Genomic DNA, 57,671 nt, shown 5'->3' on the forward strand with positions numbered 1-57,671 from the left:
CTACTTCGTGGTGGCCGAGGCCCTCACCAACGTCGCCAAGCACAGCCGGGCCACCGAGTGCTGGCTCACCGTCACCCGCGCCGACCGGACGCTGCGGATCGTGGTGATCGACGACGGCGAGGGCGGCGCGCACCTGTCCAAGGGGCACGGCCTGGCCGGTCTGGCCGACCGGGTACGAGCCAACGACGGCACCCTCAGCGTGCTCAGCCCGCCCGGCGGGCCGACCGAGATCAGGGCCGACCTGCCGTGCTGAGCCCGACCTACCGCGCGGAGTTGACCTACCGGGCCGAGCTGGCGAGCTGGGTCGAGCTGGCCGGCCCGACCGAGCCGACCCGGCACGCCGCCGCCAGTGGCCGGACCCACCCGATCTCCTGGACCGAGCCCATCTCGTGGACCGAGCCCGCCTCCTGGACCGAGCCCGTCTCCTGGACCGAGCGGCACCGATCCGCGCCGGTAGGCAGGGCCGAACCGATACCGTGGGGTGAGTGGACCGGCCCGACCCCACCCGCCCCCGGAACCGTCCGGCTAGTCGGCGGCCCCGGTCAGGTGGTGCCCACGGCATACCCCCGACCCGTGGACGATCCCGGGATGGTAGACAGCAGCATGCGTGTAGTGATCGCCGACGACGCGGTCCTCCTCCGGGAGGGCCTGGTCCGCCTGCTGACCGAGCACGGCCACGACGTGGTGGCGGCGGTCGGTGACGGTACGTCGCTGGTCGAGGCCATCGTCACCCACCGCCCGGACGTTTCGATCGTGGACGTACGGATGCCGCCGTCACACACCGACGAGGGGCTGCGGGCGGCGGTGGAGGCCCGGCAGCGGGTGCCCCGCACCCCGATCCTGGTGCTCTCGCAGTACGTCGAGGTGTCGTACGCCGACGACCTGCTCGCCACGGTCAAGCCCTCCGGCGGCGCCGGTGGGGGTGGCATCGGCTACCTGCTCAAGGACCGGGTGGCGGCGATCGACGAGTTCCTCGACGCGGTACGCCGGGTCGCCACCGGGGGCACGGTGCTCGATCCCGAGGTCGTCGGCCAACTGCTGGTCCGGCGGCGCCGCGACGACCCGCTGCGCGAGCTGACCCCACGTGAGCGGGAGGTGCTCTCGCTGATGGCCGAGGGCAGGTCCAACACCGCCATCGCCCGCGCCCTGGTGGTCAGCGACGGCGCCGTGGAGAAGCACGTCCGGAACATCTTCACCAAGCTCCAACTGCCGCCGGACGAGGAACAGCACCGGCGGGTGCTGGCGGTGCTCGCCTATCTGCGCGGCTGACCCGCTCGCCTAGCTGCGCGGCTGACCCGGCCGACCGCTCAGTCCAGTTTCGCGGCCAGTTCGACGGCCTCGGTGAGCGAGTCGGCCACCGGCCAGCCGCTGGCGCGCAGCCGGGCCGAATCGGTGAAACCACCGGTGTAGAGGACACATCGGGCACCCACCGAGTCGGCGGCCTCGGCGTCGTCGATCGAGTCACCGATCAGGACCGTCGTCGGGCCCTCGACGCCGAACGCCGTCAGGTGCCGGGCCAGGTGCTCCGCCTTCCGTTCGCCACCCACCGTGCCCCGTAGCCCGTCGACCCGACGGAACATGGTGGTCAGGCCGTACCTGTCGACCGCCGGGACCAGCTCGTCGTGGAACCACATCGACAGCAGCGACTGGGAGCCGGTCCAGGACCGGATCGCGGTGACGGCGTCGGCCGCCAGCTCGCAGCTCGCCAGCCCGACCCGGTACGCGTCGTGGAAGAGCTTGTCGAGCCGGCCGAACTCCTCGGCGTCCAGCACCCGGCCGAGCACTTCGGCGTAGTAGTCCGCGATCGGACGGCGGAACTGCGTCCGGTGCTCCTCGGCCGTCACCGCCGGCCCGCCGGCACCGGCCAGGGCCACGTTGGTGGAGGAGACAACCAGGCTCAGGTCGTTGAGCAGGGTGCCGTTCCAGTCCCATACCAGGTGGTCGCGCATTCGAGCACGATACGCGGCGGCTCAGTCGCGTGCTGCGGACAGGTCCCGCAGCAGCCGGTCCTCCTCGACCCGCCAGTAACCGTGCTCGCGGCCGTCGAGCAGCACGACCGGCAGCCGGTCACCGTACTCCCGCTCCAGTTCGAGGTCGCCGGTGACGTCGACCTCGGTCCACCGGTCCCCGGTGACCGCCGCCACCCGGTCGACGGCCTCCTTGGCCACGTCACAGAGGTGGCAGCCGGGCCGGGTGATCAGGGTCAGCCTCGGCTCACTCGTCACCACTGCCCCCCGACTTCCGAAGTATCGACCTGCGCACCCGGCCGATCGCGGAGAGCGGCAGGGACTCGACGAACTCTATCCTGCTCGGGCACTTGAACCTGGCCAGGCTGGCTGCGCAGTGCCGGGACAGGTCGGCGGCCGAGACCGTGCCGCCGGGGGCCCTGACGACGTACGCGACGACCGCCTCGCCGGCCAGCGGGTGCGGTACGCCGAGCACCGCCGACTCGGCCACCTCGGGATGGCCGCCCAGCACCCGCTCGACCTCCTGCGGGTACACGTTGAACCCGTTGACCAGGATCAGCTCGCCGAGCCGGTCGACCAGGAAGAGATCGGAGTCGACGTCGGCGTAGGCGATGTCGCCGGTCCGCCACCAGCCGTCGGCGTCCGGGCCGTCTTGCCCGTCCGGCCAGTAACCGGAGAAGAGGTTGGCGCCACGAACGACGATTTCGCCCGGGTCGGTGCCGGGCGAGGAGAACTCCAGGTCGAGTTCATCGCCATCGTCCTCATTGTCCCCATTGTCGCCCGGGTCAACGGTGGAGCCGTCCCGCCAGAGAACCTCGTCGTCGCGCCCGACGAGCCGCAGTTCGACGCCGGGAATCGGTCGGCCGATCGAGCCCGGCTTCGCCGCCGGACCGGCCAACGTGGACGTCAGCACCGGGGCGGTCTCGGTCAGCCCGTAACCGACCTGGATCTGCCGGCCGGTCGCCTCGGCGAACCGGGCCGCGCCGCCGACGGCCAGCGGGGCGGCGCCGCAGATGGCGACCCGTACCGACGCCATGGCCGTGCGCAGCGCCGATCCGACGGGCACACCGGCCGCCGCCGGGGCGTCGGGCAGCAGAACCCAACCGAGGAACATCGACGGTACGCCGACCAGCACGCTCACCCGCTGCCCCGCCACCACCGCCAGTACGGCGTCCGCGTCGAACCGGTCGACGAGCACACCACACGCCCCGTGGTACGCCACCGCGCCCAGCCCGGCGTTCAACCCGTACGCGTGGAACAGCGGAAGGGCGAGCAGCACCCGGTCGTCCGGCCCCACCACCGACGGCTCGATCCGGTCGATCTGCTCGTGGTTGGCCAGCAGCGCCCGGTGGGAGAGCATCGCGCCCTTGGGCGCCCCGGTGGTGCCGGAGGTGTAGAGCAGTACCGCCACCGCCTCCGCATCCGTCCCGATCGGTGGGTCGGCCGGTTCGGCCGGCACCCGCGTCGACCCGCTCGCCGGATCCGGGGCGGTCGGCAGCGTGGTGTGCACCTCTACCAGCGCCGGAAGCTCGGCGGCGATCCCGGCGATCGTCGCCCGGACCTGCTCGGTACAGATCAGTATCGCCGCCCCGGAGTCCGCCAGGATGTGCCGCAGCTCCGGACCGGTCAGCGCCGGATTCACCGGTACGGCGACCAGCCCGGCCCGTTGGATGCCGAAGAACGCGACCGCGAAGTCGGGCGAGTTGGCCAACGCGATGGCGATCCGGGCCGGATGTCCGGCGCTCGGTCCGGGGGCGCGGCGGCGGAGCGCGTCGGCGACCCGGTCCACCGCCCGATCCAGTTCGGCCCAGTCCATCGTGCCGTCCGGCCAGACGAGGGCGGTTTGGCCACCTCTGGTGGTGGCGGCCAGGCGTACCCGGTCGGCGAGGGTCACGGCGGGCGGCTGGGCCGGGGTGCTCGCTCCATCCTGCACGGTCGCTGAGTCTGACACAGTGGCGCGACGGCCGGGTGCTCGTACCACCCGCCGTTCCAACGGTCGCACATCCGACCACCCCGGACTCACGGCACGGACCACAGCGGACCGGACGGCCTCGCGGGATTTTCTCGACTTCGAGGCGGTGCCGGGGTACCGTCCACGAGACCGTAACGGGTTTCGCGATACCAGCCACAGGACCGGGTGGCTCTCCATTAGCACATATACAGCGGCACGCCCAAGGCGTGCCGCCATCTGGCGTTTTTGGACGTTTTCCCTGCTCAGGACGCCTGTCGTAGCACTGTCCGGGATCTGACAACGCACAAGCGGTGCGCCCTAACGGGTGTCTTTCGGGAAATACTTTGGCTCTGTGTAACGGACTTGCCGCGTAAGGGTGACGTTGGCCCTATCATCACTCGGGTCGGCTCACCCCTTTTGACGTGAGTCGACACCCCTCAGCCCGAGGAGGCCGCCGTGCCTGTCAGAGCACTGCACCAGCAGCTGTGGGGCGTGTGCCGTCGTACGGCGCACCCCGGAACCGTCGTATCGGATCGCACCGATCCCGGCGGGGGTACCGCCACCACCGCGGGCGGGCCCCGGCAACCGGCCCCGCGGCCCCGGCCGGCCGGGGAGGTCCAGTGAGCACATACGGATATGTTGACGGAACGGCCCGTGGCCAGGTCCGCAACGCCCGCTTCGCCCTCACCGAGGGTCTGAACCAGCTCCGCACGTCCATGGGCGACGTCCGCGCGTCCATGGACGACATGCTGAGCCTGGCGGTGCGGGGCGACGGCGGCTCGAAGCGTACCCGGAACCGTCCACATCCGAACGAGACGCCGACCCGGCAGAACACCCCGGGCGGCAACGCCAGACCGGTCGGGGGCCGGGTGGCGAGCCCCACCCGGCCGGCCATGCCGGCCCAGTCGGGGTCCGGGCCGGCGCCGACCGAGACCGGGCCCCGGCCGGACAGTCCGGACACCGAGACGGCGATCCTGCCGGTCGTACCGGCCACCGAAGAGTCGACCGGTTCCGGCGGCGGATCTCCGACCGGCTATCCCGACCGGCCCGACCCGTCGGATCCGGCCCGGGAGGTCTGGGCGCTGGTCGAGCGGGCGCAGGCGGGCGAGCCCGAGGCGTTCGGGCTGATCTACGACCGGTACGTGGACACCGTCTTCCGGTTCGTCTACTTCCGGGTCGGCAACCGGCAACTCGCCGAGGACCTGACCTCGGACACCTTCCTCCGGGCGCTGAAGCGGATCGGCAGCTTCACCTGGCAGGGCCGCGATCTGGGCGCCTGGCTGGTCACCATCGCCCGGAACCTGGTCGCGGACCACTTCAAGTCCGGCCGCTACCGCCTGGAAGTTACTACGGGTGACGTTCTGGATGCGGACCGCGAGGATCGTGGGCCCGAGGGGAGTCCGGAGGCGGCCGTCGTCGAGCACATCACGAATGTCGCCTTGCTGACCGCCGTCAAACAGCTCAACCCCGAGCAGCAGGAGTGCATCGTTCTGCGATTTCTACAGGGTTTCTCGGTGGCGGAGACCGCTCGGGCGATGGGCAAGAACGAAGGTGCGATCAAGGCGTTGCAGTACCGCGCGGTCCGGGCCCTGGCCCGGCTCCTGCCGGACGGCTTCCAACCGTGAAGCGCTCCCACGGCCACCGGAGCGGCCGGGTGACACTCCTCACTCTTCGTAGTATCCACCCGCCGATGCCCGTAACCGGTCGCCCCCGCCGACCGTTTGTCCCGGTGCGACCGGTAGTTGCCCCGGGTTCCCTCCGGCCGGTCGGTTGGTCGGATCGTTGATCCGGCTGCGGATGCCGCAGCCTGATCCTGCGTCAGCCACCGTCGCACCCCGACGGCGACGACGTCGACCGCGGCGTCGCGACCAGCGAAGGGAGGTGTCGGCGGTGAATTGGAAAACGTTCTACCGCCAGCGCGCCGAGCGCTTCGCGCAACTACTCGACGAAGCGAACGGGGCCCGTCGCCACCACATCCGGACCCGAGTCGACACCGACCTCGCCAAACCTGTGGCGATCGGGCAACGGCTCCAGGACGTCCGCTCCACCGTCGAGGTCGATCCCGACTTCCGGGCCGGCCTGCGGGCCATGCTGGTCGCCACCGCCGAACGCGAGGGGATCGGCGCCACCGCCACCGCCACCACCACCGCCGATCCGATAGCCGACGGCACCGACCGACCCGCGGCAGCGCGGACCGGACGCGCCGTCGGCCGACCCGCGCTCCGTGATCCCGGCACCCGGACCCGAGCCAGGGCCCGCGGCGCGATCGTGATCGGGGTCGCCATCGGCGCGATCGCCGTCTCCGGGATGTCCGCCGCCAGCGAGAACGCCGTCCCCGGCGACGCGCTGTACGGCATGAAGCGGCACACCGAACGGGCCCAACTGGCCCTCGCCAGCTCCGACCTCAGCCGGGGCCAGCTCTTCCTCGACTTCGCCCGCACCCGGCTCGCCGAAGCGGTCGCGGTCGGCGGCCAGAGCTACGGCTTCTCCGCCGTCCTCGACGACATGGACGCCGACACCCAGCAGGGCATCAAGCTGCTCACCACCGCGGCGGTCCAGCGCCGGGACCCGGCCGCGCTCGACGCCGTCGACGCCTTCGTCCGCCAGCAGCGTCCCCAGGTCGCCAGGCTGTTCGAGGGCACCACCCGGGCCACCCGCGAGCGGGCCGACGACTCGGTCAACCTGCTCGACTCCGTGCAACGCCGGTCGAACGGGCTCCGCGACGCCCTGGCCTGCGGCGCCGGTGCCACCGGCCGGGCCGACCTGATCGGGCCGCTGCCCCGCGCCTGCCCGCTCGGTCGGGACTCGGTGGACCCCTCCCCGCAGGCACCTCCGGAGGAGGATGCCAGCGACCGTAGCCAGAGTGAGCCGCCCCGGACCACGGAGCGCGCGACCCCGACCCGCACGCCCGTCCCCTCGCCGACCCAGGAACAGCCGGCCGTCCGGGACAGGCCCGCGGACCCGGCGCACCGCTCCGGCGGCTGACCCGTCCCGGCGGTACGACCGCCACCAGGTCCGGACCACCGGTCGGCCCGGACGCCAGGTGCGCCCCCGCCACTGGAGCTACCCTCGCTGTGAGTACGCATGAGCGAGGGGGTCCCCGCGTGGTCCGCACCCGCAAGGTGACGGTCAGCACCGACGAACACGGCCACACCGCAGGCTGGGCGGCGTCGGGGCTGGACACCACGCTGCCCGTACCGGTCGGTTCCGCCGACGACCGCGCCGCCGGCTTCTTCGACGTGGACAACACGGTGATGCGGGGCGCCTCCATCTACTGGTTCGCGCGCGGACTGGCGTCCCGGAACTACTTCACCACCTCCGACCTGGTCCGGTTCGCCTGGCAGCAGCTGCGGTTCCGGGTACTCGCCACCGAGCATGCCGGCAACATGTCGCAGGCCAAGGAGGCGGCGCTGGCGTTCGTGGCCGGTTGGCGGGTCGAGGACGTCGAACGACTCACCGAGGAGATCTTCGACGAGTTGATGGCCCCGAGGATCTGGGCCGGTACCCGGGCGCTCGCCCAGCAGCACCTGGACGCCGGGCAGCGGGTGTGGCTGGTCACCGCCGCCCCGGTCGAGATCGGCCGGGTCATCGCGATCCGTCTCGGGCTCACCGGCGCGATCGGCACGGTCGCCGAGATCCGCGACGGCGCCTACACCGGCCGCCTCGTCGGCGACCTGATGCACGGGCCGGCCAAGGCGGACGCGGTGGTGCAGCTCGCCGCGGTGGAAGGACTCGACCTCGACCGGTGCGCCGCGTACAGCGACTCGGCCAACGATCTTCCGATGTTGTCCGCCGTCGGACGGGCGGTCGCGATCAACCCGGACAGCGCCCTGTGCCGGGTCGCCCGGGACCGTGGCTGGTCGGTGTACGACTTCCGGACCGGCCGGAAGGCGGCCAGGATCGCCGTACCGTCGACCGTCGCCGCCGGTGTGCTGGCCGGCGCGGTGACCGCCGGCCTGGCCATGCGGCGACGCTGGCAGACCAGGTGACGATCGCCGGTCTCCGGCCCCGGATCCAGGCCCGGCTCGTCCGCGCCCAGCGGTCCCGGCTGGTCGGGCTGGTCGTCGCGCTGACCGGCGCCCTGGCCCTGATCGCACTGCCGCCCGCCACCGGAAGGCAGCCCGCCGTCGCGTCCGAGCTGACCACCATCGCGCAGGCCTGGCCGGACGCCGAACGGACGGACCTGCCGGTCGGCCTGGCCGACGGGTCGGCGTACACCCCGATGCTCTTCTTCGACCTGCGGGAATCGCTCGGCACCGCGCCCAGCCCGGACGGGACCCGGCTGCGCCTCGTACTCCGGTCCGTGGACGGGGCGGTCCGGGAACTGCGGCGGCTGCCGGTCGACCGCGCACCCCAGTACTCCGGCCTCACCCGGTCCGGCGACGACATCGCCTGGGCCGAGTCGACCGAGGACCGGCAGGGCCGGGCCCGCACCGAGATGTGGACCGTCAACCTGCGCTCGGGGCAACCGGCCCGCCGGCTCACCACCGACACCGGTGAGGTGATCTTCTTCAACTCCGCGTACGACATGGTGCTCGACAGGGGCCGGCTGCGCTGGGCCTCGGTGGCGCCGGGCGAGGAGACGGCGACCGAGATCCGTTCGGTGGCCCTGCGCGGTGGGCCGGTCGAGGTACGGACCGAACCGGGGGCCTGGGCGATGTCGGCCCTACCGTGGCTGGTCAGCGCCGGCAGTGGCGAGAGCGGGCCGGTCCAGCTGCGCAACCTCGACGCCCGGACGGTTGTCGACGTCGGGGCGTCCGAGTCCGAGTTGATCACTTGTAGTCCGGCCTGGTGCCGGGTGCTGGCGATGTCCGGCAGCGGTCCCAGCCGGATCGAGCTGATGCGCCCCGACGGCACCGATCGCCGGCAGGTCGCCGATGGAACGGCCAGTGCCTCGGTGATCGACGTCGGGGCCCTGGACCGCTTCGAGGTTCTCTCGCTCGCCGACGCCGAGCGCGCCGCCGCCGGCACCCAGCGGTTGCTGCTGCACGACCTGCGCGAGCGCCGGACCGTGGTCGTCGCCGAGGGCGTCGGGATGGTGCTGTGCCGGGACGGCGTTCTCTGGTGGTCGACCGGCGAGACCGAGACGACCGGCTGGCAGGCCGTCGACCTCCGCAGCCTGCGCTGAACCCGCGCTGGCGGCGGGTGGCGGTCCCGGGGGTCAGGGACCGAACGGATCGGGCCGCTGCTCCAGCAACTGGTGCAGGGTCTGCTGGATGGTCTCCCGCACCTGGTCGGCCAGGTTGAAGACGACCAGCGGATCGTCGGCGGAGTCGACGAGATGGTCGGTCGGGATCGGCGGGCAGAACTTGATCAGCCACTTGCTCGGCAGCGGCACCGCTCCGAGCGGCCCCAGCCACGGGAAGGTGGGCGTCAGCGGGAAGTACGGCAGCTTGAGCAGCCGGGCCAGCGGCTTGACGTCCGCGAGCATCGGGTACGTCTCCTCGGCGCCGACGATCGCCACCGGGATGATCGGCGTACCGGTGCGCAGCGCGGCGGAGACGAATCCGCCCCGGCCGAAGCGTTGCAGCTTGTAGCGGTCGGCGTAGAGCTTGCCGACGCCCTTGAACCCCTCGGGGAAGACGCCGACCAGTTCACCCCGGCCCAGCAGGCGCTCCGCGTCGGGGTTGCAGGCGACCGTGCCGCCGCTCTTGCGGACCAGCTCGGAGACCACCGGCATCCGGAAGACCAGGTCCGCACCGAGCAGGCGTAGGAAGCGGTGCCGGGGGTGCCGGTCGTGCAGCACCGCCGAGAGCACCATCGCGTCCATCGCGACCGTTCCGGAGTGGTTGCCGACCACCAGTCCGGCGCCGTCGACCGGCAGGTTCTCCACGCCGAAGACCTCGGTCCGGAACCAGTCGCGGTAGAGCCGCCGCAGCACCGGATGGAAGACCTGTTCGGTCAGCTCGGGGTCGAACCCGAACTCGTCGACCTCGTACTGGCCGGAGAGCCGCCGACGCAGGAACGCCAGCCCGGCCGCGACCCGCCGGTCCCAGACGTCGCCCGGCCGATCGGCCACCGCCGGCTCCACCGGCCCCGGCACGTGTCCGTTGCGCCGCGCCGGCCGGTCCAGGTCCGCGCCGTCGTCCCCCGGCGGTACGCCGAGCCGTCCGACCCCGTTCGCCGCGTTCCGACCGCCACCGGTGGCATCGTCAGTCATGTTCCGCCTCGCTCCGCTGCGCGGCGCCGCGATCCTCGATCGCACCGAGTTGACCGATCCGGTCCCGGACCCTGGCCCGGGTGTGCCGGATCCCGTCCATGATCGCCTGCTCGGCCCGCCGTAGCTGCTCCGGACCGAGCACCGTTCCGTCGCCGTGGCTGGAGATGAAGTCGTCGAACGCGGCGGCGGTGGAGCGCGGGGTGAAGGCGTACTCGCTGATCAGTCTGGTGGTGTCGACCACCCTGCCGTGCACGAACAGGTCGACCTGGTCGAGGCCGTAGCCTCCGAAGCCCAGCACCCGGGCGAGTCCGGCCGCGCCGGACAGCCCCGGCTCCAGCACCGGTACGGCGACCCGACCGGCCCGACGGATCGCCTGGGAGAGGGCGAGCACCCCGGGACCCGCCACGTTGTACGTCCCCGGATGCTCCTCCACCACCGACCGGTGCAGGACCTCCAGGACGTCGTCGACGTGCACGAACTGCAACCGTGGATCACGCCCGAGCACGGTCGGCACGAAGGGCTGGGCGAAGTAGCGGGTGAGGGTCGTGTTCGCCATCGACCCGATGAACGGCGCGAACCGCAGCACCGTGGCGGTGACGTCGGGGCGACGGCGCCGGAACCCGCGGACGTACCCCTCGATGTCAAGGATGTCCCGGGCGAATCCCCCGCGCGGTACCGCCTGGGGTTCGGTGTCCTCGGTGAAGACGGCCGGGTCGCGGAACGACGCCCCGTAGGCGGCGGTCGACGACCGGACGACCAGCTTCCGCAGCCGGGGCGCCCGTTGGCAGGCGGCGAGCAGCTGCATCGTGCCGATGACGTTCTGCTCTTTCATCGCCGCCCGGCCGCCCTGCTGCGGGTCTGCCGCGGTGACCAGGGCGAGGTGTACGACGGCGTCGGCACCCAACTCGTCGATCACGGTGCTCGCCGCGCCCGCGTCGGCCCGGACCCGTTCCACGCCGTCGAGCAGCGGGGCGAACTCGGGCGCCGGGTCGTGCGCGTCGAGGCCGATGACCCGGTCTATCCGGTCATCGGCGACGAGCCGGGCCGCGACGTGCGCGCCGAGGAAACGACTGACCCCGGTCACCACGACCACCCCCGGAGCACCAGGGGTGCTACCGGGGGTCACCTCGCGCTCCGCACGGACCGACCCGGGCCGGGCCCGGACCGCCGCGACGTCGTCACGTGGGCCTCCGAAGGTCGACAGGTGACCGGCGTCACCGCTGGCCGGGCCTGCGCCCGGCCAGGGTCACTTACCGAGACGGCGACGCTGGACGCGGGTCTTGCGCAGCAGCTTGCGGTGCTTCTTCTTGGCCATACGCTTGCGGCGCTTCTTGACCACCGAGCCCATACGACAGCCCTTCTGGTGCGACGTGCTGGACGGACCGGAGGCACCCTCGGGTGCAGCCGGTAACCGAGCTGGACAACGGACCGGACCGGCACGGTGGGCAGTCACACACACCGGCACGTGGCCACGGCCGCGTTCCAGACTAGCCCTCGGCCATCAGGGCGCCGAACGCGCCCCCTGGGCAAGCCTCCCGGGACGTACGGAAGGCCGCCACCGCACCGGGTCCCCGACGGTGTCCAGGGCGTCGCCGGGCCGGGCCGCCAGCCCCCGGTCAGCGACCCGACACCTGCTCAGCCGTCAGGCGGTCTCCTGAAAGGCGCCGCGCAGGTACTCGTGCACGGCGTGCTCCGGCACCCGGAACGACCGACCCACCCGGACCGCCGTCAGCTCGCCGGAGTGCACGAGCCGGTAGACCGTCATCTTCGACACCCGCATGAGCGTCGCCACCTCGGCGACGGTCAGGAACCTCACCTCCGGCATTCGGCCGTCGGACTGTGGTGATCCTGCCATGGCTCACCAACCCATCCCAATCCCCGGCGCGTGCCGCCCGGTGGGATGCTTCCGCGCCGCGGCGGGCTACGCGCGTGTTACCAGTACGGTAACGGGACGGCTGTGACCGGCGCGATCCCTTCGGGCAATTGATCATCCCTGGACATCCCAGCGCCAGGTGGGAACGGGAAACCACCACACATCCGAGGTCATTCCGCGCGCAGTGCGATTACCGGGTCCAACCGCCCGGCCCGCTGCGCCGGCACCACCCCGAAGATGATCCCGACCACCGCCGAGACCCCGAACGAGAGCGCCAACGACCACCAGGTGACCGCGGCCGGCACCGGGGAGAGGGCCGACACCAGCAGCGAGGCGCCGACGCCCAGCCCCATCCCGAGCACCCCGCCCAGGACGGTCAGCAGCACCGCCTCCAACAGGAACTGGATCCCGATGTCCCGGGGCCTGGCCCCGACCGCCTTGCGGAGACCGATCTCCCGGGTCCGCTCGCGTACCGAGACCAGCATGATGTTGGAGACGCCGACGCCGCCGACCAGCAGCGAGATGCCGGCGATCGCGGCCAGTACGCCGGTCAGCACCCCGAGGATGTCCCCGAGCACGCCGAGAATCTGCTCCTGGGTCACCGCGCTGAACTCGGTGTCGGGATGCCGGCGGGACAACTCGGCGACGATCCGGTCACCGAGTTCGGAGATCTTCTCCCGGTCCGGTGCCTTGACCGCGATCCCGTCGATCCGCTGGGTGCCGTACAGCCGGTGGGCGGCGGTCACCGGGATGTGCACCTCGTCGTCCCGGTCCACGCCCAGGCTCTGGCCGAGCGGCGCGAAGACCCCGACCACCCGGAACCGTACGCCCGCGATCGCGACCTGCTGGCCGACCGGCTCCCGGTCGCCGAAGAGGGTGGTCGCCACCGTGGCGCCGAGCACCGCCACCCGGCGACTCGTGTCCACGTCGGACGCGGTGAGGTAGGCGCCCCGGTCCAGGTCACGGACGAACACCTGGGGCGTGGTCTCCAGTACGCCCTGCACGGTGGTGAACGCGGAGCGGTTGCCGGCGCGTACCGTCTCGCCGGAGGTGACGGTGACCGCGACCCGCCGTGGGTCACCGACCACCCGGTTCACCGCCTCGACGTCGGCCAGGGAGAGCCGGGACACGGCCGGTGCCGCACCGAAGTCGATCCGACCGGGCACCACGATGAGCAGGTTCGACCCGAGCCCCTCGACCTGCTGTTCCACCTCGCGCTTGGCGCCGGTGCCGATGGCGACCAGCACCACCACCGCGGCCACCCCGATGATCACACCGAGCATGGTGAGCATGCTGCGCAGCCGGTTGGCCGACAGGGCGTCCAGGGCGACCCGCCAGGCCTCGGCGATCCTCACGACCCACTTCCCGGGCCGGTGCCGGTCGACCCGCCGCACCGCTCGCACCGGTCACCGGCGGCCGGGGTGTCCCCGCGGCGTTCGGTGGCTCCGGTGGCGCCACCGGAGCCACCGAACGGGTGCCCCGAGTCGCTTCCGGACGCTCGTCGGGGCTCCGCGCTGGGAGCGGGATCTACTATCTCAGGCCCCCGGCGTGCCGCTGGCACGACCGTCGGCGTACCCGGATCGTCGGCTGGTGGTACGACGACGACTCCGTCCCGCATGACGACCTGCCGCCGTGCCCGCGCGGCGACCTCCCGGTCGTGGGTGACCAGCACGAGTGCCACCCCTGAGCTGGCATTCAGGTCTTCGAGCAGGCTCAGCACCGACTCGCCCGTCACACTGTCGAGGTTGCCGGTCGGCTCGTCGGCGAGCAGCACCACCGGATCGGTGACCAGGGCACGGGCGATCGCCACCCGCTGCTGCTCGCCCCCGGAGAGCTGGTTGGGCCGGTGGTCGAGCCGATGGCCGAGTCCGACCCGCCCCAGCATCGCCGCCGCCATGGTCCGCCTGCGCCGGCCGCCGATCCCGCGATAGACCAGCGGCAGCGCCACGTTGTCGACCGCGGACGTCCGGGGCAGCAGATGGAACGACTGGAACACGAAGCCGATGGTCTCGTTGCGCAGCTTCGCCAACTCCCCGGCGTCGAGGGTGGCCACGTCCCGGCCACCGATCGCGAGCCGGCCACCGGTCGGCCGGTCCAGCCCGCCGAGCAGGTGCATCAGCGTCGACTTCCCCGAGCCGGACGGCCCGACGATGGCCACGTAGTCACCGGCGGCGATGGTCAGCGACACCCCGCGCAACGCGGCCACCGACGTCCCGCCCAGGTCGTACGTCCGACCCAGGTCGACCGCGTCGACCGCGACCCCCGGCCGTCCGCCCCGGGCCCCGTCGGACGCCGGTCCCGCCTCCCGGCGGCTCACCGCACCCGCTCTCCGGTACGCACCTGATCCGCTCCGGTGACCACCACCTGCTGGCCCGGCTGCACGCCGCTGACGATCTGCACCAGGTCCTGCCCCTGTACGCCGACCGTGACCGGCACCCGCTCGGCGATACCGTCCCGGACCAGCCACACCGCGTCCCGTCCGTCGGCGACGTGCACGGCCGCCGCCGGTACCGTCACCGCGTCCGTGGCCTCCCGGACCCGCAGCCGGACCACCGCACTCATCCCGGGTCGGGGCGCGGGCGCGGCCCGCCCGTCGGCGAACCGTCCCGAACCGAGCGACAGCCGTACCCGGTACGACACGCCACCCCGGGTCGACGCGGTCGGCAGTACGTCGACCGAGCGGACCCGGGCCGGGTAGGTGGCGCCGGTGGCGGCGTCGAGTTCGACGGTCGCCGGCACACCCTCGGTCACCAGCAGCACGTCGGTCTCGTCGACGTCGGCCACCAGGCCGAGATCGGTGAGGTCGACCACGGTGAGCACGGCCGTCCCGGCGCTCACCCGACCGCCGACCGGCACGGCGCCGTCGACGCCGGCCACGGGTGCGGCGGCGGTATCGGAGCCGAGCAGCCCGGCCGGGTCGACGCCGGTTGTCGAGCCGAGCCCACCGGTCGCCCCGAGCAGACCTGCCAGCGCCTCCGTGGAGCCGGAACCACCGGTCGAGGCGGGGCCGCCGAGCTGCACCACGCCACCGATCGGCGCCCGCAGCACCAACGCGTCGACCGTCGCCTTCGCCAGGTCGTACGCCTGCTCGGCCTGCAGGCGCTGGGCCTCGGACATCGCGCGTACCGCGGAGTTCAGCCCGGCGACGCCGCGCTGGACCGCCCGGACCGCGTCCCCGGCGACCTCGGACGCCGCCTCGTACTGCCGCTCCGCGACCCGGACCTGGGCGAGCAGCACCGCCCGCTGTTGCGAATCGGTGAGCTTGTCGGCGGCCCTGCGGGCGGCGTCGAACGCCTGCTCCGCCGCCCGGTCGGTGCGCCGGCGCAGCCGGGACAGGTCACCGCCGCCGCCGATCCCCCGCCCCGCACGCCGGGCCGCGTCGCGCGCCTGCCGGGCCTTTGCCAGCCGGTCCCGGGCCGAGGGGGATTTGATGACGGCGAGAACCTGGCCCGACCTGACCCGATCACCCGGCCTCACCCGCAGCTCGGCCAGGGTGCCGTCGGCGGGGGCGCTGAGCGTGGCGGCGGCCCGCGCCGTCACGCTGGCCGGCGCGTCGACCAGTTCGGCGACGCTGGCCCGTTCGGCACTGGCCAGGCCGACGTCGCCGTCTTCCTCACAGGAGGCGGCGGAGAGGCCGAAGAGGACGCTGGCGGTGATCAGGGTGGCGGAAATGACCGGTCGACGGGGCCGCGATGCTGCGGACAGGCGCGGCGGAGAGGCACGACGCACGCCGCCATGGTACGAGGTGCCGGGCGCCCGGACGACTCGACGCGCAGGTCGGCGCCGCCTCCGCGCCGCTGCGTCGCCGAGCCGCGCCGGCCGCCCGCCGACCGCCGTATTGACGGGCCACGATCAGGAGGCGGTCTTCTTCACGTACTTCACGCAGTCGTCGTGCAGCGTCGTCCAGGCCACACCGAACGCCTCCTGCGAGGCCTCCGCCTCCGGCCTGCCGTCGTGCACCACGAGTTCGAAGAAGTTGAGCACGTCCTGGTCGCCGAACCGGTCGACGAGGTGCCGGACGGCCAGGTAGCCGACCCCGTAGCTGCTGGCGACCTGCCAGTCGGCCGAGTCCTCGTCCGGCGCCACGTCCTCGAGCTTGCCGTCCCAACCGGAGTCGACCAGGCGCTCGACGTCGCGCAGCCCCTGGTAGCGGTTCACCGACTGACCACCGGCCGCGGCGTTCTCCGCCAACCCCTCGACCAGCCACCACGCGTCGCTGCCGATCCGGCCGGCACCGGACAGCGATGACGCGTGGGTCAACTCGTGCCGCATCAGCTCGCCGTACTGGCCGGGGGCCAGCCCCTTCGAGTTGAGCACCAGGTCGTACTGCTCCTCACCGACCGGCACCGCGTAGCCGGCGGTCCACTCCGGCCGGTCGCCGCCGTACCAGAGCTTCCACTCGTTCGGCCCGGCGTAGAAGATCAGGTAGCGGTCCGGCGGCGAGTCGTCCACGGCGTACCGGTCGGCGACCTTGGCCGCCTTCTCGGCCTCCCGCAGCAGTTCGGGCAGCCGGTCCCGGAAGGCCCGGGGCGTGGCGACCAGCGTCCGGTCACCGATCGACGCGACCAGTTCGTCGGTCTCCCACGGCCGTGGCCGGTCGGGGCCTTCGGGCGGGTCGATCGCGGTCAGCTGCGGCTGGCCGGCCGTGTCCCGCCACCGGGTGACGATCGTGATCTCGTTGGGTTCGCAGTCCGGTGTCACGAAGCAGTGTTGGACGATGAGGTCCGCGCGCCAGGTGCCGGGCTCGTCCAGCCGGACCAGCTTGCCGTGCAGCTCCGGCTGCCACTTGGTGACCTGCATCGCCCGCAGGGTCCGGAACTCCCGCCGGAGTTGCCGCGACAGCGGCGTGCCCGGCCCGGCGAGTGCGAGGTAACCGTTCTCGTCGCCGCCGAGCAGCGCGGTCGCCTGCTTGTCGAGCAGGCCCATGACCCGGTCTCCGAGCCAGTCCCGGGTGACGGTGGGCGCGTCGCCGGGCTCCGGGCTGGCCACGGCCGCTCCGGCCTCGGCCTCCTGTTCCGGCGAGCCGTTCCGGGCGAGCACGACCGCCCCGGCGACCACCGGCGTCGCGCAGAGCAGGAGCACCAGCACCGTCCCGAGCACCACCCACGGCCGCCACGAGCGCCGCGCGGGCGGCACCGGGCCGCCGGCACCGGGATAACCGCCCGGCCCCGGGTAGCCGCCGGGCGGCGGATAGCCACCGGAGGCCGGATAGCCGGCGGGCGTCGGGTAGCCACCCGGTGCTGGATAGCCACCGGGTGTCGGATAGCCACCCGGTACCGGGAAGCCACCCGGTGCCGGATAGCCGGTGGGCGGCGGATAGCCGGCGGGCTGGTACCTGCCCGGGGGCGGGTAGCCGGCGGGCGACTGGTAGCCGCCCGGGGGTGGGTAGCCGGGCTGCTGGTAGCTCTCCGGGGCCGGGTAGCTCTCCGGCGGTTGGTCATCATCGGGCGCTCGGTAACTACCGGCTGGTTCGGATCCGGCCGGCGGCGGATAACCAGCTGGTGGCTGGTATCCGGCCGGCGGGGAGTGGCCGGCTGGTGGCTGGTATCCGGCCGGCGGCTGATGCCCGTAGTCCCCGTCGCTCACGGCCCGGAGAGTACGACCATCCGTCCAGTCGTGCGACCCACCTTTCGCCATCTGGGTCAACCGAGACCGGATCGACACGGCCGTCGTCACCGACCACGGCGGGCGCGACCAGGGGCGTCGGGCGCCAGCCCGACCTCACGACAGTCCTCTGTGGACGCACGGTCCGCCGGTCCGCCCCTCCGCCCGTTACGACCCGACGAGCTGGTGCGGCGATCGGAGTTCCCGTTCCCGGTGCGGGGCCGCCGCGTGCCAGCAGTGCCAGGCGGAGGCGAGCACCAGGGCGGACAACGTCAGCCAGCCCAGCCCGCCCGCCAGCAGCCCGGCACCCCCGCCCTGAGGCGGCAGTACGGTCAGCAGCCCGCCGCAGAGCAGCGTCGTCCCGATCACCACCGAGGCGAGTACGGCGGTCAGCCGCGCCACGACCAGGTGTACTCCGACGTGGCGCAGCCCCCAGCGCAGCAGGACGACCGTGACGACGGCGGTAGTGATCGCGAACCCGGAGAACACGTCGGTCGCCCGCGCCAGCCACAGGTAGGCCGCACCCGGCTCGGTGGTGCCCCACAGTTGCTGCCAGCCGCCCACCCGGCCCATCAGCTCGGTCGTGACGAACTGGGTGCCGAGTGCGGCGAGCAGCAGCCCCGCCGTACGGCGGGCCTGGTCAACGGCCAGCACGTCCTGAAGCCCCGCCGCGATCCGCCGCGCCGACCCGAACTCCAGTACGGCGAGCCGCTCCGCCTCCGGCGTACCGGCCCCGTCCCGTTGGTGGCTCTCGGCGGCGTCGACCAGCGCGTCACGGATCTCGGTCAACATGTCCGCGCGGAGCCGGGCGGATCCCCGCAGCCCCGAGCCCACCTCGGAGACGTAGTCGTCGATAGCGGCCGTCACCGGGTCAGTCTCGCGGGTCGGGTGGAGGGTCCGCCATCCGGAGGATCCCTGACCGGGATACGACGGCTTTCACGTGGGCCGTGCCCCAACGCGTCGGATGTACGGATTCGACCTTTCCGGGTCTTGTTCGACGTATCGCATATTAAGTCCTCTCGACTCACTGTCTGCTTTTCCTTGCCCGAACTGAATTGATGGGATCTGGCCGCCGTCGATCCGGATCGCACTTTTCAAGCGTGCAGCAGCCTAATTCCACTTAATCGTGGGTTTTCTTCACGTAAGCCCGCGATGCCCAGAAGGGCGCCGTACGGTGACGTTCAGTGGCTACAACCCATTTGTAGCCCTCCGCGCCCCACTTGGTGCGGCCGTGTCTTGTATTCGAAAGGCAGGGAGCTTGATGTCCGAATTCCAAGGGAGCCATGCGGATCCCGGTCAGCCCACAACGCGGCCCACAAGGCGGCGATCCCGGTGGTTCTTAGCCGCCGGAGGGATCGTCGCGGGCAGCCTGGTGGTCGGAGCGGCTGGCCTCACCGGCGTGGCAACGATGGCCGGCGACAAGGGCCTGACCGATCTGAACCTGGGAAATCTGTCAGTCGTCGCCCCCGACAACGACAAGGGCGAGAACGGCAACGATCCCGGCAAGCACGACGAAGACCCCAAGGACCCGAAGGACAAGCGCGAAGAGGGTCAGGACTCTGGCGGCAGCGGCTGGCAGGGTGGGGAGAAGGACAAGGGCTGCGACACCGGGAACAGCGGAGGCTGGAACGGCTCGTGGCAGGGCAAGGGTGAGCACGACAAGCCCAAGGACCCGAAGGACAAGCACGAGGAGTCCAAGGACCCGAAGGACAAGCACGAAGAGTCCAAGGACCCGAAGGACAAGCACGAAGAGTCCAAGGACCCGAAGGCCGGACCGGCCGAGACCAAGGACCCGAAGGCCGGACCCACGGCATCCAAGGACCCGAAGGCCGGACCGGCCGAGACCAAGGACCCGAAGGCCGGACCGACGGAGACCAAGGACCCGAAGGCCGGACCGACGGAGACCAAGGACCCGAAGGCCGGACCGACGGAGACCAAGGACCCGAAGGCCGGACCGACGGAGACCAAGGACCCGAAGGACAAGCACGAGGAGTCCAAGGACCCACACGGCTCCGGCTGGCAGGGTGGCTCGCAGGGCGGCTGGCAGGGCGGTTCCCAGGGCGGCTCGCAGGGCGGCTCCGGCTGGCAGGGCGGTTCTCAGGGCGGCTCGCAGGGCGGGTCGGGCTGGCAAGGTGGCTCGCAGGGTGGCTCGCAGGGCGGGTCGCAGGGCGGCTCCGGCTGGCAGGGCGGTTCCCAGGGCGGCTCGCAGGGCGGCTCCGGCTGGCAAGGTGGCTCGCAGGGTGGCTCGCAGGGCGGCTCGCAGGGCGGTTCCGGCTGGCAAGGCGGCTCGCAGGGCGGTTCCCAGGGCGGGTCGCAGGGCGGCTCCGGCTGGCAGGGCGGGTCGCAGGGTGGCGGCGAGAACGGCTCGTCCGGGGAGACCCCCGGTTCGGACGGCTCGCGCTGGCACGGCGGATCCCAGAGCGGGAGCGGAAGCGAGAGTGGCTCCGGCTGGCAGGGCGGGTCGCAGAGCGGCGGCAGCCAGGAATCGGGCCGGGAGTGCGGTTCGGACGAGAAGGACAAGAAGAACGAGAAGGACAAGAAGGACGAGAAGGACAAGAAGGACGAGAAGGACAAGAAGGACGAGAAGGACAAGAAGGACGAGAAGGACGAGAAGGACGAGAAGGTTACGTCCGTCCCCTGTGACCCGGACGAACTCATCGCGGCGCTGGTGCACGCCAACGCCGAGGGTGGAGCCAGCCTCAAACTCGCGCCGAAGTGCACGTACGTGCTCACCGCGTACGACGACAGTGGTGAGAAGCACAACGGCAAGGGCGGCAAGGAAGACTGGAAGAAGACGACGGGCGAGGCGGGTACCCTGCCGTCGGCCACCAGCACGTCCGGTGCCAACGGCATGGACGGCGTGAACGGCAAGGACGGCAAGGACGGCAAGGACGGCAAGGACGGCAAGGGCCGCAAGCACGGTGACAACTCGGGCCTGCCGGTCATCAAGACGCCGATCACGATCAAGGGCGAGGGCGCGACCATCACCCGGGACTCGTACGCCAAGGACTTCCGCTTCTTCACCGTCCGCGACGGTGGCGACCTGGAGTTGAGCGACGTCATCCTCAAGAACGGTCGGGCCTCGGATGGTGGTGCGATCTCGATCGACCACGGCGCGAGCGCCGTAGTCAAGCGCACCACGATCAAGCACAGCACCGCCCTCTCGAAGGACGGTGGCGGTGGGGCGATCTTCAACGACGGTCACCTGACGGTCGCGGAGAGCAAGATCGTCGAGAACAACTCGGCCGGCAGTGGCGGCGGCATCCTCAACGGGGGTGTCCTCACCGTGGAGAAGACGGAGTTCTTCGACAACAGCGCCTCCAAGGCCGGTGGCGGGCTCGCCAACTACAAGGGGGCGGCCGACATCATCAAGAGTGCCTTCGAGCGCAACAACGCGGCCGAGGGCGGCGGCATCGCCAGCGTCTCGGCCCGGACCAAGGTCGAGGACGGCGAGGTCAACGGCAACACCGCCAAGGTGGGCGGCGGCCTCTTCAACAAGGACGCCACCCTCGCGATTCGGCACCTCAACGTCAGCCACAACCTCGGGACCGCCAACGGCGGTGGCATCGCCACCATCAAGGGCCTGCTAGTGGTGGACGACAGCAAGATCACCCGCAACACCACCCGTGGTGACGGCGGCGGGATCTTCGGCGAGAAGTCGGAAGTGATCGTGCGGAAGACCGAGATCAGCTACAACAGCGCTGTCGGTGCCCGCTCGGTCGGTGGCGGCATCGCCGTCACGGGCGGCTCGCTGAAGCTGTCCTGGGTCAAGATCACCGAGAACGACGCCACCAAGAAGGCTGGCGGTGTCTTCGCAAAGGACGCCAAGGTCAAGGTGGACGACGATTCGGTGATCATCAAGAACCGGCCCACCAACTGTGGTGGCCCGGAAGAGATCGACAACTGCTTCGCCTGATCCTCGACACGAGGAACAGGTAGTCGACGATCGGTGAACGGTAGGAGCACCACCGTCGACGACGGAGCGGGCGCATCCGGTTCCCCGGGGCAACGGTCAGCAGGACCAGAACCCTGGGGCGCCGGATGCGCCTGTCGTGCCGGCCGGAAGCCGAATGCCCCTACCGGACCGACCGCCCAGTTCGGCCGGCGGCGCCTATCGCCGGGTGGCGACGGCGCGGGCGAAGAACGCCAGGTTGGCCGGGCGCTCGGCGAGCCGCCGCATCAGATAGCCGTACCAGTCGGTGCCGTACGGCAGGTAGACCCGTACGGTGTGCCCGGCCTCGGCGAGCCGGGTCTGCTCGTCGGGACGTACGCCGTAGAGGAGTTGGAACTCGAACTCGGACGGCGCCCGGTCGAACCATCGGGACCGGTCCTCGGCGATGGCGATCAGTCGGGGGTCGTGGGTGGCGATCATCGGGTACCCGGGGCCGGAGAGCAGGATGTTGAGGCAGCGGACGTACGACTTGTCCACCTCGCGGGCCGACTGGTACGCCACCGACTCGGGTTCCTTGTACGCCCCCTTGCAGAGCCGTACCCGGGATCCCGGGGTGGCCAACTCCCGACAGTCGGATTCGGTCCGCCGCAGGTACGCCTGGAGCACCGCCCCCGTACCCGGGAAGTCCTTGCGTAGCTCGGCCAGGATGTCGAGGGTCGAGTCGGTGGTGGTGTGGTCCTCCATGTCGAGGGTGACCGTGGTGCCGGCCGCCGCCGCGGCGGCGCAGATCGCCTGGGCGTTCTCCCGGGCCATCCGCTCGTCGAACTTCTGTCCCAGCGCGGAGAGTTTGACGCTGACCTCGGCCGGCGGGGTCAACCCGGCCTCGGCGAGTCCGGAGAGCAGGCGCACGTACTCGTCCCGGACGGCGGTGGCCTGGTCCCCGCTGACGGTGTCCTCGCCGAGGTGGTCGATGGAGACGGCGAGACCATCGGCGACCAGCGCACGGGTGGCGCGCAGTGCGTCGTCGGTGGAGATGCCGGCGACGAACCGGCGTACGACGTCCCGGGTGAACGGGGCCGTCTCGACGAGCCGCTCGAACCGGGTTGACCGGGACGCGGCGAGGATGACCGATCGGAGCATGAGCCGAGCGTAACGCCAGCCGGTTCCCGGTACGCGGGGACGCCGACGCCGAGCCGGCGACCTCCGGAAACCGCAGCTCGGGCGGGGCGGCGGACGGGTCCCGGGAGGCATCGTCCACCGGTTCCGGGCCGCCAGGGGTATCCGGCGGTGGCGCCCATCGGCTACAACGATCTCGTGGAAAAACTTTCGCGACGGCGTCTCCGGTCCGCCAGCGTGCACCTGGGCGCGCTCACCGCGCTCGCCCTGACCCTCACCGGGTGTAACCAGGTGGGTGACGACGACGACTGCGACTCGCGGTCGACCAAGCCGAAGAACCGCTCCCTCGCCACCGCCAACCCGGCCCCGGTCGGCGTGGTCGAGGCCAGGATCGGTGGTGGAGGCGTCGAGCCGGTCGCGGCGGTACCTACCGAGAGCGGCTTCGGCACCCACCTCGCCTCCTGCGGCGGTTGACGGTGCGGCGGGAGAGCAGCACGCCCCGCCCGGACTGGTCGGCGACCGTCCGTGGCCAGGGTCTGGTCTACGCCGACACCGAGCTGCCCGACGGCAGGTTCATGTCGTACTGGGACGAGAGCGCCTGCTACCGCATGGAACTCGACGAGGTCCTCCGACTGGAGGAGGCGACCGAGGAACTGCACCGGATGTCGGTGGCGGCGGCCGAGCACGTGGTGGCGAAGAACCGGTTCGCCGAGTTCGGTATCCCGGCCTGGGCGGCCGAGGCGGTCACCCGGTCGCTGCGGGAGCAGCCGCCCACCCTCTACGGCCGGTTCGATCTCTGGTACGACGGTTCCTGGCCGCCGAAGATGCTGGAGTACAACGCGGACACTCCGACCGCGCTGGTCGAGGCGTCGGTGATCCAGTGGTACTGGCTGGAGGACACCCGCCCCACCCTCGACCAGTGGAACAGCGTGCACGAGCGGCTGGTCGATGCCTGGCGGAAGATCGGCGCCGGGCTGCACGACCCGCTGCTGCACGTGGCCTGGTCGGACGAGGAGGAGACCGGCGAGGACCAGATGACCGCCGGCTACCTCGCCGAGACCGCCCACCAGGCCGGGCTGAAGACCGAGATGCTGCCGATGCTGGAAATCGGCTGGGACGGTCGCCGGTTCACCGCCCCGGGCGGCGCGGACGGGGTTCGCACACCGATCCTCACCTGCTTCAAGCTCTACCCCTGGGAGTGGATGCTCGCCGAGCCGTACGGCCGGCTGGCGCTGGAACCGGGCACGCCGACCACCTGGATCGAGCCGGCCTGGAAGCTGCTGCTGTCCAACAAGGCGCTGCTCGCGGTGCTCTGGGAGCTGTATCCCGATCATCCGTTCCTGCTGCCGGCGTATCTCGACTCGCCCCGGGGAATGACCGAATACGTGGTCAAGCCGCTGTTGGGTCGGGAGGGCGGATCGGTCCGGATCGTCACCGGCGCCGGAGAGATCAACAATCCCGGCATTTACGGTGACGAAGGATGGTGTTACCAGGAATTCCGTGCACTACCGTCGTTTTCGGATAACCACGTGGTGTTGGGCAGTTGGGTGGTCGCCGGAGAGTCGGCCGGGGCGGGCATCCGGGAGAGCAAGAGCCTCATCACCGATGGCTACGCGCGGTTCCTTCCCCACTACGTGGACGCGCCACGAGAGCCGTGAGTCGTCTACGGTTGTCGGGTGAACTTCGACGCGTACGCCCGGACCGGGGTTGATCTCGTCAACGCGCGACTCGACGACCTCGACGACCTCCGGGCCGTTTTTCCCGAGGAGCACGGCTGGATGCGCGATGAGGTGACCGAACGCGATGTCGCCGCCTTCCGCCGAGCCCAGAAACGACTCCGAGACGTCTTCGAATTTGGCTCCGCCGGCCGGGACGCCGACGCGGTGACCGAGCTGAATTCACTTTTGGAGAACTACCCCGTTCAGCCGCGCATCTCCGGTCACGACGCCAAGGACTGGCACATGCACGTGACCAGCCGGGGCGCCTCGGTCAGTGCCGAGTACCTGGCCGGCGCGGTCTGGGGTCTGTCGGTCTGGCTCTGCGAGTACGGCAGTGCACGGTTCGGCCTCTGCGCGGACGACCGGTGCGGCAACGTCTACCTGGACACCTCGTCGAACTGCTGCCGCCGGTTCTGCTCGGAGCGCTGCGCCACCCGCTCGCACGTCGCGGCGCATCGGGCCCGCAAACGCGCGGCGGTCGAGGCGAAGACGCCGGCTCGGGTCGAGGTGACCGTCGCGGAGATGGCTCCCGCGTCGGTCGGCTGACCGGCGCCGCTTCCTCGCAGCACTTCAACAGCGCCGTTCCTCGACCGCGCTGCTCTTCGACTGCGCCGTTCCTCGACTGCGCCGTTCCTCGACTGCGCCGTCCTCAAGGGCAGGGGCGCCATCTGACGCCCTCCTTGACCAGCCGAAGTTCCTGGGTCCGGACCGCACCACTGACATCGGTGACCCTGAGGGTCAGGGTCGCGGTCCGTCGTCCGTTGTCGTTGCCGGCCTTCGTCCCCACCACTTCGTAGTCGGTAACCTTCGGTCCCGCCTGCTGGGCGATGGCGAACTCCTGCTCGGTCACGGATCGTCGGGTGGCGGCACAAATCTGGCCGTACGCGCCCGCCCAGTTCCCGGCCCGCAGGTCGCTCAGGTACCAGTCACCGGCGCGGCGGGCCGGACCGGCGGCCTCCTGAAAGCTTCGGAACAGCCAGAATCCGCCGCCCGCGCCGACCACACAGGACACCGCCAACAGTGTCACGAGAACGTTGAGCAGGACGGGCATCGTGGTTCCGGACTTCCGCCCCGGCAAGGGCCGGGACGGGCGCGACGGATACGTCATGCCACTGATGCTAAAAATCCTCCGCCATTGACGCCCGTCCGTCGCCCCCTGACCGACCACTCGCTTCCGGTCCCGATCATGGAACGGTTGGTGGCGGAGTCAATTCGGCGTCCGAGCGCCACCATCGCTGACTCCGCCATCACTTCACCAGCAGCCCCTGCCGGTTATCGCCGTCGCCCGACGTCACCAGGACGCCTTGCGTACGCCGGGCAACTCGCCACGCAGCGCCAGTTCCCGGAACCGCATCCGGGACAGCCCGAACCGGCTGAACACGCCCCGGGGTCGTCCGTCGATCTGGTCGCGGGAGCGCAGCCGTACCGGGCAGGAGTCGCGGGGCAGGGCGCTGAGCCGGCGTACGGCTTCGGCGCGTACTCCCGGCCTGGTTTCCGGGTCGGCGATGGCCCGCTTCAGTCAAGCCGGATTCTCAAGCCGGATTCTCAAGCCGGGTCTTCACGCCGGGCCCCTCAAACCGGGTCTTCAAGCCGGGAACTATAACGGCAATCGTTTTCATTCTCGACAGCCCCCTCCGCCCGGCTCGGACCCGGGGCAGTCATGCCATAATGACAATCGTTTTCAAGTACACCGAGAGGATGCCCCGATGTCGTCACCCCTGGCTCCGAACCACACCCCCGCCGACGTACGCACCGACGGCCGCGCCTCGGTCACCGTGCTCTCCGGATTCTGGCCGTCCGCCACCTTCGCGCTGGCTCGGGCGCTACTCGCCGACGACCCGTCGCTGCTGCTGGTCCGGCACGAACTGGTCGACCTCCGCGCCGGGGTGGTCCGCCGGGTCGTCCGTACCGGCACCGGGATCGTCGAGGACGAGATGGTCGGGCTGGTGCACGGCTGCCTCTCGTGCACGCTGCGCGAGGACGTGCTGCCGACCCTGGCCCGGCTGGCCCGGACCCATCCCGGGCAGGACCTGGTGCTGGTGCTGCCGGAGACGGTCGAACCGGAGGCGGTCGCCGAGGCCTGCGCCCACGCCCTGGTCGACGGCGCCCCGATCACCGACCGGGTGCACTTCGACTCGTACGTCACGGTGGTCGACGCCGAGCATCTGCTCGACGGGCTCGCCAGCACCGAAGAGCTGGCCGGGCTCGGCATCCAGGCCGCCGAAGACGACCACCGGGCCCTGGCCGACGTACTCGTCCGGCAGATCGAGTACGCCGACACGCTCGTGGTGTGGGGAGAGGGGCGGGACGGCGACCACGACAGCAGCCAACTGTCGGTGCTGCTGCACCGGCTCGCCCCGTGGGCCACCCAGCTCCCGGTCGACGACCCGTACGTCGACGCGGGCGCACTCGCCCGGCACCTGCGACACACCGACCGACACCGGCCGGAGACTCCCGGCGTACTGGCCCGGGGGATCGAGGGCTACTTGCTCGGGGTGCACGAACCGCTGCCGGAGAGCGGGGTGGTCTCCGCCGTCTTCCGGTCCCGCCGGCCGTTCCATCCTGGACGGTTGCACGGGCTGCTGGAGGCGGTGAACGCGCCGGTGCTGCGGTCGCGCGGCGTACTCTGGCTCGCCAGTCAGCCCGACACCGCGGTGGGCTGGGAGTTCGCCGGCGGCGGACTGACCCTGAACTCGCTCGGCCGCTGGCTGGTCGACGTACCGGACGAGGGTTGGGAAGAGGCCAGCGACCAACGCCGGCTCGCCGCCGCGCTGAACTGGGACCCGTACTACGGCGACCGGGAGAACTACCTGGTCTTCATCGGCTTCGACCTCGACCCGGTCGACCTGCACCGCACCCTCGCCGGCTGCCTGCTCACCGACGCCGAACTCGCCGACGGCGAGGCCGGCTGGCGGCACTACCCCGACCCGTTCGCCGGCTGTTTCCCGGTCACGGAAGCCGACTCCGCCGGACGCCCCACATAGCAGGTATCCGCTTGGCGGCGTTATCCGATGTCCGACACGAGGCGGGGTTGCGTCGATCACGCGCAGTGAGTGGGCGCGGATATCGCAGGTCCGATGGAGTCAACGGGTCCGGATGCCGTCGATCGCACGCGGTGAAGCGACAAATCGCTCGGGTAGCCGTCGTGACCTGGCACGGCCAGTCCCTTGTGCCGCTTCCGGCGTCGGCGCACCATGAGCGATATCCCGTGACTCTGGACCCCGGTCGCGTTTTCGACGTGCCGGGAAGCCGTCGGTGGCCGAAACGCAGCGTACGACTGCGCTGGCCGTCACGCTCGCCGGCACGGTGGTCGAGGAAGGTGACTTTCGGTGTTTGGACGAACGCGGGCAGGTCTTGTATTCGCCATGACCGCCACGATGGTGGCTACGGCTGGAGTTTCAGGAGCGACCGGGTCCCCGGCGTACGCGGACGTGCCCGCCACCCTGGCACATCGGTCGATCCCCGCTGTGCCGATATCGCTCGACTCGCCAGGCAAGGTGAACAATCTGGGGCAGGTCATGGGCGCCGTGGCCCTGTGGCAGCGCGGCGTGCTGACCGCCATCGACGGCCTAACGCGGGACATCAACAACCGTGGCCAGGTCGTGGGCGAGTTCAGCACACCCTCCGGCGACCTGCACGCGTTCATCTGGCAGAGCGGCGTGATGACCGACCTCGGCACCCTGGGTGGCGCGAACAGCCGGGCACTGGACATCAACGAACGCGGCGAGGTCGTCGGCGTCAGCAACACCGCGGACGGATCGGACGCCTTCTTCGTCTGGCGACGCGGCGTGATGACCAGGCTGCCATCACCCGGCCCCGTCGACACCCGGTACACCCCCGCCCTGATCAACAACCGGGGCCAGGTGGCCGCCAACTACCTCAGCGACGAGCCGCCACGACCGTTCGGCATCTCACCGTTACGGATGTTCCTGTGGAGCGACCGCAGCGGGCTGACCGACCTGGGCGCTCTCGGCGGCCACGACATCTCGCTGAACGACTTCAACGACCTCGGGCAGATCGTCGGCAGCGACTATCCACAGGACGGGAACGGATCCATCTTCTTCTGGGACCGGGGCCTGCGTACCGAGTTGGGCGTGCCAACCCCGCCGACGACCGGGGGGATCGATCTCAACAACAGCGGACAGGTCGTCTTCACCGGCTACCCCGCCACCGGGCCGGGGCGGGCGTACCTGTGGCATCGCGGCGTGCTCACCGACCTGGTCAACCTTCCGGGCGTGCGCTCGTCCACGGCCCGAGCAATCAACGAACGCGGTGAGGTGACGGGAAGCCTCGTCGGCCCGTCCGGCGGACGCGGCTACGTGTGGCGGCGAGGCACGGTGACCCAACTCGACGTTCCCCGCTCCGACGACACCGGGCAGACGACGGGGATCAACGACCACGGAATGGTCGTCGGCGTCACCCTCAATTCCGCCGACAGCAGTGTCCCGGGGCACGTTGTCGTCTGGTACACGGATCGGCACGGGTCCTAGCCCGACCGCGGGCGCCGCCCCGCCCTACTGCCAGGTTCGCGCTCCCGCGCTGAAAACCTCCGGATCGCTGTGTACCGGTATCACGCAGAGCAGGTGACCGCCGGGGGCGCGGAGCACATGGCACTCCAGCCAGGTCGAGACCTCGGTCGCGCCCAGGGCGATCAGCCGGGCGACCTCCGCGGGCACGTCGTCCGTCTCGATGTCGAGGTGATAGCGAGCCGTGTCGTCGACGGACTGGATCGCGGTGACGAGTCCCGGAATCGCGTTTCTCAGAGACCTGAACTGGGGTTCGCCCGGCACTGCCCACGCGGGCGAACCGAACAGCCCCGACCAGAAATCGGCGGCGGCGGAGGTGGCCCTCTCCGGTACGTCGATGATGACGGCGTACGCGCGGGATCGATGCATCGCGCGAGACTACTGCCGCATGCCCGGAATACGCGAGAAGTATTCGGGCAAGTGCGGGTGATGCCCGTTTCGCCGGACACGTTCCAGGTCGCCGACTGTTAGAGTTGATCAAAGTTTGGCGCTTATCGATTTCGGGAGTCGACGTGTCGGGCTACGAGGTCGTCATCGGCGAGATCCGACGCGCCGCCAAGGCAGCGTCGGACGCGGCGGACATCGTCCGGCAGGTGAAGCTCGCAGAATCGGTTCAGCAAATCGGGTCGGCACTGCCGAGCTCCCGCTCCGCCTCCGTCGTACCGACGCTCGCCGCCGCCTGGCGACAACAGCTGACCACCTGGGCGGCGGACGCGACGACGTACGCCGACAAGCTCTCGGCGGCGGCAGACAGCTACGAGGCGAGCGACGTGCAGGCCGCCGCCAATATCCGGGTGGCCGGGACGGGCCCGGGGATGGGCAGGACGAGGCCCGAGCTGTGGTGACTCTCGCCGACCTCCGCAGGTGGGACGCCGGTGTGCTGGAGGACGTCGCGACCCAGCTCAAGCGCTGCGCCGAGGAACTGATTGGCACCGGCGACGAAGTCGCCGCATCGGCGCGGCCGACCGGCTGGATCGGCGGCTCGGCCACGGAGGCGCAGAACAATCTCCACCGGCTGGCCGACCAGTTGGAGCAGCAGGTCGCGGCCGTCTCGGCGGTCCGCCGGGCGGTGGAGGAGGCCGCCGACGACGTCGCCCAACTCCGGCGACTGGTCGCGGACGCCGACGGCCTCGCCGCCCGGTACGGGCTGGTGATCCGGGACGACGGGGCGGTCGCCACCACCGACGGCCAGCCGGCGGACGACCCCGGCCAGCGGCAGACGATGGAGAACCTGCACGCGCAGGTCAGCCTCGTGCTGCGCCGGGCGGACCAGGTCGACGCGCAGCTCGCCGGGGTGCTGGGCAGGGCACAGCGTGGGGAGATCGGCGACGGCGGGGCGACCAGCGTGGCCGGCGCCGCCCAGTACGGCGAGACCCAGGGCAGCCTGCACGACCAACTGTTGAGCAGGTACCAGGTCTCCGTCGACCCGGACGGCATGGTCAAGTGGCCGACCGGGGTGCTCGGCTGGCTCCGTGGCCAGATGGACATGACGGCGAGCGAGGCCAGGCTGCTCGACGACCTCGGCCTGTTCGGCGCCAAGGACGCGTACGACATCTACAAGAAGGCGTTGAACAGCGGCGAGAACGTCTTCGGCGGGCAGGGCCTGACCGACGGGCACTCGGACGCGTTCCGGCACGCGTACTGGAACGCGATGCTCGGCAACCGGTTCGGGGTGGAGTGGACCGAGCAGTACACGACCTCGCACGAACGGGTCAGTACCAACGCCGCCAGCGCCGAGGCGATGGACCTGCACAACAACGAGGTCGGCCGGCGGATCGCGGCGGCGAACCCGGACGCCGACCCGGACGAGCTGGCCCGGCTGGTCGAGGCCGCGGTCCACAACGGCGAGATGGTGGTGGTCGGCCAGGACGGCCAACTCGTACGCAGCAACGAGGTGGAGATGGGCCAGACCGGCCGGGCCACCGATCCGCCCGGCAAGGGTGGGATGGACCCGGAGACGACGGACGGGCACTGGTCGGGCGGCTACAACTACGGCGGCGACGGTGAGAGCTATGGCACGGTCGACAACTAGGGTGCGAGGGTGGCGCTCCGGCCTGCCGGTGCTGCTCACGCTCGTGTTCGTGTTGACGGCCTGCGGCGGAAGGGGCGGGGACGAAGCCGTGGAGTTGCGTGAGGACGCCGCGCTGAGCGAGCGGATCCGGCAGGTGCAGCGGGAGGGTGACTCGGCCCTGCTGCGGGACCTGGTCGAGGGTGACTGGGACACGGTGCACGTCTTTCCCGACCCGGTGAGCCGGGAGTTCGTCGAGCGCCGGGTCGGTGCCCCGGTCGACATGCTGGAGTTCTTCGCCATCAAGGGCCAGGTGCTGGTGTTCCTCAGGGCCGGTGAGGTGTGGCGGGCGGTCTACACCACGCCGAACAACCTGGTGGAGGGCGAGTACAGCAACCGGGTCCGGGTGCAGGCCCGGACGGAGCCGCCGAACTCACCGCTGATGGAACTGGTCGACCCGCCGGCCTGATCAGCCGGGTGCCGAGGCGGTGAGGTCGAGACGCCAGTCGTTGGAGCGCATCGGCCGCCCCGGTGGAAACTCGAACTCCGTCTCGCCGAGGAGCTGGAAACCGGCCTTGCGACAGACCGCGTTCGAGGCGGGGTTGTCGACCGACGGGAACGCGTGGGCGTACCGGTGGGTCCGTCGGGCCCGGGCCACGTCGACCACGGCGGCGAGCGCCGCGGTCGCCAACCCCCTCCCCTGGTACGTCGGCAGGATGCTCCAGCCCATCTCGAAGACCTTCTCGTCGTGCCAGAGGCGGATCCAGTAGCCGATACTTCCGACCGGTACGGCCTCCGGCAGCGCGAGCACCCGGAACATGCACCCCTGGCCGGAGTCGGCGAACCGGACGTACCGCTCGTGCCGGGCGAGCACCTGCTCGTCCGTCTCCGGGCCGCCGAGGTGGAGCTTCATCTCCGGAGTGTTGATCCGGCGCAGCAGGTCGAGGTCGTCCTCGCTCCACGGCTCGATCCGCACCCGCTCCCGCTCCCGCTCCACGGCCACGCCACCACCATCCCGTCGGTCGTCCACCTGCCCATTCAACCTGGCCGGGCGGACAGAGCCGACGGCATTTCGCCGACACGCTCCGAGGGCTGATCCGATGTAGGACGGAGCAACCCCGGGGCGACCCGGGGCGACCCGGGGCGCGACGCCGTCGGAGACGAATTTCCGGCCCGGAGCGGCGGCCGTTCACCCGCTGTGAGCAGGGCTGATATTTGAACGCATATCGGTCGGGCGTGCGGATGGTCTTGGACGGGGGCGGTCGGCCGGTGGTTTGGTTTCGACGGCATTCGACCGCTCATCTCGCACAACGATCGGAGGGCACAGCCATGCCCGAATCTCGAATCGACCGCCGGGACCTGCTCCGGACCGCCGCCGTCGGCGCCGCCGCTCTGACCTCGGTGGCCGGGCTGCCGGCGGCCGCGTCCGCGTCCGTCTCAGCGTCCGGTTCCGCGTCTGGTTCCGCGGCGGCGAGCCGGAGCAGGGCTGGAAGCGGGGCCCGGGGCGGGAACGCCGCGGCAACGTTCCGCTGGTTCGGTACGTCCGGCTGGCGGATCGACATCGGTGCCCGGACGGTACTCGTCGACCCCTACCTGACCCGGTTCAAGACCGGGCTGTTCGAGGGTGCGTTCAACCAGGCGACCGAGTTGACCGTGGACGTCGACACCGTCGCCGAGCATGCGGGTCGGCCGGAGACGGTACTGGTGACCCACACCCACTGGGACCACTTCAACGACGTACCCCGGATCGCGGCGACCAGTGGGGCCCGGGTGATCGGCACGATGACGGCGTACCACCTCGGGTTGGCGTACGGCACGCCGTCGGCGCAGTTGAGCCCGGTCAAGGGTGGGGAGTTCCTCGAATTCGGCGACTACACCGTGGAGGTGGTCGCCTCGCTGCACAGCCGGAACGCGGCGTACTCGATGGGTATCCCTGGGGTGCGGCTGAGCCAGCCGGCGAAGCCTCGCACCGTCGCCGACCTGCCCGAAGGCGACACGCTCGCCTACCAGTTGACCGTCAAGAACGGGCCGGCGGTGTTCTTCATGGGCGGCAGTGACTTCGTGGAGCGGAACGTCTCCGGCCTGGCACCGGACGTCGCCATGATCGCGATGGCGTCCAGCGACGCCACCCACGAGTACATCCCCCGGCTGATCGACGCGCTGGACCGGCCGGAGATCGTGGTGCCGGTGCACTGGGACAACTTCGAGACGGCGCTGCGGAATCCGCCACAGACCCTGCCGGCCGACCGCCAGCGGCTCGACGCCATGGTCCAGGCCGTTCGGAAGGCCGCCCCGAAGACCAGGGTCGTCGTTCCGGAGTACCTCACCAGCTACACGTTCTAGAGGTCTCGTAGCACGACGAGGTCAGGCGCGGAGGAAGCTGCTGGCCGGCAACGGCCGGTCGACGATGCGGATGTCGCCGATCCAGCCGTAGAAGCCCTGCTGGACGATCCGGTCGTGATGGTGGGCGCCGACGAGCCACGGCTCCCGGGTGGTGGCCAGCCCGGTCGCCTTGGCCGACGGGTTCCGGAGCAGTTTGATGCCGTCGATGAAGAGCGTGCTGTGCCGGCCGTCGTTGACCACCGCGACGTGGAACCACTCGTCGGCGCGCATCTCGTGGCCCCAGTTGGCGATGTGGCCGTGCTGCTCGGCCGGGAAGACCGCCCACCGCACCGCCATCCCGTCGGACATGCTGAGCGCCGCAATCGGTGCCGCCGGGTCGCCGCCGAGCTTTCCGGCGTCCCGGCCGGCACCGAACCGGCTCAGGATGCTCATATCGGCGTGGTCGTCGGTGGATCGGACGTCCGCCGGCAGCTTCACGAACGCCTCGATCGTGTACCCCTGGTCGAACGTCGCCGCGTTCAGCGGTGCCCCGTCGACCGTACGCAGATAGGCGCCGCGCGCCGGTCGCCTGCCTCCGTCGGCTCGCCTGCCGGCGTCGGCTTGCCTGCCGGCGTCGGCTTGCCGGCTGCCGTCGACTTGCCTGCTGCCGTCGAAGAAGAGGCTCGCGTGGGCCGGCTGGTCGGCGTGGTGCCCGGTCGACCAGCGCAGCGCGGCCGGGCCACTGCCGGAAAGGGTCACCCGGGTCAGGTGGTTACCCCGGCCGGAGAGGTCGTCGATCCGGACGTCGTCCGGCACGGCGGTGCCCTCGGCCCGGCCCTGGTCGAACCGCCAGTAGGCCACGGTGCCGTCGACCAGTACGGCGGACGCGTCACGCGGCGGACGTCGGGCGACCGGGGCGAAGCCGGCGAACCGGTCGGCGAAGTCGATGCCGAGGGAGAACCGGTTGGCCGGGTCGGTCAGCTCGACCTCCCGTCGTGCGAGCGCGTTCCGCTGCTCCGGCCGCTGACCGAGGATCCACGGCGAGATCGTCTCGACGTCGATCGTGTTGCGGGCCAGGTCGAAGTGGTAGAGCCGGAGCATCGCCCCACCGCCGTAGTAGCGATCCTGGTAGTTGGTGATGTGCACGTGCACGTCCCGGCCGGCGGCATTGCGCCGCACGAGGCGTCCCGGCGGCCAGTAGTGCCCGTTCAGGGTGAGGAAGATCTGGTCGCTCTCCGCGATCAGGCCGTCCCAGAGCCGCCGGCCATGGTCGGAGAGCCAGGCGACACCGGTCTCGTCGGAATCCGCGAGGTCGTGGGTGGTCAAGATCGCCGGGGTACGCGGGTGCGCGGCGAGCACCGACCGGGCCCAGTGGAGGGTGCCGTCCGACGGACGCCAGTCGAGCGCGAGCAGCAGCCACTCGCGTCCGGCGGCGGTGAACCGGTGGTACGTGTTGTAGCCGTCCGGCGTACCGCCGCCGTAGCTTGGCAACCGGCCTGCCCGGTGCGGCCCGAAGACTTCCAGGTACGGGCTCGGTCCACGCTGGTCCGTGGCGGACGCGTCGATGTCGTGGTTGCCCGCCAACACGCTGTACGGCACCCGGTGCTGGTCGAAGACCTCGAAGACCTGGCCCGCCTCGGCCAGTTCGGCGGCGCCCGCGTTCTCGACGATGTCCCCGAGGTGGGCGGTGAAGACGATGTTCTGCTCCGCCTGGTGGTCCAGAATCCAGCTCAGCGTCGCCGCCAGCGGTGCCGGATCGCCCCGATCGCCGTCGAAGAGATACTGGGTGTCCGGGATGACGGCAAGGGTGAATCGGGGCGACGCCGGGTCACGACCGTCGCCGGTGCGGTCGCCGCTCCGCCCGGGCAGGTCCAGGACCGGAAGAAGCGCCCCGGCCGCCGTGCCGCCGCCGACCAGCCCGGCCCCGACCAGTCCGGCACCCTGGAGGAAGCTACGCCGGCTCGGGGTCTCTCCCATGATCGCGCTCCTCGGATGTCGCAAGGCTCGCAGCCGGTCCGCAACCGTCCGGAGCCGGTCCGCAACCGGTCCGCAACCGGTCCGGAGCCGGTCCGCAGCAACCATCGTCCGATGGTCTGCCGACGTCAATCCAGCCGCGTCACGACGCTACCGGCGGGGTCGAGGGACGTGCCAGAGGCCCGGTTTCACGTCGAGCCAGACCCGACCGGCACGATGCCGCTGGTATGCGCGGGCGACTGCGGCCCGGAGCAGCGGGTGGCGGGACGGGGTCGACGCAATCCTCGACACGGTGACGTACCTCCGATCGGCGGTCGGTACGAAGAGCCGGTCGAGCCGGCACCATTAGGATCCACCGCCATGTCCGACGCACAGTTTCTCGCCGACACCCGGGACTCCTACGACGCCACGGTCAACGAGTACGTCGACATGTTCGGCTCGGACCTCGACGGCAGACCCCTCGACCGGGCATTGCTGGCCACGTTCGCGGAGCTGGTACGCGCTGGCGGGAACGGCCCGGTCGCCGACGTCGGCTGCGGACCCGGCCGGGTGACGATCGTGTTGCACGAGCTGGGGCTGGACGCGTTCGGCATCGACCTGTCGCCCGGGATGATCGCCCACGCCCGCCGTACCTATCCGGGTCTGCGGTTCGAGGTCGGCTCGATGCTGGCCCTCGACCTGCCCGACGCGTCGCTCGGCGGCCTGCTCGCGTACTACTCGGTCATCCACGTTCCGTGGGAGCGCCGACCCGAGGTATTCGCCGAGTTCCACCGGGTGCTGGCGCCGGGCGGACAGCTGATGCTCGCCTTCCAGGTCGGCGACGATTGCATGCACCGCGACGAGGTCTTCGGCAAGCCGATCAACTGCGACTGGTACCGGCAGCAACCGGACGACATCTCCAAGCTGCTCCACGACGCCGGCTTCGCGCTGTGGGCGACGGTGGTGCGGGAGATCGACGGCGTGGACAAGACCCCGCAGGGGTTCGTGCTGGCACGCAAGGTCGCCGAGCCGACCTGAGGTTTCGCGCGCGGGCGATGCGTCCGGCAGCGCTGCTAGCCGTAGTACCTCGGCGGTGATGCCGGCATCTCCTGACCGGGCAACGGTCCGAAGTACGGGTCGACCGGCGGCGGCAGGTCCGGATCGAGCGGCGGGCTGGCGTACGGGTCCGCGGGCGGGGGCATACCCGGGTCCGTCGACGGGTTCGGGTACGACCCGGCCGGCGAGGTGGGGTTCGACTGGTACGCCCCGGCCCCCGACACGGCTCCGACGGGGCTACCCGGCCCGTACGTCGGGCCGTAGCCGGGCGGCGTGGACGGCGGCGGGAAGTGGCCGGCCGCCTGGGGCACCGACTGTGGCATTCCCGGCCACGCCTGCGCCTGCGCCTGCGTCTGCGCCTGCGTCTGGTGGGCGTACCACGGCTGGTGCTCGGCCCGCCAGCGCAGCCAGGACGAGTTGATGACGCAGGCGTGCACGATGCTGACCAGCCAGCCCAGCAGGAACAGGCCGGCGCCGAGGTCGGATGCGACGCTGTCCGCAGGGGTGCTGCCGACGATCAGGAACGACGGCCAGGCGAACGCGAGGTAGACGACGCCGGGAACCCACCAGGCCGGTCGACGGGCCCGCAGTCCGATGTAGAGGAAACCGAGTCCGGCCAAACAGTTGAAGCCGAGGATGGGCAGGAGCAGCCACGAGCTGTGCCCGATCCGCCACCACACGCTCGCTTGTGGGTTCGGGGTGATCGGTGTCGGCTGGGCCGGCGACTGCTGCCAGGTACCACCAGGCACGTACGACATCGTGCTCCTCTTGCCCGTCCGCTCGGTGACGTCGACCTCGTGGTGGTCGGCGGCATGCCCGTCGTCGACGGTGTCCGCCCCGACCGGGTCCTCCGAGACGGCACCTTAGTGGAGGGACCGGGCGCGGCGGGGGCCCGGCGGCGGTGGGGCCGGGCCCGGGGGGCCCGCTAAACCTGGCCGACTTTCGCAGCGGGCCTTGACTAAATTCGCGGCGTCATCCGCCCAGATTCGCACCGTTTTCGTGGCTAGCCTTCACCCCGAACCGAGCCCCCTTGGGTGAATGGAGTCCCCCATGCTGTTGCTCGCCGGCCCGCCGGGTGCGGGCAAGTCCACCGTCGCCGAACTTCTCGCCTCCTCGGCCGAGGGGCCGGCGGTGCACCTGCACACCGACAGCTTCCACGTCTGGATCCGCTCGGGGTTCGTGCTGCCGTACCTGCCGGAGGCCGCGCGACAGAACGAGACCGTCACCGAGGTGATGATCGCTGCGGCGCTCGCCTACGAGCGGGGTGGCTACGACGTCGTCCTCGACGGCATCCTCGGCCCGTGGATGCTCGACGGGTTCCGGCTGGCCTGCGCCGACGTCTCGTACGCGGTCCTGCGCCCCAGCCTCGACGTCGCCCTCGCCCGCGCCGCCGCCCGAGAGGGCCGCCAACTGACAGCGGTGGAACCGATCACCGGCCTGTACACCGCGTTCGCCGACCTCGGCCCGTTGGAACGTCACGTCGTCGACTCCACCGAGCAGACCGTCGAGCAGACCGCCGCCGCTGTCGCCACGGGTTATCGGGGCGGCCGATTCACACTGTGAGCTGGGATGCGCCGTGACCTGTGATATCAGCCCGCCGTCGGGTCGCCCCACGGCGGCAGGTCCGACCGAGGCGGCGGTACGGGCTGGCGGGGCTGTCCGGCCCGTACGGCGGACGGGGAGACGATGAGCACCGAGGATCGGATCGAACGGGCCAGGCAGGCGTGTCAGCGGGCCATCTTCGTGGGTGATGTCGCCGCACAGGATCTGCGGCAGGTCGAGGAAGCGAGGACGCGACCGTGGACGGCTCGGACATGATCCCGCTCGTTGCCATCGGCCTGGTACGCACCACCGATCGTGAGGTCCACGGCGACCTTCTCCTACGCCTGGGCACCTACCGCCACACCTGCGATTCGTACTACCTGGCCATCGACGACTCACCCGCCGCCGGTGCCACCATCGAAGAGGACCTGGCCCGCTTGCTGGACCAGTGGGTTCAGCAGCTACGGCAACTCACCCCAGCAGGGGTGGTGTTCCTGCCTTTCGACTTTTCCGACCAGTGCACCGCCTGGCTACGAGTCGAATGCCCGGACGTCGACCGAGCCGTGGTCCAGGCAGGCTGGAGCTCGCTGGAGGGGTACAGCATCATGCCCTCGACCTTCACCGAAGCTGCCACACCCGAAGACTTCGCGCCCATCACCAACGCGACGATCGCGTGCCGGCTGTCCGACCTCATCACGACCTTGGAGCACAGCCGCGACGCCGTCCGGCATGGAGATTGACGGTCGGCGGCGTCAATGTGATCTTGTCTAGCCGTCCGACTGACGCGGCGAATCCGGCGATGTCATCGGTTCGATTCGGACCAGCTCAACCGATCTTGTGTGGCACCCACCAAAAGGCAGTTTCTGGAGGCGTACGGCCACTCGGGGCGACCTGCCGGCTCGCTACCGTTATGACACAGTTGCCACTATGGTCGAACGACCATGCCGGCGACTCGTGGAGCCTCCGTCCTATGTCCCAGGTCTTCGAACAGACACCTTTGTGGCGACGCACGCTGGCTCCACAGCCCGCAGACCCGTACGCGGGCCCACGCGAGACGCTACGGGCGGCATACCTCCAGTTCAGGACCACGGTGACGCCGCTGGCGGCGGAGATCGCACTGTCGATGCCGATGTTCACGGATCACTCGATCGTGCATATCGACGCCTTGTGGGATACGGCTTCCCTGGTGTGTGGCGATGACCTCCCGCTGAACCCGGCGGAGGCATTCGTTCTCGGTGGCGCATTCCTGATGCACGATCTCGGTATGGGCCTCGCCGCCTACCCGTTGGGGCAGGCCGAGGTGACAAGCGATCCCGAATTCGCCGATCTGCTCGCCGGGAACGAGGCCCGACTGCGCGACACGGACGCGTCGATCGCAGCGGAGGAATTGAGCCGCGCGGCGCACGACCAGAGCGTGATCGACCTGCTCCGGCTCCGGCACGCCGGACAGGCAGAGCGGCTGATCGCCTCCCCGTTCCGCACCTCGAACGGCGAAGACCTGTACCTCCTCCAGGACGGCGCACTGCGACACCACTTCGGCTCGCTGATCGGCCGGATCGCCGCCAGCCACTGGTGGGACGTCGACGACCTGCGCTGCCTGGAGCAACGGCAGGGGTCCTGCGCCGACCATCCGGCGGGGTGGGACATCGACCCGCTGAAGATCGCCTGCATTCTGCGGCTCGCGGACGCGGCCCAGGTCGACCACCGGCGCGCGCCGACGTACCTGCACGCCTTCCGGAAGGTCACCGGACTGTCCCGGGACCATTGGCATTTCCAGGAGCGGTTGACCCGGCCGCGGGTCGTCGGTGATCGACTCGAATACACCGCCACCCGCCCGTTCGGCCGGGACGAGGCCGAGGCGTGGTGGCTGGCGTACGACACGGTTCGGATCATCGACCGCGAGCTGCGCCAGGTCGACGCCCTCTGCGCGGACCTGAACCGCCCCCGGTTCACCGTACGGTCGGTGGCCGGAGCCGACTCGCCGGAACGGCTCGCGGTCTACATCCGTACCGACCGGTGGCGGCCGGTCGACGCCAGCCTCACCGTGAAGGACGTCAAGCGGGTCATCGCCACCCTCGGCGGTCACGACCTCTACGGCAACCGGCCGGACGTCGCGCTGCGCGAACTGGTCGCCAACGCCGCCGACGCGGTCCGGGCCAGGTCGGCGTACGAGACCGGGGCGCCGGGCACGGTGACCGTGCGACTGTCCCGGGAGAACGACGACTGGTGGCTCACGGTCGAGGACCGGGGAATTGGGATGGATCCCCGGACCATGGTGCGGGCGCTCACCGACTTCGGATACTCGCGGTGGCGCTCGGAAGAGGCCCTGCGGCAGTACCCGGGCATCATGGCAAAGGGCTTCCAGCCGACCGGCCGGTTCGGCATCGGCTTCTTCGCGGTGTTCATGGTCGCCGACGAGGTGCAGGTACGCAGTCTCGCCTACGAGGACGGGCCGCGCTCCACCCACGTACTCGAATTCCGGCACGGCCTGGCGGGCCGGCCGCTGCTGCGGGAGGCCGATCCGCCCGAGCGGCTCCGGTGGCACGGCACCACGGTGCGGGCCCGACTCCGTGACGACCCCCGGACCATCGACGGGCTGTTCCGGACCGACCAGCGGCGACTGTCGCACACGAAGCTCCTGCACGGGCTGCTCACCCGGATGTGCGCGCTGATCGACGTCAACATCGAGAGCCAGGGCCCGGACGACGCGGCCCCGGTACGACTCGTCACCGCGAACGACTGGCTGGAGATCTCGCCTGCGGAGTTGTTCCGTCGGATCTATCCCCGGGAGGAGGCGGACTACCATAACCGGCTGTACTACGACTCGTACGAGAAAATCTTCGTGGAGCGGGCTCGGGAGCTGCGTGACGATTCGGAGCAGGTCATCGGGCGAGCAATGATCGCGTCGGGCTGGGAGCCTCTCGATTCCGACGTCCAGCTCTGGGAGCTTCCGGAGGCACCGATCTATGTGGGCGGCCTTCAGGCGGGCGAGATCGAGTACTGCATGGGAGCCTTCGTCGGGATGCCGCTGACCGCCGACCGGCTCAAGGCCTTCCCGGTGGCCAGTCCGGAGATCCTGCGAGAATGGGTCGAATCCCAGGCCGAGATCGCCCGGCACAGCCCGGGAGCCGTCGTCTCGAATCTCATCTTCACCGCCATACTCGCCCGTGGCCTGGGCGCCCAGGCCCTGAAACTGCCCTGCGCCGAGACGAGTGCCGGCTACCTCGACCAGGCCGCGTTGGGGGACTGGCTCGCGGGTCGGGACGAGGTGCTACTGGTCAGCCCTCGGTTCCACATCTTCCACATCGACGCCCGCCAGCCCCGGTTCTTCACGTTCTCCGGCGAGGAGGTGGGGATGCGCGAGAACTGCCTCGTCGCGAGTCTCTACAGCATGTGGCTGTTTCCCGACGAGGTACTGCCACGACCCCGTGACGAACGGTTCGCCGACGCGATCGCACCGGAGTCGGGCTCCTGGCACGCGCAGTCCTGGTGGTACGACACCGGCAACTTCGGGTCGATCAGCCTGGTCATGCATCGGATCGCCGAGGTTTGGGGGTTGGAGATCCCGGAGCTGCTCGACCTGATGGAGCCGCTGCACTTCGAGGACGACGGCGACCGGCGCATGGAACTGACGAAGACCGGCGGCGGCACGCTGCGGGTGAACATGATCCGGATACGTCGACCCAAGGGTGCCCGCGATGACGACTGAGCCGCAGAGCACCGCCGTCGCCGACTTCCACCTAGAGCGCTACAAGTACATCCTCCAGCAGCTCCACGCCAGCAACGAGAACGTCTACCGGTTCCTCGCCATCTACCAGGCGCTCGCGACGACTCTCGCCGGGGGGGCGCTGGCGGTCTTCGTGGGCTACCGCAAGTGGGAGATCAGCGCCGAGACGGCCCGTGCCGGAGTCATCGGATTGCTGTGCCTGATCACCCTCGTCGCCGCCTTCACCACGCTGCTCATCTTCGTCGGCATCCTCAACTGGCTGGACTACCGCCGGGAGGAGTGCGAGCTGACCGACGAGGCGGTACGGCCGGGGTTCCGGAAGCCGCCCCGGCACAGGAACCTCGTCCGCTGGTACGAGACGTACATCATCCTGTTCATCGTCGTCTCGGCCGTCCTGATGTGGGTGTTCGCGCTGACCCTGGTCCTGCCCGAGATGAACTGACCCTCGACGGTGGTCGTCTTCCTGGCCGATGGCCGTTCAGGACCACTGTTCGAACGGTTCGTCGATTTCCTCGCCGTCGAGGAACGGCCCGAGTAGTTCCGGCAGGCGGCCCGGGTAGAACCGGCCGGTGCTGCCGACAATCTCGGCCATCGGGTACCACCGGTAGTCGAAGTAGTCCTCGTCCTCGAACTCCACCCGGGCCGCGCCGTCCACCGGTGGCTCGGGTGTCGACAGCCGGACCACCACGACCACCTCGTTGTTTATCAGCCGCTCGCCGCGATAGCGGAACGTCGCCCGTCGCCGCCAGGTCGGCGCGCCCACCTGCTCAGGGGTGATCGCGATGCCGGTCTCCTCGGCCAGTTCCCGGACCGCCGCCTCGCGATACGTCTCGCCCGGCTCGATCCCGCCGCCGGGCAGTTCCCACCAGGTGCCGAGTTCGGGGTAGGTCGGGTCCTTGGTGTGGAACAGCAGCACGTGACTGAGCGCGTCGAGGACCACGACTCGCACGACGCTGCGCTCGATGACGTTCACCCATACGAGTATGGCTTCGCATCTCGACGTCACCGAAGCGGGACGCCACCCAGGCCCGGCCCGGTCACCTCGGGCTGCTGAGAGATGGCGTCGAAGCGTAGACAGTAGACCGCCGGCATCGGCATGTGCTGCCAGAAGAGCCGGTCCACGGTTGCGCCGAACCCGCGAAGCGCCCGCGTGACGAAGGTGCCACGGCTACCGAGCAGCACCCGCTTGCCGGCGTACCCGCAACTCCCACCCGGTCTGCACCTCAAGCCCGAGTGCGTGCGCCGCTGGCGCGACGGTCTGGATCACGCGGAGGTACGGGCTCGACCACACCGCCGCCGGACGCGGCACGATGGGCGGGTCAGCCAGGGCGAGCGCCTGCCGAAGACCGTCGGCGGCGAGCGGGCGCGAAAGTTCGTCCGGGCCGTCCGCTGGTCGGGGCATGGAGAGCGCGTGACGGACAACACCACCTCGGTCTGCAACTCAGCTCAGCCTTTCCCGCCGGTGTTTCGGGAACGACGGTAGCGCCGAGCAGCAGACCGCAGTAGACGTTGATCCGATCTGCAGGCGTAGCCGATCAGCAACACGCATCAGGCGGTGGAGGCGGCGGTGCGGCGCTTTCGGCGACTGCCGCCCCCACCCTCGGCCTACCGGAAATCCGCCGCGTGGTCCGTGGCCCATTCCGCGAACGTACGGGCGGGCCGGCCGGTCAGCCGCGGGACGACACTGGCCCACTCCTCGTTCACCGGCTCCGGGTTCCGCACGGACTCCGCCCAGACCATGAAGATCCAGTCCACGAACGCCTCCGGATAGCCGTCCCGGATCCACTGCCCACGGGCCTCGACGGGATCCAGCTCCTCGAACCGGACCTCCTCGCCGATCGCGGCGCCGATCGCGTGCGCCTGGGCGACCGTCGTCAGCGCCTCGGGCCCGGCGAGGGTGTACTTCCGGCCGGCATGACCGTCCTCGACGAGGACTGTCGCGGCCACCGCCGCGACGTCGGCCTCGTGGGTGGGTTGGGTCACCGCACCGCCGTACGGGCGGCGGACTACCCGCTCCGCCTTGATGGCCGCCGCCCAGCCCAGCCAGTTCAGCGCGAACTCGCCCGGCCGGACGTGTGTCCATTCCAGACCGGAATCCTCGACGGCGCGCTCGACGGGCAGGTAGCCGCCCGGGCCGTCGTCGCTGTCGGCCATCGCCCCGGAGAGCACCACTATCCGGCGTACCCCGGTCTGCTTGGCTGCGGCGACGACCTCCCGGGCCGTACTCCCGATCGGAAACAGGTACATCCGGTCGACGCCGTCGAAGACCCCCTCCAGCGAGGCCGGATCCTCGAGATCACCGCCGACCACCTCGACCCCGTAGGGCAGGTTCGCCGCCGCCGGCGTACGGGTGAGCGCGCGGACGTGCTGTCCGGCGTTCAGTAGTTCGGCGACGACGAGCCGTCCCACCGTGCCGGTCGCGCCGGTGACCAGGATCGTCATGCCGCGACCTCCGTCCGGGACGCAGTGCGGAAGTCGGCCGGGTGGTCGACCCGGAAGTCGGCCGCGTGGTCGACGGCCCACTGCGCGAACGTACGCGGCGGTCGGCCGGTCACCCGCTGGAGGGTGGCCGTCGGTGGGAGCACCCCGGTCCCCTCGACCGCATCGGCGAGCAGCGCGATCATCCAGTCGACGCTCTCCTCGGGACAGCCGGCCCGGAGCCACTGGAGACGCGCCTCGGCTGGATCCAACTCCTCGAACCGGACCTCCACGCCGATCGCGGCACCGATCGCCGCCACCTGCTCCACCTGGGAGACCTTCGCCGGACCGGTGAGGGTGTACGCGGCGCCGACGTGATCGTCCGTGAGCAGCGCCGCGACCGCCACGTCGGCGACATCGGCCTCGTGCACCAACGGATAGCCGGCCGTGGCGTACGGCCCGCGCACGGCCCGCTCGGCGCGGATCGGCGCGGCCCAGCGCAGGGCGTTGACCGCGAGCAGCCCTGGCCGCACATGGGTCCACTCGGCGCCGGAAGCCTCCACCGCGAGTTCCAGCCCTCGGTGCGCCTCCCGTTCCTCGGTCAGATGCCGCCGCAGCGCGTCGCTGCCGCTCCCGGCGTCGGGCGGGAGTCCGGCTGCGGCGGCGGAGTGGACGACGATCCTGCGGACGCCCGCCCGCACCGCCTCCCCGACGAAGCCGGGAAATCCGTCGCCGGAGTCGGGTGTGTAGTAGGCGAACGGGAACAGGTGGACGCGCTCGACCCCGTCGAGCGCCGCCGACCAGGTCTCCGGCCGAAGAAAATCTCCCTGGACCACCTCGACACCGTCCGGGAGGCGCGCGGCCCCGGGCTCGCGGGTCATCGCCCGTACCGTCTGCCCGGCCGCCACCAGCCGGTCCACCACCTGGCGACCCACATTGCCGGTCGCGCCGGTCACTAGAATCGTCACGTTGCTCCCTCTTGAAATCCCTGGATGGGGCGATAGACCGCCGTCGCGAAGCCACGGCCAATGGCGCGGCGGCGGTCACCAGGGAGAGTAGGTCGGATTCAAGAAGGCCGCACATAGCACATGTGTACGAGCAAGCGCCGCCGACGGGTCTGACGGCTCCGGAGTCTGGCCACCGGACCGGAGGGCTCATGGGCTCCGTGTCGGTCTGACATCGAGGGTCGAGACGGGACGTTCGGCGTCCACGAATGCCCAGGCTGGCGGCGGGGTGAGCCGGCTGGGTACGGTGGTTTCGCCGCGTTCGAGCAACCAGAAATCCCCACCGAGGAGCTGCGGAAGTTCGCTCGCCTGGTCCGCTGACTCATCAGGCGGCGGTGCGGGTCGGGCGGTGCGGGCTGGGAACGTGCCGGTCCGCAAGCCGGCTGTGACGGTATGAGCTGCGGCAGGCGGCGACGTGTCCGCACCTGCCGCCGGTCCCGCCGGTCCCGCCGGCCGCGGCATGACCGGCGGGACGGCACGTACTCAGGCGGTGGGTTCGGTCCCGCCCGCCGGCTTGTCACCGGCCGACGGGGCGGCCTCGTCGACCGGGATCGGCTCGGGCAGCCCGGTGTCGCGCAGATGCCGGTTGTGCCGAGGTTCCTGTCGGGTTTTCGCATCGTTGAGCCGACGCCGGAGGTCGTCCCGGACGTCGTGCAGACCGGCCCTGAGGTCCTCCTCGGACGAGGTGGTGACGATCTTCGGGCGGCCGGCGATCCAGCACTCCAGGGTGACCTTCTGTCCCCTGGCCTCCCGATCCTTCACCGACACCTCGAGCTCGGTCCCGTCCGCCGGAAAGGCGGCCAGCCGCGCGTCCAGGGTGGTGAACTGCTCGGCGATCCAGTTTCGGTCGCCCTGCGAGAAACCCGCACCGACCCGCAGACAGTCCGCCACCGTGGCCGGGTTGCCCCGAGCGCCGCTCACCGCCGCGCCTCGCCCTGGACGCGTACGGATCCGGTGACGCGGCACGAGCTGTCCATGACCATGTTCGCTGACCCCTTCGTTCGGCAACGCGCTGCGGTTAGCCGCGGTTGATCAATTGGTACCCAGCGGGGTCGGCCCCGAAAACGTGAATCGGCCACTCCAGCGGTGTCACCATTTCGAATCGGATCAGGTACACACGACGGTAAGGCCATCAGTCTGACGGCAATCGATGGCCAGCAAGGGGTACGGGGCCTCGGCCCGGCTCAGGAAGCGGCCGGGATCCCGGCCAGGGTGGTCCGGTGCAGTCGCAGTGCTTCCGGATCCGGCCGGTCACTCAGGCGGCTCGGGAGGTGAAGAGGCTGACCGTCGTACTCGGCGTAGTGGGCTACGTTGTCGGCGAGGCGTACCCGGTAGGAGTCGTCGATCCAGAGCAGGCCACGGTCGAAGAGGTTGTGCAGGTCGGCACGGAGCAGCAGACCATTGCTGACCAGGTTCGTCGCCGGTCCGTCGTACGGGGAGATGTGTGCCGCGTGGAGCACGGCTTCGACGTCGCAGCCGGTGATCGCGCACCGCCCGCCGTACGCCTCGATGAGCCGGCGGCGGAAGTCCGCCTGGCCCTGCCGGGCGGTGACCTCGGCGAGCCGGCGCCGTCGGCCGCGCGGAAGGTCCTCGGGCTTCGGCGCCTGGTGCTCGGTCAGCAGCTCGGTCAGGCGGGCGTACTCGCTCGACCGCATCGCCCGGACGGTCCGGACCTCGGCGTCCAGCACGTCGGACCCGGTCACCTCGGTCGAGAGCAGAAACTCGGTCAGCTGGGCGCCCCAGTGGATCGCTAACCGCCACCGGCGAACCGTGCCGTCATCGGAGGTCCGCTCCTCCGGGTCGGACCAGGCGATGCCGGCCGCCACGAGTCGCTGGTGTGGTTCGCTGGCATAGACCCAGATCCGGTCGCCCGCGCTGACCTGCTGGTAGCAGGAGGTCAGGGGCCAGTCGGCGATGTCGCCGCTGGTGATGTGCTGGAAGTGTTCGAGGGCGTCCCGGTCGTGACCCCAACCGTCGGTCTGCTCGTCGACCGGGTAGAGCCACTCGCCGGTCGGGCGGGGGCGGCCGAGCACCTCGTCGGCGAGCTGGTAGTTGTGGCCCGGCTTGTGGCTCGTCCGGCCGGTCAGCAACGATTCGGCGAGGTCGCGTACGGCAGCGGCGAAGTCGCCGTCCGCCAGGGCCGCCGTCAGCTCGTCGTGCCGGCCCCGGATTCTGGCCTGGTCCGGCCCCGCGTCCACATAGTCGGAGTCCTCGACGGTGAGCCCGGGGAAGGTTTCCCCCAGCGCCTCGGGCGTAGGCCAGCGACGGGTGAGCGTCGACCGCCGGACGATCACGAAGCCGACTGCCGGCTCGGCGCCGCTCGGGTCGGCCGGCTCGCCCAGGACGAAGGTCTCCATCCGCCTCATCGAGACCGCCGACAGCCGGCCCGGTCGGGTGCCGGGCAGGCAGGAGAGCGCCCAGTACTCCCGTTCCGTCTCGGCGGCGTCGGGTACGGCAACCTCCAGGTAGGCCCGGTTCGCGGCCACCACGGCTGGGAAGAATGCGCTGGCCCGGAGCCGGTCAAACTGGCTCTGCTTGCCGGGGTCGGCCCGCATTGCCGGCTCGTCGGCAAGCAGAGTCTCGGATTGCGTCGGCACCCTTTTCCCACCGCCGCCCGGGATCAGGTGGTTGAAGCGCGGGCTGAGCTGCCTTACCAGCGCCGCCTTCAGCTCCAGTCGCCGGTCGGTCGGATGCCAACGGACCGTCCGCCCGCCCAGCCACCCGGCGATCTCGTCGGCGGTGGCGACCCTTCCCTCGGTGGCATCCAGTTCCGCGCCGACCTGCTTGTGCAGCACCGACGAACCGCGGTTCCCTCGTAGGTGCTGCTGGAGACGCTGCCGCAGGTGCCCGGTCTCGCCGACGTAGATGACCTCGTCGTCTTCGATGACGACGTGCACGCCGCCGGCATCGGGGGCGAGGAACACGACGTCGAGGGTGAAGGGGCGCGGCTCGGAGAACTCGGCGAGCAGACCCTCGGGCGTCGGGTCGACCATCCCGGCACGGTAGCCGAGGACGATCGTGAAGAACAGCGCCGCTGGCTCATCCCCGTCCGGATTCGCAGCCGCCGGGGTGGCCGACGAACCGCTGACACCGCCGGCTCCCGGGGCCGGCGCGAGGCTCGCCGATCGGGGCGTCACACCAGATCCGGGTACGCGTCGACTGCTGATCCTCCTCGGAAAGAGTCGCCTCCCCGAAGTCGAGTACGGGCACGTGCGCGAGGGATGTCCGCAGCGCGTTGACCAGGTCGATGGCGGCGTCCCGCGAGGTGAGCGTGGTCGGCAGATGGATGACCCAGCGGGGTTCGGTCACCAGTGGCCGCCGTTGCGGTGTGACTGATCCGGCTCGGAGTCGTCGGCGGGCGGTGGCGACACAGCGTCGCGGTCGAGGCTCGCTTGCCTTGCGATTCTCAAGCGACGTACTACTGGTCCCCAGAAGCCAACCTTGTCGGCCCGATGGCGCGAGACACCACGAAGGGCGCCGGCCCGAATGGGACGACACCCCTCGCGTACGCACGCCGTTTGCTACAGGGCGGCAGGAGCCCTCTTGTACCAGCCGGCGATGATTCCCACGAGGTGGACGAGGTTCTGGGTCCGCATGATGGGCGCCGAAGCATTCTGCTCGAAATCGACCCCTGCGCTGCTCGTACGCCAGATGCTCGTCTCGGTGATCGGCGCGGCCATGTGTGAGTCAAGCCGCTTGAAGAACTCGGTGATGTCGCCGAGGTCCACGGGGTTGTCACCTGTGCGGAGTTCGTGAAACACCCCACCCAGGACGCGGAGCATACCCACCGAGCCCAGCAAAGACGATCGGCGTAGCTCCTGGGACATAGTCAGCTCGCCGGCCCGGCGCTCTACCTCGGGGTCCTCATCCGTGATAGCGGCGAGGGCGGCGAAGGCGTTGGACATGACGTCGAGGAAATCCTTTACCTGCTCGATTACCTCGCCGTCCGTGAGGGTTTGCTCGGCCCTCTTGCTGATCCGGCCACCGACGCCTGCCATGACAGAACGGGTGATGTCCGCGACGTGCTTGGCGCCCATGAGATGCGGGTTCTTCATGGTCATACGGTCCTGCTCCGCGTCGACCCGCCCCTTCAAGAGAGGATGGTCGATAACATCAGACAGTGTGCGGTTGGCGACCTTGTAACTGTCAAAACGTGCGCGGACGGCGCTACTGATGCCTTTGGCGTTGTCGGCCACGTCCACGAACATCTGCTGGGCTTTGATCGGGTCCGGCTCTACGTAGATGTCCAGGCCGACGAACTCTGACTTCAACCGGTTCATCTGGTCGATAAGCTTCTCGCGCTCGACCTGCAGCTTTGCGTGCTTCTCCGCGCTGACCTTCCGCGCAGCCTCACGGTCAACACCAGCGATCGCATCGGTTATGCGCTGCTTCTCGATGGAGACTCCGAGCACGCGGTGCTGACCATCGATGGTGCGCAGAGAGGAGATGCCACCGATCGCCCATGGGACGGTGAGGTAGCCGACGGCGCCGTGCTCATCAACCTTCTCGAAGAGGCAACCACCACTGTCGCGAGCTAGGAGCGCCGGGGCAACCCAGTCCTGCTTGCTGTCAAGGTATTCGCCAAAGTGCTTCGCGTGAAGCCGATCGACCTTGCGATTGTCCTTGTCGACATTGTTTGGGTCGGGAACGGGGAGGATCGTCGAGAGGTCGGCGAGGGGGACGCGAGTCGTGTAGACCGTCCGTCCTCCCTGGACGGTCTTGATGGCCAGGTAGGTGCTCGAGTCCTGCGGCTTGGACAGACGCAACAGATCGACGCTAATGCTGATGACAGCCTCCTAGCAACTTGATCACGCCTCCCACGGGCGTAACGAGACCAGAGGCTAACAGACAATGAGCAATCCTGATGAATAAGATCTTAGATGTTTGCCTAAGGTGCCGATGGAGCATCCAACTTTCGCCCTGCTCCCGATGATCGCGCGGCCATCGCTCTTCTAACTTATGGCGCTTCGCCTCAACCCGAACACCATGATCTACGGTGTTCGGAGGTGGTCGGATGCTGTTAGGCGGAGGCGTCGAAGCAAGCTGTCGGGTCTATGCGGGATGAGGATCGGCTCCGCCCACATCGGTGCTACGAACACGGTGTCGTCAACCACGGTACTCACGAGCTGCGGCTCTTCAGCCGAGACAGTCCAATCACCGGTCGGCGCAGCCGCCCGGGTGGCCGGCGAACCGCTGACACCGCCGGCCGCCGGGGCCGGCGCGAGGCTCGCCGATCGGGGCGTCACACCAGATTCGAGTACGCGTCGACTGCTCGTCCTCCTCGGAAAGAGTCGCCTCCCCGAAGTCGAGTACGGGCACGTGCGTCAGAGACGTCCGGAGCGCGTCGACCAGGTCGATGGCGGCGTCCCGCGAGGTCAGCGTGGTCGGCAGGTGGATGACCCAGCGTGGCTCGGTCACCAGTGGCCGCCGTTGGGGTGTCACTGATCCGGCTCGGAGGCGTCGGCGGGCTGGTGGCCGTGGCGGGGTTGCGGGTGCGGCGGGGTGGCCCAACCGGGCGGGTCGACGAACTTGCAGCCGACGTGCCGGGACTGCCACTGCCGTAGCCCTTCGCGGATCCGTTCCGCCTCGGTCCTGGCGGTGGTCGCCTCGCGTTGGAGCCGGTCCATCTCGTCGGCGACCAGGCGCACGTAGGCGTACACCTCATCGGGGTCGAGGCCGCCACGCCAACGCCGCCTGACGAAGGTCGCCGCGCGGACGAGATGCGCGCCGAGATGCTCACCGGCTCGGTAGATCATCGCCGTACCGCCGACGCCTCGTAGTGCGCGACCAGTGCACCGATCTCTGCCTCAGACAGGCCGCGCTCGGCCAGCACCCGCTGACCCCAGCGGTGCAGCCGACACGGATGCGCCGCCTGGTCGTTGCGGCACCGCAGCCCGTCCGGCCCCTGCTCGGGAGCGTGGACCGCGATCGCCCGTACCGCGAAGTCCACATCCTCTGCCGTCACGTACGGCGGCAACGGCACCTCACCCAACACCTCGTCGATCCGATCCATGACCCTCCCCTGCCGTCCGCTTGGGATGGAGCAGCACCGAGGCGGGCGGGGTCGAGCGGTACGACCGCGCGTCCGTACCGACCGGAGCCCAGCACCCACCCCGGGCCACGCATTCCACCCTTTCGATGGACGTGAACAGGGACTACAGCGTTTCGGGAGCCGGACTGGAGCAAAACTGAGGCGTCTGGGTGCCTGACCGATCGACGGAGTGTTACTACAGTGACCGGCATACGGAGGGGGTTGCCGTGGCCTTGAAGCGACACCGGCTCTGCCAGCGACGAAAGGCACTCGGGTACAGCCAGGAACGTCTGGCTGAGCTGCTCGGGGTGGAGCGGTCGACCGTCGTACGGTGGGAAAGTGCCGAAACCGACCCGCAGCCCTGGCACCGGACACGGATAGCGGACGCGTTACAAGTCACGCTCGACCAACTCGACGACATGCTGTGCGATGTGGTTGCACCGATCCGACGGGGACAGGCCATGGGAGACGACTCGCATCAATCCTCAGCGGCGGCGGTCCGGACCGAACTGCTGACCGGTCTACGTGCCTTCCTCACCGATTACCTTCCCGGGTCGCAGCCAGCGCCGGCCGCCCGCAGCCTGATCGAGGTTCGACGAGACGTCACCCGGATACACGCCCTGTACCACCGGGCGAGCTACAGCACCGTCGTACGGCTGCTGCCCGAGTTGCTCCGTCAGACCACCGAGTTGTCCGGCAGGGGCCCGTGGCCACACCGCAACAGCGCGTTCAAATTGCTGACCGCCTCGTACCTGGCGGCGTCCAAGGTTGCCGTGAAGATCGGCGACGGCGATACCGCTTTGCTGACCGCCGACCGGGCGGCGACCGCCGCTCGGCTCGCCGACGACGTGGGGCTGGCATCTGTGGCTGCATACCAGGCCGCATGCGCGCTGCTCCGACTGCCGGGCCGAATCAGCGAAGCCGAACGGGTTACGCAGGCAAGCATTGAGCAACTGGCGCTCGGCAGGCCAAGCGATGATCCGAACCTGCTTTCCGCGCATGGTGCCCTACTGCTCCTAGCCGCCCTCATCGCCGCTCGTCAGCGGCAGACGCCGGACGCCAACCTGCGTCTGACAGAGGCGCAGGGCCTAGCCACGAAACTGAAGACGGACCAGAACCGGCTATGGACGGGCTTCGGCCCTACCAATGTCGTAATCCATACCGTCTCGGCAGCAGTCAAGGCCGGCAACCGCGACCGGGCCATCGAGATCGGCGCGATGCTCGACACGTCACGCCTGCCGGCCGCACTCATCGGCCGACGAGCGCAGGTTTATCTGGACCTGGCGGCGGCCACCGCCATGACATCCGATGGCGGTTCGCTCGCGGTCCTGCACCTCCTAGAGGCAGAACGGGTCGCCCCCGAGTCCGTACGTGTCAACGTCCAGGCGCGAGCGCTGCTGCTTGACCTGCTGTCGAAGGAACGCCGGGCTGCCACTCCCGGGCTTCGTCCCCTTGCCCAGCGAGCGGGGTTGCTGGCATGACGGATCGGCCGGTCCTGTACCTCGTCGTCTGCGCCGCTCCTCCAGCGCTAGAGATCGGTGAGCTCATCGAGTTGCTGATGGAGAACGGGTGGGCGGTATGGGTGATCGCAACACCCACGGCGGCCAGCTGGATCAGCCGGGAGGCCCTGGGTCAGCAGACCGGCAACCCAGTCCGATCGGAAAGGCGAAAGCCGGGCGAGCCGGACCTGCTGCCGAAGGCGGATGCCGTACTGGTCGCCCCGGCCACCTTCAACACCATCAACAAATGGGCACTCGGCATCAACGACACCCTCGCCCTCGGCATCCTCAACGAGGTACTCGGCCTCGGCCTGCCCATCCTCGTCACCCCGTACGCCAAGAACGTGCTGACCTCGCACCCCGCATACGAGTCTCACGTGCAAATACTCAAGGACTCCGGGGTCGAGTTCACTCGAACCGAAGCTCTGCGCCCGGCGGCGCCAGAGGACCGACTCCAATGGCTCCGACTAGCCGATGAGGTCTCGGAGCTACGTTATCGATCTACAACTTGACTGAACGAACGACTGGCTCTCGGGCGCAGTCTTGATCCGAACCACAGCGCGAGGGTCTAACCTCTCCGGGGTGACGGAGCTGGCGCACGGCATCTACGAGGATCTCATCACCAACAAGATCGCAGGCCAGCTCAAACATCTAAACCCTGAACTCGTCGAACGAGTCAGCCTCGACCCAGCTGACGCACACACCCTGCTCACCCGGCACATCGCTGGCCTGGCTGACCTCGCGCTGCGTTCCGTTGGTGGCAGTAACAACGAGCGGCTCGCTGGGCAGATCGATATGGCAAACCGGATCGCGGAGAGCATCGCGTCCATCGAGCCACGGGCAGCCAGCCCTGACGACCAAGTGACCGAGACACACAAGCATGTGCTGGCCGCCATCGCTCATCCGCCGACACCACCAGCCAAACCGCACTTTCCGAGTCGTCCTACGACCCCGCTGTCCACCGGTGCTCTGCTGGTCAACGGCCGGCATCAGCCACGCATCGGCCACGAGGTCAATGCCGAGATGGCCTCGGCGGATCAGGTCGACCTGCTCTGCGCCTTCATCACTTGGACCGGCGTACGCATCCTGGAAGGGGCAATCGAAGAGTTGATTGCCCGTGGGGGTCGGCTCCGGGTCATCACCACGACCTACATCGGGGCGACCAATCAGCGCGCGGTGGACCGGCTCGCCGAGCTAGGCGCCGAAGTCAAGATCTCATACGAGACGAAGACCACCCGCCTACACGCCAAAGCATGGCTCTTCCAGCGCAAGAGCGGTCTGACGACTGCGTACGTCGGCTCATCGAACCTGTCCCGGGCCGCGCTGGTCGACGGCTTGGAGTGGAACGTCCGGGTGTCCAGCCTTGAGCAGCAACATGTCATCAACACGTTCGAGGCGACGTTCAGCGACTACTGGAGCGACCCAGCCTTCGAGGCATACGATCCAGCCAAGGACAGCGATCGTCTCCGGCAGGCGCTAAGCAACGAGCGTCGACAGCGCCTCCCACGAGGCGATCGGCTGCTGGATACTGCCGAAGCCGACATCGAAATCACGAACATCGACGTCCACCCGTACGGCTACCAGAGCAGCATCCTCTCGGACCTCGAAGCTGAGCGCCTGGTCCACGGCCGGCATCGCAACCTGGTGGTGATGGCCACCGGCACCGGCAAGACAGTCGTCGCCGCTCTCGACTACCGAAACCTGCGGAAAAGGCTCCAGGTCAACTCGTTGCTCTTCGTGGCGCATCGAGAGCAGATCCTGCGCCAGAGCCGCTCCGTCTTCCGACATGTCCTTCGCGACGGCAGCTTCGGCGAGGTGCTGGTCGGAGGGGAGAAACCACGCGACTGGCGGCACGTCTTCGCCTCAGTCCAATCCCTACATCGCCTCAGCGACGAGGACCTGCCTCCCGAGCGGTTCGACATGGTGATCGTTGATGAGTTCCACCATGCCAAAGCACCGATGTACGCCCGGCTCTTGAAGCGGCTACAGCCGCGTGAGCTCCTCGGGCTAACCGCGACTCCCGACCGCGCCGACGGCGGCGATGTTCGCCACTGGTTCGACGGGCGTACGGCCGTCGAGCTCCACCTTTGGGAGGCCCTCGAACGGCAACTCCTCGCGCCGTTCCAGTACTTCGGCCTGCACGATGACGTGGACCTGTCGACTCTCCGCTGGCGTCGTGGGCAGGGCTACGACCCGACCGAGCTGAGCGCGCTCTACGTCAACAACAACTCCCGCGTCTCGAAAATCCTTCAGGCGGTGCGCGACAAGGTAGACGTGGGGCAGATGCGGGCGCTGGGGTTCTGCGTCAGCATCGCCCACGCGGAGCACATGACGGAGTCGTTCAACCGGTCGGGGGTGCCTTCCTCAGCCGTCACGTCGGGGCCCGGCTCCGGCAATCGCCAACAGCTGATTGACCAGTTCCGGCGCGGTGAGTTGCAAGTGCTCTTCACCGTCGACCTGTTCAACGAAGGCATCGACCTGCCGATGGTCGACACGATCCTGCTACTGCGCCCTACCGAGAGCGCAACGGTCTTCCTTCAACAGCTTGGCCGAGGTCTGCGACTCGACGAAGGAAAGCCCTGCCTTACCGTACTTGACTTCATCGGCGGCCAGAGCGCCAAATTCCGCTTCGACTTCCGGTGGCGGGCGCTGACCGGCGTGAGCCGACGAGCGCTGACCCAGGCTGTCGAGTACGACTTTCCTAACCTGCCAAGCGGCTGTCACATCGAGCTCGACCGAGTGGCAAAGGACATCGTCCTAGCGAACCTCAGGGCAGCCCTGCCCAGCTCGAAGGCCAGTCTCACCGCCGAACTACGCGAGCTCGGCGACGTCGGCCTCGCCGACTTCCTCCAGCAGACCGGCCTGGAGTTGGAAGATCTCTACCGCCGTAAGTCTCTCGGCGGCTGGTCCGGGCTGCGCCGTCGCGCCGGTCTAAGCCGTACGCCACCTGGTCCCGATGACATCTCCCTCGGCGCGGCCATTGGTCGCATGCTTCACCTAGACGATCCCGGCCGTCTCGACCTGCTACGCCAGGTCGCCGCCGGTGAACGTCCCGGACCCGGGCGACTTGCTGACCTCCTGCACATCGCGCTCTGGGGCAACAAGATCCCGCTCGACCGGAGAGATGAAGGACTGCGCCGGCTCTGGGAGCATCCAGACCGATGTGACGAGCTGGCCCAGCTTGCCGAGGTACTACGGGATCGCATCCATCGCGTCACGATCGGACCGGTCTCGGCGACAGTGCCGCTACGGGTACACGCTCGCTACAGCCGCGACGAGGCATGCACCGGATTCGGCGTACCCAACCCCACGCAGCTCCGAGAAGGGGTGAAGTGGGTTCCAAATGAGCAGGCCGACCTCTTCTTTGTCACCCTCATCAAGTCCGAGCACCACTACTCGCCCACCACTATGTACGCCGACCGCGCATTAACCGACGACGTCTTCCAATGGGACTCCCAGAGCACCACTTCAGCAGGGTCACCTACTGGGCAGCGCTACGTACATCATGTCGAACTCGGCTCCTCAGTCCACCTGTTTGTCCGAGAGACCAAAGCCCGCGACGGGGATCTAGGTGCCCCACCCTACCTCTATGCCGGCCCCATGACCTACACGTCTTACACCGGCGATCGCCCAATGCGTATCATTTGGCAACTCGATCAATCGCTCCCTCCCGACGTCTATGCTGCTGCCCGAGCCATCCCCGCCTGAGGCAATGCCCACTCAATGAGCAAATGACGAAATCGCCCAGGACATGAGCGTTCATCGAGGCACTCAGCCTCAGTCTAGATTCCGCCTCGTGGGTTCAGGAAGCCGCCGATTGGGTGCGCCGATCACACTGTGCCCTCTGTAGCTGTCTTATCTGCCTGTTCGACGAACTGATGGAGCACCACACCATTGACCTGGTACCAGTTTGGTCCCCATACCTGCGTGCGAGGGTCTTCACCGGTGGCCTGCTCGATGATTCGCCGGATCAGGCCCGTCAGGTTGTACGACTTATTGTCTACAGCCCAAATTACCGGGGACTTTGCATCCGGCCGCCAGGTAACGACTGAACGCTCTACCTGCTCCGACAACCATATCCGAATTGTCTCTCGGTCCTCAGCGACCCCTCCTGGCACCACAATTTTGAGTTTGTCGCCCTCTGCTATGAGCTCGTTGGCTACAAGCCGCTCCGGAATCGACGCATTTTTTGTCCGGGCCTGTGTCGCCATCGCCTGGGTCGCCGGGCTGGACTTGGGACGGACCATAAACTCCTCTGCCTCGGGCACCGGTATCAGCTGCGACACCGAAAGCACCAACTGCTGGTTAGCTAGCCTGTATAGCTGGTAGCGCACCAGCCGGAGGTCGATGCCCTGCTCGACTAGGAACAGGGCGGTGTTCGTTATTGTCGGCCCGAAGTCGCCCGCCATAAGAACAATCCGTGGCGGGGACAGGGTTTCGTCGGAGAGCTCCGGTGCCCACTCCCGTAGCGTGTCGAGCGCCGACTCGGGGCTGGTTCCCTCACCCAGGTGCGCGGCATATATCTCCGCCAGATCATCTAAACTCATCCGTCTGACCATCGCGGCGTAGTTGATTGCTTGCATCGTCACCGCACCGGCTGCCTTGTCCCGCTTCAACTCCACCACGATCAGCCGGCCGGTCTGATCAATCGCTAATATGTCCAGCCGATCAGCAATCGATTTGCCCGCACTCGTCGTCCATTTATTAAACTCGACCGCAACGACCCTAGCCCCTTCAGCGATCGCTTTGGGATGCTCCACCATCCACTGCTGTAGGTGCTTGGTTTCCCAGAACTTTGCCTCCTCCATCGAGATCGGCTCAGCCGGCACGGCCAGAGCGCCGTCAACCGTAAGCAGCGTTTCGTGTGCCATGGCCTCCACCCTCTCCGGAGCTCGCGGTTTCAGACCTTCACGCGGCGAGTTGGAAGATGGGCCATCACCGCCTGGTTCGCCTCCCACCCGTCAGGGAACCTCACCGGTACGTTCAGGTGAACCGGCTCGGTCGACGGATGCGCGTCGAGCAGCCCGGCGATCCCCGCCCGCGCCACCACCACACAAGCGTGTCGATGCCGTGACGTCAACACGCACAACCGCCCCGCCTCCAGGTGAAACGCCGTAGCATCCCGCCGCCCCGACAACGGATGCAGCACGATCGTCACGTCGTACTCCCGCCCCTGGAGCCGGTTCGCCGTGTCGACAGTGATCCCCGCACCGGCCGCCCCGAGCCGCGCCCGGATGGCCGCGACCTGGTCCCGATGCGCCGCCCCGATCGCGATCCGGTCAGCCGTCACCGCGACACCCCCCG

At 69.6% G+C, this 57,671-nt stretch carries 53 protein-coding genes and 3 pseudogenes (2 of these 56 running past the window's edge); 24 read left to right on the top strand and 32 right to left on the bottom strand.

The features are described from left to right. Together ACFP2T_RS03000 and ACFP2T_RS03005 are read left to right on the top strand one after the other, a co-directional pair. Positions 1-253 carry the 3' end of a sensor histidine kinase gene (locus ACFP2T_RS03000; protein WP_377416941.1) on the top strand. It extends 1,061 nt beyond the left edge of the window, so 253 of the gene's 1,314 nt are visible here — the last part of the coding sequence; its start codon lies beyond the left edge, outside the window; the stop codon is at positions 251-253. A gap of 350 nt (positions 254-603) precedes the next feature. Next, entirely contained in the window at positions 604-1,269 is a 666-nt protein-coding gene (locus ACFP2T_RS03005) for a response regulator transcription factor (RefSeq protein WP_377417867.1), read from the top strand. A gap of 38 nt (positions 1,270-1,307) precedes the next feature. Here the strand turns inward: ACFP2T_RS03005 and ACFP2T_RS03010 are convergent, their stop codons facing one another. Genes ACFP2T_RS03010 through ACFP2T_RS03020 form a run of 3 tightly spaced genes read right to left on the bottom strand, consistent with a single transcriptional unit; the run spans position 1,308 to position 3,900 of the window. Further along, entirely contained in the window at positions 1,308-1,949 is a 642-nt protein-coding gene (locus ACFP2T_RS03010; protein WP_377416943.1) for an HAD family hydrolase, read from the bottom strand. Positions 1,950-1,970: 21 nt separating this feature from the next. Then, positions 1,971-2,225, bottom strand: a complete 255-nt coding sequence (locus tag ACFP2T_RS03015) for a glutaredoxin family protein (protein WP_377416945.1) — start codon at positions 2,223-2,225, stop codon at positions 1,971-1,973. Beyond that, on the bottom strand, positions 2,215-3,900 hold the full coding sequence (locus ACFP2T_RS03020; protein WP_377416947.1) for an AMP-binding protein: 1,686 nt from the start codon (positions 3,898-3,900) through the stop codon (positions 2,215-2,217). The genes ACFP2T_RS03015 and ACFP2T_RS03020 overlap by 11 nt, the downstream gene beginning before the upstream one ends. Positions 3,901-4,634: 734 nt before the next feature. On the opposite strand from ACFP2T_RS03020, the gene ACFP2T_RS03025 reads away from it, so the two are divergent. The 4 genes and pseudogenes from ACFP2T_RS03025 to ACFP2T_RS03040 all read left to right on the top strand — a co-directional run bounded on the left by ACFP2T_RS03025 (position 4,635) and on the right by ACFP2T_RS03040 (position 9,046). Continuing rightward, entirely contained in the window at positions 4,635-5,543 is a 909-nt protein-coding gene (locus tag ACFP2T_RS03025; protein ID WP_377417868.1) for an ECF subfamily RNA polymerase sigma factor, BldN family, read from the top strand. Positions 5,544-5,799: 256 nt separating this feature from the next. Beyond that, positions 5,800-6,711, top strand: a pseudogene (locus ACFP2T_RS03030) (DUF5667 domain-containing protein); the annotation flags it as partial. Positions 6,712-7,022: 311 nt separating this feature from the next. Then, positions 7,023-7,907: an HAD family hydrolase gene (locus ACFP2T_RS03035; RefSeq protein WP_377416949.1), complete on the top strand. Its 885-nt coding sequence runs from the start codon at positions 7,023-7,025 to the stop codon at positions 7,905-7,907. Beyond that, entirely contained in the window at positions 7,904-9,046 is a 1,143-nt protein-coding gene (locus ACFP2T_RS03040) for a hypothetical protein (protein ID WP_377416951.1), read from the top strand. Before ACFP2T_RS03035 ends, ACFP2T_RS03040 begins: the two co-directional genes overlap by 4 nt. 33 nt (positions 9,047-9,079) lie before the next feature. Here ACFP2T_RS03040 and ACFP2T_RS03045 read toward each other — a convergent pair whose 3' ends face one another. From ACFP2T_RS03045 to ACFP2T_RS03085, 9 genes and pseudogenes are all read right to left on the bottom strand, one after another. Next, positions 9,080-10,078 carry a lysophospholipid acyltransferase family protein gene (locus ACFP2T_RS03045; protein WP_377416953.1) on the bottom strand — a complete coding sequence of 333 codons (999 nt, stop codon included), beginning with the start codon at positions 10,076-10,078 and terminating at the stop codon, positions 9,080-9,082. 58 nt (positions 10,079-10,136) lie between these two features. Then, positions 10,137-11,204: pseudogene (locus ACFP2T_RS03050) on the bottom strand (NAD-dependent epimerase/dehydratase family protein); the annotation flags it as partial. Positions 11,205-11,324: 120 nt separating this feature from the next. After that, positions 11,325-11,426, bottom strand: coding sequence for a 30S ribosomal protein bS22 (locus tag ACFP2T_RS03055; protein ID WP_007465623.1), 102 nt, complete (start codon positions 11,424-11,426; stop codon positions 11,325-11,327). A gap of 294 nt (positions 11,427-11,720) precedes the next feature. Continuing rightward, complete coding sequence (locus ACFP2T_RS03060) at positions 11,721-11,933, bottom strand: helix-turn-helix domain-containing protein (protein WP_192766757.1); 213 nt, start codon at positions 11,931-11,933, stop codon at positions 11,721-11,723. Positions 11,934-12,121: 188 nt separating this feature from the next. After that, positions 12,122-13,306 carry an ABC transporter permease gene (locus ACFP2T_RS03065; protein ID WP_377416955.1) on the bottom strand — a complete coding sequence of 395 codons (1,185 nt, stop codon included), beginning with the start codon at positions 13,304-13,306 and terminating at the stop codon, positions 12,122-12,124. After that, positions 13,303-14,268 carry an ABC transporter ATP-binding protein gene (locus tag ACFP2T_RS03070; protein WP_377416957.1) on the bottom strand — a complete coding sequence of 322 codons (966 nt, stop codon included), beginning with the start codon at positions 14,266-14,268 and terminating at the stop codon, positions 13,303-13,305. The genes ACFP2T_RS03065 and ACFP2T_RS03070 overlap by 4 nt, the downstream gene beginning before the upstream one ends. Then, positions 14,265-15,680, bottom strand: a complete 1,416-nt coding sequence (locus ACFP2T_RS03075; RefSeq protein ID WP_377416959.1) for an efflux RND transporter periplasmic adaptor subunit — start codon at positions 15,678-15,680, stop codon at positions 14,265-14,267. Before ACFP2T_RS03075 ends, ACFP2T_RS03070 begins: the two co-directional genes overlap by 4 nt. Before the next feature lie 123 nt (positions 15,681-15,803). After that, positions 15,804-17,537: a hypothetical protein gene (locus tag ACFP2T_RS03080; RefSeq protein ID WP_377416961.1), complete on the bottom strand. Its 1,734-nt coding sequence runs from the start codon at positions 17,535-17,537 to the stop codon at positions 15,804-15,806. Positions 17,538-17,723: 186 nt separating this feature from the next. After that, complete coding sequence (locus ACFP2T_RS03085) at positions 17,724-18,422, bottom strand: permease prefix domain 1-containing protein (RefSeq protein WP_377416963.1); 699 nt, start codon at positions 18,420-18,422, stop codon at positions 17,724-17,726. A gap of 307 nt (positions 18,423-18,729) precedes the next feature. Between ACFP2T_RS03085 and ACFP2T_RS03090 the strand changes: the two genes are divergently transcribed. Continuing rightward, entirely contained in the window at positions 18,730-21,471 is a 2,742-nt protein-coding gene (locus ACFP2T_RS03090) for a hypothetical protein (RefSeq protein ID WP_377416965.1), read from the top strand. A 195-nt stretch (positions 21,472-21,666) separates the two neighbouring features. On the opposite strand, the gene ACFP2T_RS03095 is transcribed toward ACFP2T_RS03090, so the two are convergent. Beyond that, positions 21,667-22,587: a proline dehydrogenase family protein gene (locus tag ACFP2T_RS03095; RefSeq protein WP_377416967.1), complete on the bottom strand. Its 921-nt coding sequence runs from the start codon at positions 22,585-22,587 to the stop codon at positions 21,667-21,669. 174 nt (positions 22,588-22,761) lie between these two features. On the opposite strand from ACFP2T_RS03095, the gene ACFP2T_RS03100 reads away from it, so the two are divergent. From ACFP2T_RS03100 to ACFP2T_RS03110, 3 genes are read left to right on the top strand one after another with little or no spacing between them, the layout of a single operon-like run. Then, positions 22,762-23,037, top strand: a complete 276-nt coding sequence (locus ACFP2T_RS03100) for a hypothetical protein (protein ID WP_377416969.1) — start codon at positions 22,762-22,764, stop codon at positions 23,035-23,037. A 2-nt stretch (positions 23,038-23,039) separates the two neighbouring features. After that, positions 23,040-24,221 carry a glutathionylspermidine synthase family protein gene (locus tag ACFP2T_RS03105; RefSeq protein WP_377417869.1) on the top strand — a complete coding sequence of 394 codons (1,182 nt, stop codon included), beginning with the start codon at positions 23,040-23,042 and terminating at the stop codon, positions 24,219-24,221. Positions 24,222-24,239: 18 nt separating this feature from the next. Beyond that, positions 24,240-24,827, top strand: coding sequence for a CGNR zinc finger domain-containing protein (locus ACFP2T_RS03110; RefSeq protein WP_377416971.1), 588 nt, complete (start codon positions 24,240-24,242; stop codon positions 24,825-24,827). Between the two features lie 103 nt (positions 24,828-24,930). Here ACFP2T_RS03110 and ACFP2T_RS03115 read toward each other — a convergent pair whose 3' ends face one another. Together ACFP2T_RS03115 and rpsN are read right to left on the bottom strand one after the other, a co-directional pair. Then, a complete protein-coding gene (locus ACFP2T_RS03115; protein WP_377416973.1) occupies positions 24,931-25,389 on the bottom strand; it encodes an Rv0361 family membrane protein in 459 nt (152 codons plus the stop codon). Between the two features lie 183 nt (positions 25,390-25,572). Continuing rightward, positions 25,573-25,800, bottom strand: a pseudogene (rpsN, locus tag ACFP2T_RS03120) (30S ribosomal protein S14); the annotation flags it as partial. 187 nt (positions 25,801-25,987) lie between these two features. On the opposite strand from rpsN, the gene ACFP2T_RS03125 reads away from it, so the two are divergent. Both ACFP2T_RS03125 and ACFP2T_RS03130 read left to right on the top strand, forming a co-directional pair. Continuing rightward, the gene (locus ACFP2T_RS03125; protein ID WP_377416975.1) at positions 25,988-27,265 is read left to right on the top strand and encodes a CobW family GTP-binding protein; all 1,278 of its coding nucleotides are present in this window, start codon (positions 25,988-25,990) and stop codon (positions 27,263-27,265) included. Positions 27,266-27,778: 513 nt separating this feature from the next. Beyond that, on the top strand, positions 27,779-28,771 hold the full coding sequence (locus tag ACFP2T_RS03130; RefSeq protein WP_377416977.1) for a hypothetical protein: 993 nt from the start codon (positions 27,779-27,781) through the stop codon (positions 28,769-28,771). A 24-nt stretch (positions 28,772-28,795) separates the two neighbouring features. On the opposite strand, the gene ACFP2T_RS03135 is transcribed toward ACFP2T_RS03130, so the two are convergent. Next, the gene (locus tag ACFP2T_RS03135) at positions 28,796-29,176 is read right to left on the bottom strand and encodes a VOC family protein (RefSeq protein WP_377416979.1); all 381 of its coding nucleotides are present in this window, start codon (positions 29,174-29,176) and stop codon (positions 28,796-28,798) included. Positions 29,177-29,319: 143 nt separating this feature from the next. On the opposite strand from ACFP2T_RS03135, the gene ACFP2T_RS03140 reads away from it, so the two are divergent. Genes ACFP2T_RS03140 through ACFP2T_RS03150 form a run of 3 tightly spaced genes read left to right on the top strand, consistent with a single transcriptional unit; the run spans position 29,320 to position 31,284 of the window. Beyond that, the gene (locus ACFP2T_RS03140; protein ID WP_377416981.1) at positions 29,320-29,652 is read left to right on the top strand and encodes a hypothetical protein; all 333 of its coding nucleotides are present in this window, start codon (positions 29,320-29,322) and stop codon (positions 29,650-29,652) included. Continuing rightward, on the top strand, positions 29,649-30,839 hold the full coding sequence (locus ACFP2T_RS03145) for a DUF6973 domain-containing protein (RefSeq protein WP_377416983.1): 1,191 nt from the start codon (positions 29,649-29,651) through the stop codon (positions 30,837-30,839). Before ACFP2T_RS03140 ends, ACFP2T_RS03145 begins: the two co-directional genes overlap by 4 nt. After that, a complete protein-coding gene (locus ACFP2T_RS03150; protein WP_377416985.1) occupies positions 30,820-31,284 on the top strand; it encodes a hypothetical protein in 465 nt (154 codons plus the stop codon). Before ACFP2T_RS03145 ends, ACFP2T_RS03150 begins: the two co-directional genes overlap by 20 nt. On the opposite strand, the gene ACFP2T_RS03155 is transcribed toward ACFP2T_RS03150, so the two are convergent. Further along, positions 31,285-31,845 carry a GNAT family N-acetyltransferase gene (locus tag ACFP2T_RS03155; RefSeq protein WP_377416987.1) on the bottom strand — a complete coding sequence of 187 codons (561 nt, stop codon included), beginning with the start codon at positions 31,843-31,845 and terminating at the stop codon, positions 31,285-31,287. It abuts the gene before it with no gap. Positions 31,846-32,144: 299 nt separating this feature from the next. Here ACFP2T_RS03155 and ACFP2T_RS03160 point away from each other — a divergent pair, with 299 nt between their 5' ends. After that, a complete protein-coding gene (locus tag ACFP2T_RS03160; protein ID WP_377416990.1) occupies positions 32,145-33,158 on the top strand; it encodes an MBL fold metallo-hydrolase in 1,014 nt (337 codons plus the stop codon). Between the two features lie 21 nt (positions 33,159-33,179). On the opposite strand, the gene ACFP2T_RS03165 is transcribed toward ACFP2T_RS03160, so the two are convergent. Then, on the bottom strand, positions 33,180-35,114 hold the full coding sequence (locus tag ACFP2T_RS03165; protein ID WP_377416992.1) for a LamG-like jellyroll fold domain-containing protein: 1,935 nt from the start codon (positions 35,112-35,114) through the stop codon (positions 33,180-33,182). A gap of 357 nt (positions 35,115-35,471) precedes the next feature. Here ACFP2T_RS03165 and ACFP2T_RS03170 point away from each other — a divergent pair, with 357 nt between their 5' ends. Beyond that, positions 35,472-36,128, top strand: coding sequence for a class I SAM-dependent methyltransferase (locus tag ACFP2T_RS03170; RefSeq protein WP_377416994.1), 657 nt, complete (start codon positions 35,472-35,474; stop codon positions 36,126-36,128). Between the two features lie 35 nt (positions 36,129-36,163). Here ACFP2T_RS03170 and ACFP2T_RS03175 read toward each other — a convergent pair whose 3' ends face one another. Next, positions 36,164-36,904 (bottom strand): hypothetical protein, encoded by a 741-nt coding sequence (locus ACFP2T_RS03175; protein ID WP_377416996.1) that lies wholly within the window; start codon positions 36,902-36,904, stop codon positions 36,164-36,166. 292 nt (positions 36,905-37,196) lie between these two features. Between ACFP2T_RS03175 and ACFP2T_RS03180 the strand changes: the two genes are divergently transcribed. The 4 genes from ACFP2T_RS03180 (at position 37,197) to ACFP2T_RS03195 (ending at position 41,857) form a co-directional block, all read left to right on the top strand. After that, positions 37,197-37,709 carry a phosphotransferase-like protein gene (locus tag ACFP2T_RS03180; protein ID WP_377416999.1) on the top strand — a complete coding sequence of 171 codons (513 nt, stop codon included), beginning with the start codon at positions 37,197-37,199 and terminating at the stop codon, positions 37,707-37,709. Between the two features lie 236 nt (positions 37,710-37,945). Then, the gene (locus ACFP2T_RS03185) at positions 37,946-38,428 is read left to right on the top strand and encodes a hypothetical protein (RefSeq protein WP_377417001.1); all 483 of its coding nucleotides are present in this window, start codon (positions 37,946-37,948) and stop codon (positions 38,426-38,428) included. 230 nt (positions 38,429-38,658) lie between these two features. Next, positions 38,659-41,397, top strand: coding sequence for an HD domain-containing protein (locus ACFP2T_RS03190; protein ID WP_377417004.1), 2,739 nt, complete (start codon positions 38,659-38,661; stop codon positions 41,395-41,397). Further along, positions 41,387-41,857: a hypothetical protein gene (locus tag ACFP2T_RS03195; protein ID WP_377417007.1), complete on the top strand. Its 471-nt coding sequence runs from the start codon at positions 41,387-41,389 to the stop codon at positions 41,855-41,857. The genes ACFP2T_RS03190 and ACFP2T_RS03195 overlap by 11 nt, the downstream gene beginning before the upstream one ends. A gap of 36 nt (positions 41,858-41,893) precedes the next feature. Here ACFP2T_RS03195 and ACFP2T_RS03200 read toward each other — a convergent pair whose 3' ends face one another. The 11 genes from ACFP2T_RS03200 to ACFP2T_RS03250 form a co-directional block, all read right to left on the bottom strand. Continuing rightward, the gene (locus ACFP2T_RS03200) at positions 41,894-42,388 is read right to left on the bottom strand and encodes an NUDIX hydrolase (RefSeq protein WP_377417009.1); all 495 of its coding nucleotides are present in this window, start codon (positions 42,386-42,388) and stop codon (positions 41,894-41,896) included. A 195-nt stretch (positions 42,389-42,583) separates the two neighbouring features. Next, complete coding sequence (locus ACFP2T_RS03205; protein WP_377417011.1) at positions 42,584-42,817, bottom strand: histidine phosphatase family protein; 234 nt, start codon at positions 42,815-42,817, stop codon at positions 42,584-42,586. A 203-nt stretch (positions 42,818-43,020) separates the two neighbouring features. After that, positions 43,021-43,857 (bottom strand): NAD(P)H-binding protein, encoded by an 837-nt coding sequence (locus ACFP2T_RS03210; protein ID WP_377417013.1) that lies wholly within the window; start codon positions 43,855-43,857, stop codon positions 43,021-43,023. Further along, positions 43,854-44,801, bottom strand: a complete 948-nt coding sequence (locus tag ACFP2T_RS03215; RefSeq protein WP_377417016.1) for an NAD(P)H-binding protein — start codon at positions 44,799-44,801, stop codon at positions 43,854-43,856. The genes ACFP2T_RS03210 and ACFP2T_RS03215 overlap by 4 nt, the downstream gene beginning before the upstream one ends. Before the next feature lie 519 nt (positions 44,802-45,320). Continuing rightward, a complete protein-coding gene (locus ACFP2T_RS03220) occupies positions 45,321-45,758 on the bottom strand; it encodes an HPF/RaiA family ribosome-associated protein (protein ID WP_377417018.1) in 438 nt (145 codons plus the stop codon). A gap of 263 nt (positions 45,759-46,021) precedes the next feature. After that, positions 46,022-47,830 (bottom strand): HNH endonuclease, encoded by a 1,809-nt coding sequence (locus tag ACFP2T_RS03225; RefSeq protein WP_377417020.1) that lies wholly within the window; start codon positions 47,828-47,830, stop codon positions 46,022-46,024. Positions 47,831-47,876: 46 nt separating this feature from the next. Next, positions 47,877-48,146: a hypothetical protein gene (locus tag ACFP2T_RS03230; protein WP_377417022.1), complete on the bottom strand. Its 270-nt coding sequence runs from the start codon at positions 48,144-48,146 to the stop codon at positions 47,877-47,879. A 212-nt stretch (positions 48,147-48,358) separates the two neighbouring features. Further along, positions 48,359-49,603, bottom strand: a complete 1,245-nt coding sequence (locus tag ACFP2T_RS03235) for a DNA sulfur modification protein DndB (protein WP_377417025.1) — start codon at positions 49,601-49,603, stop codon at positions 48,359-48,361. 388 nt (positions 49,604-49,991) lie between these two features. Next, positions 49,992-50,255 carry a hypothetical protein gene (locus ACFP2T_RS03240; protein WP_377417027.1) on the bottom strand — a complete coding sequence of 88 codons (264 nt, stop codon included), beginning with the start codon at positions 50,253-50,255 and terminating at the stop codon, positions 49,992-49,994. A 20-nt stretch (positions 50,256-50,275) separates the two neighbouring features. Beyond that, positions 50,276-50,593 carry a hypothetical protein gene (locus tag ACFP2T_RS03245; protein WP_377417029.1) on the bottom strand — a complete coding sequence of 106 codons (318 nt, stop codon included), beginning with the start codon at positions 50,591-50,593 and terminating at the stop codon, positions 50,276-50,278. Next, complete coding sequence (locus tag ACFP2T_RS03250; RefSeq protein ID WP_377417031.1) at positions 50,590-50,850, bottom strand: hypothetical protein; 261 nt, start codon at positions 50,848-50,850, stop codon at positions 50,590-50,592. Before ACFP2T_RS03250 ends, ACFP2T_RS03245 begins: the two co-directional genes overlap by 4 nt. Before the next feature lie 245 nt (positions 50,851-51,095). On the opposite strand from ACFP2T_RS03250, the gene ACFP2T_RS03255 reads away from it, so the two are divergent. From ACFP2T_RS03255 to ACFP2T_RS03265, 3 genes are all read left to right on the top strand, one after another. After that, the gene (locus tag ACFP2T_RS03255) at positions 51,096-52,349 is read left to right on the top strand and encodes a helix-turn-helix transcriptional regulator (protein ID WP_377417034.1); all 1,254 of its coding nucleotides are present in this window, start codon (positions 51,096-51,098) and stop codon (positions 52,347-52,349) included. Beyond that, complete coding sequence (locus ACFP2T_RS03260) at positions 52,346-52,879, top strand: flavoprotein (protein WP_377417037.1); 534 nt, start codon at positions 52,346-52,348, stop codon at positions 52,877-52,879. The genes ACFP2T_RS03255 and ACFP2T_RS03260 overlap by 4 nt, the downstream gene beginning before the upstream one ends. A gap of 70 nt (positions 52,880-52,949) precedes the next feature. Then, positions 52,950-56,075, top strand: a complete 3,126-nt coding sequence (locus tag ACFP2T_RS03265) for a DEAD/DEAH box helicase (protein WP_377417040.1) — start codon at positions 52,950-52,952, stop codon at positions 56,073-56,075. A gap of 122 nt (positions 56,076-56,197) precedes the next feature. Here the strand turns inward: ACFP2T_RS03265 and ACFP2T_RS03270 are convergent, their stop codons facing one another. Together ACFP2T_RS03270 and ACFP2T_RS03275 are read right to left on the bottom strand one after the other, a co-directional pair. After that, a complete protein-coding gene (locus ACFP2T_RS03270; protein ID WP_377417042.1) occupies positions 56,198-57,238 on the bottom strand; it encodes an endonuclease NucS domain-containing protein in 1,041 nt (346 codons plus the stop codon). A 29-nt stretch (positions 57,239-57,267) separates the two neighbouring features. After that, a protein-coding gene (locus tag ACFP2T_RS03275; RefSeq protein WP_377417871.1) for an AAA domain-containing protein crosses the window boundary here: on the bottom strand, positions 57,268-57,671 show its 3' end. The gene runs 907 nt beyond the window's last position; the window shows 404 of its 1,311 coding nt (coding positions 908-1,311); its start codon lies beyond the right edge, outside the window; its stop codon occupies positions 57,268-57,270.

It is taken from the genome of Plantactinospora solaniradicis (assembly GCF_042658085.1).
GTDB classification, from domain to species: Bacteria; Actinomycetota; Actinomycetes; order Mycobacteriales; family Micromonosporaceae; genus Plantactinospora; species Plantactinospora solaniradicis.

Coding starts and splice junctions, on each gene's coding strand:
- ACFP2T_RS03125 (WP_377416975.1), top strand. CDS start 25,988: ATGTCGTCACCCCTGGCTCCGAACCACACCCCCGCCGACGTACGCACC.
- ACFP2T_RS03180 (WP_377416999.1), top strand. CDS start 37,197: ATGCTGTTGCTCGCCGGCCCGCCGGGTGCGGGCAAGTCCACCGTCGCC.
- ACFP2T_RS03210 (WP_377417013.1), bottom strand. CDS start 43,857: ATGACGATCCTGGTCACCGGCGCGACCGGCACGGTGGGACGGCTCGTC.
- ACFP2T_RS03245 (WP_377417029.1), bottom strand. CDS start 50,593: ATGATCTACCGAGCCGGTGAGCATCTCGGCGCGCATCTCGTCCGCGCG.
- ACFP2T_RS03195 (WP_377417007.1), top strand. CDS start 41,387: ATGACGACTGAGCCGCAGAGCACCGCCGTCGCCGACTTCCACCTAGAG.
- ACFP2T_RS03250 (WP_377417031.1), bottom strand. CDS start 50,850: ATGGATCGGATCGACGAGGTGTTGGGTGAGGTGCCGTTGCCGCCGTAC.
- ACFP2T_RS03190 (WP_377417004.1), top strand. CDS start 38,659: ATGTCCCAGGTCTTCGAACAGACACCTTTGTGGCGACGCACGCTGGCT.
- ACFP2T_RS03160 (WP_377416990.1), top strand. CDS start 32,145: ATGCCCGAATCTCGAATCGACCGCCGGGACCTGCTCCGGACCGCCGCC.
- ACFP2T_RS03175 (WP_377416996.1), bottom strand. CDS start 36,904: ATGTCGTACGTGCCTGGTGGTACCTGGCAGCAGTCGCCGGCCCAGCCG.
- ACFP2T_RS03045 (WP_377416953.1), bottom strand. CDS start 10,078: ATGACTGACGATGCCACCGGTGGCGGTCGGAACGCGGCGAACGGGGTC.
- ACFP2T_RS03010 (WP_377416943.1), bottom strand. CDS start 1,949: ATGCGCGACCACCTGGTATGGGACTGGAACGGCACCCTGCTCAACGAC.
- ACFP2T_RS03270 (WP_377417042.1), bottom strand. CDS start 57,238: ATGGCACACGAAACGCTGCTTACGGTTGACGGCGCTCTGGCCGTGCCG.
- ACFP2T_RS03055 (WP_007465623.1), bottom strand. CDS start 11,426: ATGGGCTCGGTGGTCAAGAAGCGCCGCAAGCGTATGGCCAAGAAGAAG.
- ACFP2T_RS03170 (WP_377416994.1), top strand. CDS start 35,472: ATGTCCGACGCACAGTTTCTCGCCGACACCCGGGACTCCTACGACGCC.
- ACFP2T_RS03135 (WP_377416979.1), bottom strand. CDS start 29,176: ATGCATCGATCCCGCGCGTACGCCGTCATCATCGACGTACCGGAGAGG.
- ACFP2T_RS03150 (WP_377416985.1), top strand. CDS start 30,820: ATGGCACGGTCGACAACTAGGGTGCGAGGGTGGCGCTCCGGCCTGCCG.
- ACFP2T_RS03115 (WP_377416973.1), bottom strand. CDS start 25,389: ATGACGTATCCGTCGCGCCCGTCCCGGCCCTTGCCGGGGCGGAAGTCC.
- ACFP2T_RS03165 (WP_377416992.1), bottom strand. CDS start 35,114: ATGGGAGAGACCCCGAGCCGGCGTAGCTTCCTCCAGGGTGCCGGACTG.
- ACFP2T_RS03205 (WP_377417011.1), bottom strand. CDS start 42,817: ATGCCCCGACCAGCGGACGGCCCGGACGAACTTTCGCGCCCGCTCGCC.
- ACFP2T_RS03025 (WP_377417868.1), top strand. CDS start 4,635: ATGGGCGACGTCCGCGCGTCCATGGACGACATGCTGAGCCTGGCGGTG.
- ACFP2T_RS03260 (WP_377417037.1), top strand. CDS start 52,346: ATGACGGATCGGCCGGTCCTGTACCTCGTCGTCTGCGCCGCTCCTCCA.
- ACFP2T_RS03095 (WP_377416967.1), bottom strand. CDS start 22,587: ATGCTCCGATCGGTCATCCTCGCCGCGTCCCGGTCAACCCGGTTCGAG.
- ACFP2T_RS03225 (WP_377417020.1), bottom strand. CDS start 47,830: ATGGTCGACCCGACGCCCGAGGGTCTGCTCGCCGAGTTCTCCGAGCCG.
- ACFP2T_RS03005 (WP_377417867.1), top strand. CDS start 604: ATGCGTGTAGTGATCGCCGACGACGCGGTCCTCCTCCGGGAGGGCCTG.
- ACFP2T_RS03060 (WP_192766757.1), bottom strand. CDS start 11,933: ATGGCAGGATCACCACAGTCCGACGGCCGAATGCCGGAGGTGAGGTTC.